The sequence below is a fragment of the Burkholderia sp. FW306-1C-G01B genome, from assembly GCF_058781685.1.
The window spans coordinates 339437-395942 of record NZ_JBYSWZ010000005.1 but is presented as its reverse complement, the minus strand read 5'-3'; the positions used below and the strand labels follow the sequence as shown (position 1 = coordinate 395942).

At 68.9% G+C, this 56506-nt stretch carries 51 protein-coding genes (2 of these 51 cut by a window edge); 27 read left to right on the top strand and 24 right to left on the bottom strand.

Features of this window, described 5'->3' with window-relative positions; genetic code table 11:
• The 5 genes in view from aepX to AC3WLY_RS13380 are tightly spaced (at most 36 nt apart) and all read right to left on the bottom strand, a layout consistent with a single transcriptional unit that may run on beyond the window.
• Positions 1-191: the 5' portion of a phosphoenolpyruvate mutase gene (gene aepX / locus AC3WLY_RS13400; RefSeq protein WP_175958888.1), read on the bottom strand. 1498 nt of this gene lie to the left of the window's left edge; 191 of the gene's 1689 nt are visible here — the first part of the coding sequence; the start codon lies at positions 189-191; its stop codon lies beyond the left edge, outside the window.
• Positions 188-955: a phosphocholine cytidylyltransferase family protein gene (locus AC3WLY_RS13395; RefSeq protein WP_492310781.1), complete on the bottom strand. Its 768-nt coding sequence runs from the start codon at positions 953-955 to the stop codon at positions 188-190. The genes aepX and AC3WLY_RS13395 overlap by 4 nt, the downstream gene beginning before the upstream one ends.
• Before the next feature lie 36 nt (positions 956-991).
• Positions 992-1993 carry an HpnL family protein gene (locus tag AC3WLY_RS13390; protein WP_492310782.1) on the bottom strand — a complete coding sequence of 334 codons (1002 nt, stop codon included), beginning with the start codon at positions 1991-1993 and terminating at the stop codon, positions 992-994.
• Positions 1990-2799, bottom strand: coding sequence for a HalD/BesD family halogenase (locus AC3WLY_RS13385; RefSeq protein WP_425132980.1), 810 nt, complete (start codon positions 2797-2799; stop codon positions 1990-1992). The genes AC3WLY_RS13390 and AC3WLY_RS13385 overlap by 4 nt, the downstream gene beginning before the upstream one ends.
• The gene (locus AC3WLY_RS13380) at positions 2796-3476 is read right to left on the bottom strand and encodes a CDP-alcohol phosphatidyltransferase family protein (RefSeq protein ID WP_072436566.1); all 681 of its coding nucleotides are present in this window, start codon (positions 3474-3476) and stop codon (positions 2796-2798) included. The genes AC3WLY_RS13385 and AC3WLY_RS13380 overlap by 4 nt, the downstream gene beginning before the upstream one ends.
• Positions 3477-4139: 663 nt before the next feature.
• Between AC3WLY_RS13380 and scpC the strand changes: the two genes are divergently transcribed.
• Entirely contained in the window at positions 4140-5654 is a 1515-nt protein-coding gene (gene scpC, locus AC3WLY_RS13375; RefSeq protein ID WP_072436567.1) for a succinyl-CoA:acetate CoA-transferase ScpC, read from the top strand.
• Between the two features lie 118 nt (positions 5655-5772).
• A complete protein-coding gene (locus AC3WLY_RS13370) occupies positions 5773-6198 on the top strand; it encodes a helix-turn-helix domain-containing protein (protein WP_175958891.1) in 426 nt (141 codons plus the stop codon).
• Between the two features lie 55 nt (positions 6199-6253).
• Here AC3WLY_RS13370 and AC3WLY_RS13365 read toward each other — a convergent pair whose 3' ends face one another.
• Positions 6254-7135 carry a helix-hairpin-helix domain-containing protein gene (locus AC3WLY_RS13365; RefSeq protein ID WP_175958892.1) on the bottom strand — a complete coding sequence of 294 codons (882 nt, stop codon included), beginning with the start codon at positions 7133-7135 and terminating at the stop codon, positions 6254-6256.
• Positions 7136-7309: 174 nt separating this feature from the next.
• Complete coding sequence (locus AC3WLY_RS13360; protein ID WP_492310783.1) at positions 7310-8860, bottom strand: sigma-70 family RNA polymerase sigma factor; 1551 nt, start codon at positions 8858-8860, stop codon at positions 7310-7312.
• 297 nt (positions 8861-9157) lie between these two features.
• Here AC3WLY_RS13360 and AC3WLY_RS13355 point away from each other — a divergent pair, with 297 nt between their 5' ends.
• Positions 9158-9580: a hypothetical protein gene (locus AC3WLY_RS13355; protein ID WP_072436571.1), complete on the top strand. Its 423-nt coding sequence runs from the start codon at positions 9158-9160 to the stop codon at positions 9578-9580.
• A gap of 33 nt (positions 9581-9613) precedes the next feature.
• Positions 9614-10519: an SH3 domain-containing protein gene (locus AC3WLY_RS13350; RefSeq protein ID WP_492310760.1), complete on the top strand. Its 906-nt coding sequence runs from the start codon at positions 9614-9616 to the stop codon at positions 10517-10519.
• Positions 10520-10677: 158 nt separating this feature from the next.
• Here AC3WLY_RS13350 and ilvD read toward each other — a convergent pair whose 3' ends face one another.
• From ilvD to AC3WLY_RS13325, 5 genes are all read right to left on the bottom strand, one after another.
• Complete coding sequence (gene ilvD, locus AC3WLY_RS13345; RefSeq protein WP_492310759.1) at positions 10678-12537, bottom strand: dihydroxy-acid dehydratase; 1860 nt, start codon at positions 12535-12537, stop codon at positions 10678-10680.
• Between the two features lie 289 nt (positions 12538-12826).
• A complete protein-coding gene (locus AC3WLY_RS13340) occupies positions 12827-13849 on the bottom strand; it encodes an Ldh family oxidoreductase (RefSeq protein ID WP_492310758.1) in 1023 nt (340 codons plus the stop codon).
• Positions 13842-15434 (bottom strand): aldehyde dehydrogenase (NADP(+)), encoded by a 1593-nt coding sequence (locus AC3WLY_RS13335; RefSeq protein WP_492310757.1) that lies wholly within the window; start codon positions 15432-15434, stop codon positions 13842-13844. The genes AC3WLY_RS13340 and AC3WLY_RS13335 overlap by 8 nt, the downstream gene beginning before the upstream one ends.
• 75 nt (positions 15435-15509) lie before the next feature.
• Positions 15510-17135 carry an amino acid permease gene (locus tag AC3WLY_RS13330; RefSeq protein ID WP_310142779.1) on the bottom strand — a complete coding sequence of 542 codons (1626 nt, stop codon included), beginning with the start codon at positions 17133-17135 and terminating at the stop codon, positions 15510-15512.
• A 232-nt stretch (positions 17136-17367) separates the two neighbouring features.
• Complete coding sequence (locus AC3WLY_RS13325; protein WP_011547925.1) at positions 17368-18288, bottom strand: dihydrodipicolinate synthase family protein; 921 nt, start codon at positions 18286-18288, stop codon at positions 17368-17370.
• A 251-nt stretch (positions 18289-18539) separates the two neighbouring features.
• Between AC3WLY_RS13325 and AC3WLY_RS13320 the strand changes: the two genes are divergently transcribed.
• The 4 genes from AC3WLY_RS13320 to AC3WLY_RS13305 are packed head-to-tail and all read left to right on the top strand — an operon-like array spanning position 18540 to position 22091.
• Positions 18540-19472 carry a 4-hydroxyproline epimerase gene (locus tag AC3WLY_RS13320; protein WP_310142803.1) on the top strand — a complete coding sequence of 311 codons (933 nt, stop codon included), beginning with the start codon at positions 18540-18542 and terminating at the stop codon, positions 19470-19472.
• Positions 19469-20596: an FAD-dependent oxidoreductase gene (locus tag AC3WLY_RS13315; protein WP_310142777.1), complete on the top strand. Its 1128-nt coding sequence runs from the start codon at positions 19469-19471 to the stop codon at positions 20594-20596. The genes AC3WLY_RS13320 and AC3WLY_RS13315 overlap by 4 nt, the downstream gene beginning before the upstream one ends.
• Positions 20593-20826 (top strand): 2Fe-2S iron-sulfur cluster-binding protein, encoded by a 234-nt coding sequence (locus AC3WLY_RS13310; protein WP_175958899.1) that lies wholly within the window; start codon positions 20593-20595, stop codon positions 20824-20826. The genes AC3WLY_RS13315 and AC3WLY_RS13310 overlap by 4 nt, the downstream gene beginning before the upstream one ends.
• A complete protein-coding gene (locus AC3WLY_RS13305; RefSeq protein ID WP_492310756.1) occupies positions 20823-22091 on the top strand; it encodes an FAD-dependent oxidoreductase in 1269 nt (422 codons plus the stop codon). Before AC3WLY_RS13310 ends, AC3WLY_RS13305 begins: the two co-directional genes overlap by 4 nt.
• Positions 22092-22134: 43 nt before the next feature.
• Here the strand turns inward: AC3WLY_RS13305 and AC3WLY_RS13300 are convergent, their stop codons facing one another.
• Complete coding sequence (locus tag AC3WLY_RS13300; RefSeq protein WP_175958901.1) at positions 22135-23079, bottom strand: LysR family transcriptional regulator; 945 nt, start codon at positions 23077-23079, stop codon at positions 22135-22137.
• A gap of 173 nt (positions 23080-23252) precedes the next feature.
• Here AC3WLY_RS13300 and gtdA point away from each other — a divergent pair, with 173 nt between their 5' ends.
• The 8 genes from gtdA (at position 23253) to AC3WLY_RS13260 (ending at position 29711) form a co-directional block, all read left to right on the top strand.
• Entirely contained in the window at positions 23253-24299 is a 1047-nt protein-coding gene (gene gtdA / locus AC3WLY_RS13295) for a gentisate 1,2-dioxygenase (RefSeq protein WP_425130740.1), read from the top strand.
• An 86-nt stretch (positions 24300-24385) separates the two neighbouring features.
• Positions 24386-25084 carry a fumarylacetoacetate hydrolase family protein gene (locus AC3WLY_RS13290; protein WP_492310755.1) on the top strand — a complete coding sequence of 233 codons (699 nt, stop codon included), beginning with the start codon at positions 24386-24388 and terminating at the stop codon, positions 25082-25084.
• Positions 25085-25109: 25 nt separating this feature from the next.
• Positions 25110-25751, top strand: coding sequence for a maleylacetoacetate isomerase (gene maiA, locus AC3WLY_RS13285; RefSeq protein ID WP_492310754.1), 642 nt, complete (start codon positions 25110-25112; stop codon positions 25749-25751).
• Between the two features lie 19 nt (positions 25752-25770).
• Positions 25771-26979, top strand: a complete 1209-nt coding sequence (locus tag AC3WLY_RS13280) for a 3-hydroxybenzoate 6-monooxygenase (protein WP_492310753.1) — start codon at positions 25771-25773, stop codon at positions 26977-26979.
• 79 nt (positions 26980-27058) lie between these two features.
• Entirely contained in the window at positions 27059-28420 is a 1362-nt protein-coding gene (locus AC3WLY_RS13275) for an MFS transporter (protein ID WP_310142772.1), read from the top strand.
• Positions 28421-28506: 86 nt separating this feature from the next.
• Positions 28507-28857, top strand: a complete 351-nt coding sequence (locus tag AC3WLY_RS13270) for an ArsR/SmtB family transcription factor (RefSeq protein WP_310142771.1) — start codon at positions 28507-28509, stop codon at positions 28855-28857.
• A complete protein-coding gene (locus tag AC3WLY_RS13265; RefSeq protein WP_310142770.1) occupies positions 28847-29281 on the top strand; it encodes a YeeE/YedE family protein in 435 nt (144 codons plus the stop codon). Before AC3WLY_RS13270 ends, AC3WLY_RS13265 begins: the two co-directional genes overlap by 11 nt.
• Before the next feature lies 1 nt (position 29282).
• Positions 29283-29711, top strand: coding sequence for a DUF6691 family protein (locus tag AC3WLY_RS13260; RefSeq protein ID WP_492310752.1), 429 nt, complete (start codon positions 29283-29285; stop codon positions 29709-29711).
• A gap of 142 nt (positions 29712-29853) precedes the next feature.
• Here the strand turns inward: AC3WLY_RS13260 and AC3WLY_RS13255 are convergent, their stop codons facing one another.
• Positions 29854-30204, bottom strand: a complete 351-nt coding sequence (locus AC3WLY_RS13255) for a hypothetical protein (RefSeq protein ID WP_492310751.1) — start codon at positions 30202-30204, stop codon at positions 29854-29856.
• A 194-nt stretch (positions 30205-30398) separates the two neighbouring features.
• On the opposite strand from AC3WLY_RS13255, the gene AC3WLY_RS13250 reads away from it, so the two are divergent.
• Positions 30399-31892: an aminotransferase-like domain-containing protein gene (locus tag AC3WLY_RS13250; protein ID WP_492310750.1), complete on the top strand. Its 1494-nt coding sequence runs from the start codon at positions 30399-30401 to the stop codon at positions 31890-31892.
• A gap of 60 nt (positions 31893-31952) precedes the next feature.
• Here the strand turns inward: AC3WLY_RS13250 and AC3WLY_RS13245 are convergent, their stop codons facing one another.
• From AC3WLY_RS13245 to AC3WLY_RS13235, 3 genes are all read right to left on the bottom strand, one after another.
• Entirely contained in the window at positions 31953-32228 is a 276-nt protein-coding gene (locus tag AC3WLY_RS13245; protein WP_034179770.1) for a CppA family protein, read from the bottom strand.
• 97 nt (positions 32229-32325) lie between these two features.
• Positions 32326-33726: a cytochrome-c peroxidase gene (locus AC3WLY_RS13240; protein ID WP_175958913.1), complete on the bottom strand. Its 1401-nt coding sequence runs from the start codon at positions 33724-33726 to the stop codon at positions 32326-32328.
• Positions 33723-35186: a metallophosphoesterase family protein gene (locus AC3WLY_RS13235; RefSeq protein WP_492310749.1), complete on the bottom strand. Its 1464-nt coding sequence runs from the start codon at positions 35184-35186 to the stop codon at positions 33723-33725. The genes AC3WLY_RS13240 and AC3WLY_RS13235 overlap by 4 nt, the downstream gene beginning before the upstream one ends.
• Before the next feature lie 181 nt (positions 35187-35367).
• On the opposite strand from AC3WLY_RS13235, the gene AC3WLY_RS13230 reads away from it, so the two are divergent.
• On the top strand, positions 35368-36216 hold the full coding sequence (locus AC3WLY_RS13230; RefSeq protein WP_492310748.1) for a class I SAM-dependent methyltransferase: 849 nt from the start codon (positions 35368-35370) through the stop codon (positions 36214-36216).
• A gap of 108 nt (positions 36217-36324) precedes the next feature.
• Here AC3WLY_RS13230 and AC3WLY_RS13225 read toward each other — a convergent pair whose 3' ends face one another.
• From AC3WLY_RS13225 to AC3WLY_RS13205, 5 genes are all read right to left on the bottom strand, one after another.
• On the bottom strand, positions 36325-36636 hold the full coding sequence (locus tag AC3WLY_RS13225) for a hypothetical protein (RefSeq protein ID WP_492310747.1): 312 nt from the start codon (positions 36634-36636) through the stop codon (positions 36325-36327).
• Between the two features lie 61 nt (positions 36637-36697).
• On the bottom strand, positions 36698-38719 hold the full coding sequence (locus AC3WLY_RS13220) for a BCCT family transporter (protein ID WP_492310746.1): 2022 nt from the start codon (positions 38717-38719) through the stop codon (positions 36698-36700).
• A 307-nt stretch (positions 38720-39026) separates the two neighbouring features.
• A complete protein-coding gene (locus AC3WLY_RS13215; RefSeq protein ID WP_310142757.1) occupies positions 39027-40214 on the bottom strand; it encodes a porin in 1188 nt (395 codons plus the stop codon).
• A 109-nt stretch (positions 40215-40323) separates the two neighbouring features.
• A complete protein-coding gene (locus AC3WLY_RS13210; protein ID WP_492308237.1) occupies positions 40324-42744 on the bottom strand; it encodes a glycoside hydrolase family 31 protein in 2421 nt (806 codons plus the stop codon).
• Between the two features lie 27 nt (positions 42745-42771).
• Positions 42772-44043, bottom strand: a complete 1272-nt coding sequence (locus tag AC3WLY_RS13205) for an MFS transporter (protein ID WP_072436590.1) — start codon at positions 44041-44043, stop codon at positions 42772-42774.
• Positions 44044-44512: 469 nt separating this feature from the next.
• Here AC3WLY_RS13205 and AC3WLY_RS13200 point away from each other — a divergent pair, with 469 nt between their 5' ends.
• From AC3WLY_RS13200 to AC3WLY_RS13165, 8 genes are all read left to right on the top strand, one after another.
• Positions 44513-45457 (top strand): MurR/RpiR family transcriptional regulator, encoded by a 945-nt coding sequence (locus tag AC3WLY_RS13200; protein ID WP_175958920.1) that lies wholly within the window; start codon positions 44513-44515, stop codon positions 45455-45457.
• A complete protein-coding gene (locus tag AC3WLY_RS13195) occupies positions 45454-46470 on the top strand; it encodes an isoaspartyl peptidase/L-asparaginase family protein (RefSeq protein ID WP_492308238.1) in 1017 nt (338 codons plus the stop codon). Before AC3WLY_RS13200 ends, AC3WLY_RS13195 begins: the two co-directional genes overlap by 4 nt.
• Positions 46471-46495: 25 nt before the next feature.
• Positions 46496-48382, top strand: a complete 1887-nt coding sequence (locus tag AC3WLY_RS13190) for a dipeptide ABC transporter ATP-binding protein (protein WP_175958922.1) — start codon at positions 46496-46498, stop codon at positions 48380-48382.
• 129 nt (positions 48383-48511) lie between these two features.
• Positions 48512-50074: a glutathione ABC transporter substrate-binding protein GsiB gene (gsiB, locus tag AC3WLY_RS13185; RefSeq protein WP_492308239.1), complete on the top strand. Its 1563-nt coding sequence runs from the start codon at positions 48512-48514 to the stop codon at positions 50072-50074.
• Positions 50075-50141: 67 nt separating this feature from the next.
• Positions 50142-51062, top strand: coding sequence for a glutathione ABC transporter permease GsiC (gene gsiC, locus AC3WLY_RS13180; RefSeq protein ID WP_072436595.1), 921 nt, complete (start codon positions 50142-50144; stop codon positions 51060-51062).
• A gap of 7 nt (positions 51063-51069) precedes the next feature.
• Positions 51070-51963 (top strand): glutathione ABC transporter permease GsiD, encoded by an 894-nt coding sequence (gene gsiD, locus AC3WLY_RS13175; protein ID WP_175958925.1) that lies wholly within the window; start codon positions 51070-51072, stop codon positions 51961-51963.
• Entirely contained in the window at positions 51963-53045 is a 1083-nt protein-coding gene (locus tag AC3WLY_RS13170) for a P1 family peptidase (RefSeq protein ID WP_310142744.1), read from the top strand. Before gsiD ends, AC3WLY_RS13170 begins: the two co-directional genes overlap by 1 nt.
• Entirely contained in the window at positions 53042-53869 is an 828-nt protein-coding gene (locus AC3WLY_RS13165) for a M55 family metallopeptidase (RefSeq protein WP_492308240.1), read from the top strand. Before AC3WLY_RS13170 ends, AC3WLY_RS13165 begins: the two co-directional genes overlap by 4 nt.
• Positions 53870-53904: 35 nt before the next feature.
• Here AC3WLY_RS13165 and AC3WLY_RS13160 read toward each other — a convergent pair whose 3' ends face one another.
• The gene (locus AC3WLY_RS13160; RefSeq protein ID WP_492308241.1) at positions 53905-54684 is read right to left on the bottom strand and encodes an alpha/beta fold hydrolase; all 780 of its coding nucleotides are present in this window, start codon (positions 54682-54684) and stop codon (positions 53905-53907) included.
• 142 nt (positions 54685-54826) lie between these two features.
• Here AC3WLY_RS13160 and AC3WLY_RS13155 point away from each other — a divergent pair, with 142 nt between their 5' ends.
• Positions 54827-55606, top strand: coding sequence for an AraC family transcriptional regulator (locus AC3WLY_RS13155; protein WP_310142742.1), 780 nt, complete (start codon positions 54827-54829; stop codon positions 55604-55606).
• 461 nt (positions 55607-56067) lie between these two features.
• Here AC3WLY_RS13155 and pcaG read toward each other — a convergent pair whose 3' ends face one another.
• A protein-coding gene (gene pcaG / locus AC3WLY_RS13150) for a protocatechuate 3,4-dioxygenase subunit alpha (RefSeq protein WP_492308242.1) crosses the window boundary here: on the bottom strand, positions 56068-56506 show its 3' portion. Its footprint extends 155 nt past the window's final position; the window shows 439 of its 594 coding nt (coding positions 156-594); its start codon lies beyond the right edge, outside the window; its stop codon occupies positions 56068-56070.

Here is a 56506-nt window from a genome sequence, read left to right as displayed (position 1 = left end):
TTGTCGCGCACGCCGAACTGCGCGGAGATCGCGAGGCCCGATGCCCAGATCCCCTTGAAGCCGGCCTCGCGGACGATCCGCGCGGACAGGCCGTTGTGCGCTTCCATCAGGAATTCGAGGTCGCTGCTGACGAGCATGCGGCGCAGGCGCGCGCTGCGCGATTCGGTGAAGTTGGGTTCGCGTGCGTTCATCGTGCGGCTCCTGCGGTGGTGCGTTGAATCAGGGGAAGGATTTCTTGGGTGGCGCGTGCAACGTCGTTCGGGAAGTCGATCTCGATCCACGGCGAGCCGGTGACGTCGGCGACGTCGAACGAATGGCCGCCTTCGAGCAGCAGGTCGCGCACGGCTTCTTCGTGCGGCATGTTCGAGCGGCAGCTGTCGACGTAACCCGCGACGATCGCCGCGAGGCGGCGCGCGGTGCCTTCGGTGAAGCGGAAGAAGCCGACCGATTCGCCGATCGTGTCGTAGTCGAGGTCGACCGCGAGCTGCTTGCGCAGCTCGACCGGCACGCCGTTCTTCACGCACAGCTTGACGGGTTCGTCGCCGGCCTCGAAGTCGCGGTCGATCAGCAGGCGATCGACCGCCTTGTCGGGATCGGCCACCAGCGCGTGCAGGATGCTCTCGTCATACAGCACGTCGGCGTCCATCAGCAGCACGTCGCCGCCGCGCGTCATCGCATCGGCGACGGTATGCACGGTCAGCACGCTGCCGAGGTCGTAGCGCTCGTTCAGCACGATCTCGGCCTGGCGGCCGAGGCGCTTCAATTCCTGCTCGACCTTCCCGGCCTGGAAGCCGAGCCCGAGCACGATCTCGTCGACGCCGGCGGCATCGAGCACACGCAGATGGCGCTCGAGCAGCGAAACGTCGTCGAAGCGCAGCAGGCACTTCGGGAACTGCGCCTCGGGCGGTTGTTGCAGGCGCAAGCCGAGGCCTGCCGCAAGAATGATGGCTCGCATGGGTTCTCCAACCAAAAAGCCGGCGGATCTGAACGATCAGTCGGCGAGCGGCTGCGGCGCATGGCGCCGCTGCCAGTTTCTTTCACTGAAATGCAGATAGAGCAGGCCGGGCAGGCCGAGCGCGAGTTCGCGCGCGCGCTTTGCGAGCGACAGCGCGAGCGCCGCGTCGGGCGGCAGTCCGACCAGCGGCGCGAGCAGCAGGTAACCGCCTTCCTGCGCGCCGAGCGAGCCCGGGATCGCGAAGGCCGCGCCGCGGATCGCCTGGCCGACGCTTTCGAGCAGCAGCGCGTCGAGCCAGCTCACCGGGTGCCCGAGGAAGTGCAGCGCGAGCCACACTTCCGCGGTGCCGACGATCCAGCCTGCGAGGCTCAATGCGAAGGTCTTCGCGACCCTCGCACGATCGCGGTACAGCGCACCGACCGCGTCGTCGATCGCGTCGGCGCGGGTCGCGAGCGACGACCAGTCGCGCGGGCCCAGCAGCTTCGACGCGAGGCGCAGGCCGCGGCCGAACAGCCCGCGCCGCTGCGCCACGTAGAACAGCGCCGCGAGCGCGCCGAGCACGCCGGTGGCGATCAGCGCGGGCGTGCGCAGGTGCGCGACCGACTCGTGCGTCGCATACAGGCTGAACGCGGCGATGCCGATCAGCGCGAACGCCATCTGCGCGAGCGCCTGCATCGTCGTGCCGACGGTGACGGCGGCCGCCGCGTCGGCCATCCGCGTGCCGCGCTGCGCGAGGTGGCGCACCATCAGCACGGGGCCGCCGATCTGCCCGGCGGGCAGCAGGCTGTTGACCGATTCGCCGACCCAGCGCGCGCGCAGCGCGTTGCCGAGCTCGGCGCCCGGCTGGCCGCGGCGGAACATCACGGAGATCGCGATCGCGTCGATCACGAGCGGCACGACGTGGAACGCCGCGACGAGCGCGAGGCCCCAGCCGGCCGCGAGGAACGTCGACGCGACCGCGCCGACGCCCTGCCATGCAAGGAGTGCGACGAAGAGTGCGGTCCCGAGGGACAGCAGGATCAGGCCGGCGCGTGTCATGACCCGGCCGTGCGTCGCGTGGCCAGTTGCTTGAACACCTGGCGGAAACCGAAATACGCGATCGCGTCCTTCATGTTCGAGATGAAGCGCTTCCACGGCCGCATACCGGGGTTCGTCACGTATTCGAAAGTCAGCGACACGCGCATCTCGTTCTGGCCGAGCGGCGTGATGCGGTGGCGCAGCTTGTCGCCGTCGAACAGCACGATGCCGCCGTCGGCGATCTGCACGGAGCCCGGTTCGTCGGGCACGTCCGGGTTGCGCGTGTGCAGTTCGTAGTCGAGCCGGCACGACGATTCGTCGATCACGCCGATCAGCAGCGTGTAGCGGCGGCCGTCGTAATACGACGTGTCGTAGTGCCAGCCGATGTGGTCGCCGGGCTTCGTGTAGTAATACAGCGCGTACGCGTGCGGATCGTCGTCCGGCGACAGCATCAGCTTGTCGCCCGTGAGCTTCTCGAGAAAGCCGATCAGCGCCTTCGAACGATATAGCTCGGCGATGTACGGCGCCTGCTCGTCGATCGTGTGGCGGCTCACGCTGCCGCCCTGCTTGTGGCCGGGCAGGTAATTGCGGTTCAGGCCGGCCTGCATCGCGCGGGCGGCGGCCGCGAGCTTCGCGTGCGCGTCGGCCGGCAGGAAGGCGTCGAGGTACAGGAACGACCCCTGGCGCGTGTAGTCGCCACGGAGGCGGTCGAGGTCGAGACGGCCGACGCAGTCGGCCACGGTGCGATCGGGGTCGGACGCGGCCGCGCGCACAGGCGCGGGGCGTGCCGGGCTCAGCACGGAGTCGTCGCGCGTGCTCGGAGTCATTTGGAAGCCTGGATTTCGGTTGAATTCTGCGGGAGGTTGCCGCGCCGGACGATGCGCCACCAGTCGATCACGACCCAGGCGGCAAACAGCGGGGCGCCGATCGACGCCGCGAGCAGGAACGGCTCGACGCCGTCGACGAGCGTCACGATCGGCAGCAGGTACAGCACGTCTTCGGTTTCGAAGCCGCCGGCGAATGCCTGTTTGGTGCCGGCCTTGCCGGCGATCGATTCGATCCGCATGCGCAGGAAGAAGATCAGCGCGACGGCCGCGCCGGCCACCGCGCCGAGCAGCACCGGCGGCGCGGCCATCTGGCCGCCCTGGGCGACGATGCCGAGGCCCATGCTGACGAACAGCGCGATCGTCACGAGCGCATCGGCCGCGAGGTCGTAAAAGTGACCGATCTTGCTGGACTTGCCGCTGATGCGCGCGAGCTCGCCGTCGGTGTGGTCGACGAAGTTCGACAGCACGATCAGGAACGCGCCTGCGTTGCTCCAGCCGAAGCCGCCGTGCGCGAGGCACCAGGCGCCGGCGAGGCCGATCAGCAGACGAAGGGTGGTGAGGTGATTCGGGGTGACCGGCGTATCGACAAGCGGTCGGACGAGCGAGCGCGCGAGCCGCGCATCCCAGGTGCGTGGCAGGGGGGGCTCGGATCGTGTGGCGGTTTTTCTTTGGTCCATCGGCGAAATATATACGGAATTGTAATTTGTTGCTTTTTATTCGATCAATGTCCTGACATACGGGAGTGTTACCGCGTCTAGCGGGGCGCGGCCGGTCGAAAAACGGGCGTGCGAAAGGGGTGTGCAAACGGCGCACAAACGCGGCGGCCGGGCCCGTATTCCAGTGTGGTTCGCTTCGCGCGGCTGTCAAGGACGGACGGGCCTCGAAGGCCGGTGCGGCGGCGCTTTTCGCGCATGCCGGCGGACGGCGCGCGGCGCGTGCGACCTTGACATGCGTCAGGCTCGGAAAAGGTGCATCGGGCGACAATTGGCCGCGCTGCATACGTATCGGCAATTGCCGATCGATGCGCAGAAAATTGCAATCGAAATCCGGCGTTTGATTCGCGAGGGTTGTCGATCGGCGACCGGTCATTCGTCCCGATGCTTTCGTGCACCTTTCGCGTGCATCCGGTTCATTGGGATCGCCTGTCACAGAACGGTCGTTCGATACCCGGCAAATCCGGCAAGGATCTTTTGCATCCGGCGGACATTTCGCGGCGGTCGCCTCTGCGATACTCCGACCGTGCCTGTGGTGCCGGCCGCTCCTTGCGGCCCCAAGGGCTTCATGTCGCTCAGGAGCGCCCCCGCGACATCAACGACAGACCAAAGCGTCAGAAACCAGCCATGTCTTCATCACGCATCCTCGCTCCCGCCCTGCGTTCGCTCGTCCGCACCGCCGACGAAGCCGCCGCGCTGATCCGTCCCGGCATGACCGTCGCCATGAGCGGCTTCACCGGCTCGGGTTATCCGAAGGCCGTGCCGGCCGCGCTTGCCGCCCATATCGACGCGGCGCACGCGCGCGGCGAGGACTTCCGGATCAACGTGCTGACGGGCGCATCCACCGCGCCGGAACTCGACGGCGCGCTCGCCCGCACCAACGGCATCTCGATGCGGTTGCCGTACCAGTCCGACCCGACGCTGCGCGACAAGATCAACAGCGGCGAAGTCGACTACCAGGACGTCCACCTGAGTCACGTCGCGCAATACGCATGGTTCGGGCTGTACGGCGATCTCGACGTCGCGATCGTCGAAGTCGCGGGCATCCGCGAGGACGGGCTGCTGATTCCGTCCGCATCGATCGGCAACAACAAGACGTGGCTCGAACGCGCGAAGCACGTGATCCTCGAGGTCAACTCGCGCCAGCCGCTCGGCCTCGACGGGATGCACGACATCTATTACGGCACCGCGCTGCCGCCGCATCGCAAGCCGATTCCGCTGACGAAGAGCGACGACCGGATCGGCGAGCCGTACCTGCGCTGCCCGGCCGACAAGATCGTCGCGATCGTCGAGACCGACGCGCCCGATCGCAGCAACGCGTTCTCCGCGCCGGACGAAACGTCGAAGCAGATCGCGCTGCAACTGATCGACTTCCTGCGCCACGAAGTCAAGCGCGGCCGCCTGCCGGAGAACCTGCTGCCGCTGCAGTCGGGCGTCGGCAACATCACGAACGCGGTGCTCGCGGAACTCAGCTCGGCCGGCTTCTCGAACCTGACCGCGTACACCGAAGTGATTCAGGACGCCATGCTCGACCTGCTCGACGACGGCACGCTGGGCTTCGCGTCGGCTACCGCGCTGTCGTTGAGCCCGGCCGCCGTGCAGCGCTTCGCAGACGAGATCGCGACGTTCCGCGAGAAGATCGTGCTGCGCCCGCAGGAGATCAGCAACCATCCGGAACTCGTGCGCCGCCTCGGCTGCATCGCGATGAACGGGATGATCGAGGCCGACATCTACGGCAACGTGAACTCGACGCACGTGATGGGCACGAAGATCCAGAACGGCATCGGCGGCTCGGGCGACTTCGCGCGCAACGGCTACCTGTCGTGCTTCATGTCGGCGAGTACCGCGAAGGGCGGCGCGATCTCGCGGATCGTGCCGATGGCGAGCCACGTCGACCATACCGAGCACGACGTCGCGGTGGTCGTCACCGAGCAGGGCCTCGCGGACCTGCGCGGCCTGTCGCCGAAGCAGCGCGCTCGCAAGATCATCGCGACCTGCGCTCACCCCGATTACCGGCCGATGCTCGAGGATTACTTCGAGCGTGCGTCGCGCGAAAGCTTCGGCAAGCACACGCCGCACCTGCTCGCCGAAGCGCTGTCGTGGCACGAGCGCTACGTGCGGACCGGGACGATGAAGGCCTGACGCAGCGCGAAGCCGAGCGCCGCGACGAGCGCCTCGATGCGGATTTCAACGCGGTCCGCGCTTGTCTTTACGGAGTCGGGCGACTATCTTGCAACTTCAAGTTCACTTGAGGTCAAGCATGAGCCGTCTGGACATTGCGGACGTCGCGCGGCGCACGGGGTTGCCCGCGTCGACGCTGCGCTACTACGAGGAAAAGGGGCTGATCGTCCCGACCGGCCGGCACGGGCTGCGGCGGCAATACGACGAGTCGGTGCTGGAGCGCCTGGCGCTGATCGCGCTCGGCCGCGAGGCCGGCTTTTCGCTCGACGACATCCTCGCGATGGTCGGCGCGGACGGCCGGCCCGCGATCGATCGCGCGAAGCTCGACGGCAAGGCCGACGAACTCGATCGCACGATTCGCCGTCTCGGCGCCGTGCGCGATGCGCTGCGGCATGCGGCCGTGTGTCCGGCGCAGAACCATCTCGAATGCCCGTCGTTCCGGAAGCTGCTGCGCATTGCCGCGCATCGTCATCCGGCGCGCCGCACGAAGGCGGACGGCGCGTAAGCGGTTGGCCGGCGCGATGCGGCATTCGACGTCAGCGAAGCTGCCGACGCATGACTCATCCCGCGTAATACACGCGGCACTCCATCTCGCGCCCGCGCACGATGCGCTTGCCGACGAGCGAGCCGAACGTTTCGGTGAAGACGGTGCGCTGGTGTTCGCGCTGCACGGCATCGTAGAAGTAGAGCGAAACCCAGTCCATCGTGTGGCCGGATTCCGGCGTGCGCGCGGCGGCGTGCTGGCACAACGCCGTGAAATGCCAACCGCCTTTCGTCATGTGCATCACGGGCGGCGGCACATAGTCGTCCGCGTTCATGCGTCGGTGCACGAGCATCGGCAGCACGCCGGCGGCGGCTTTGTGGCGGTACTGGCGATCGATGTAGAGCAGCAGCTCGACGGGCGGCTCCGTGCCGGGGCCGGCGTCCTGGACGTGCCCCTGCCAGCGCCTGCGGCGGCTCAGCACGTCGTCGAGCGCGGTGCGGATGCCGACCGCGCGCCGTGGGCCGACGCCCGCGATCGTTTCGAGCTGGCCGTTGCGGGCCGCGCGTTCGAGCTCCTCGAGCGTGTCGATGTGCAGCGCGTCTTGAATGCGCAGCGCGAGCGCGTGGCCGATGCCCGGCACGGCCTCGAATGCGGATATCCGCTCGGTATCGCCGCGCAGCCGGTCGAGCTGGCGCCAGCGTCCCGTCACCAGCAGTTCGGCGATCGCTTGCGCGACGCCCGTGCCGATGTCGGGCAGCGCGCCCAGCGCGTCGACGCCACCGGCTTCGAACAAGGTGCGGATGTCGCGGTCGAGCGCATCGATCGTAGCGGCCGACGCGCGGTACGCAGCGACCCGGTACGGGTTCGCGCCCTGATCGGCGAGCCACTGCGCGGCCTCGCGCAGGCATGCCGCGATGTGCCGGTTTTCCTCGTACGTTTGGCTGGCGGTCGACTGCATGGCGAGGGACCCGGGGAAGCGCAAACGGAATGGACGCGGCGAGCGATGCGCCGGTCGGCTCTTGACCATTGTCGCGACACGCGACGAACAAAACTTGACGCACGTCAATGGCAAACGTAGCACAGGCGCGAAGCGCGCGGTCGTGCCGCATGTGGGCACGACCGTGCGTCGCGCTTACGCGTCGAGAAACGACTGCGCGTTCTCGGCCTCGGCGGCCGTGCGCAGCGCGGCGAGCGCACGTTTCTCGATCTGCCGCACGCGTTCGCGCGACATGCCGGCGTCCTGCGCGATTGCGTCGTACGTATCGGGCTCGGCGCCGCCGAGGCCGAACCGCCGGCGCAGCACGTCGGCCTCGGCCGGCGTGACCGACCGCAGCAGCGACGTCACGCATTCGCGCATGCGCGTGTCGGCCAGTTGCTCGAACGGGCTGGCCGACGCCTGGTCCTCGATCAGGTCCACGAGGCCGGTGTCCGCGTCGGGCAGCGGCGTGTCGAGCGAGACGGGCTCGGCGGGCAGCGCGAGCACCGCGCGCACCTTGTCCTCGTCGAGCCCGGTTTCGGCCGCGAGTTCGGCAGGCGTCGCCTGGCGGCCGGTGCGCTGGCGAAAGCGCAGCGCATGCCGCCGTACACGCTGGTACTGGTCGCCGACGTGCACCGGCACGCGGATCGTGCGCGACCGATCCGCGACCGCGCGCGCGACCGCCTGGCGGATCCACCAGGTCGCATAGGTCGAGAACTTGAACCCGCGCCGGTATTCGAATTTCTCGATCGCGCGCATCAGGCCGAGGCAGCCGTCCTGCACGAGATCGGACAGGTCGATGCCGCGGTTCATGTACTTGCGCGCGATCGACAGCACGAGCCGCAGGTTCGCCTCGAGCATCGCGCGGGTCGCGCCGTGCACTTTCTGCTGGCCGTCGGTCAGCGCTGCCGCGAGGGCACGCCGGGCGACCGCGTCGAAGCGGGCGGCTTCGCCCGCTGCGGCGTCGTGCGGGGCTGCCGCGAGCGCGCGCACGACGCGGCTTGCGTCGTCGACGGCCGGCGCGACCCACGCGATCGTGCCGAGCAGCGCGGCCACGCGGTTGCGCGCGTCGCGGTATTCGGCCGAACGGCAGCCGTGCGCAAGCAATGCGCCGCGCAGCGCTGACACGGCTGCCTGCAGCGCGTCGTAGCTGGCGGGCATGGGCATGGGCATGGGCGTGTCGCCGTCGTCGTCATCGGGCGATCCGGTTGCGCCGGCGGCACCCACCGTTGCACGGTGACGCGCAAGCAGCGCGTCGACCGCCGCCGGACAGCCGGCGAGCGCGTGCAGCACCTGGTGGCGGCCCGTCTCGATTTCACGGGCGAGCACGATTTCGCCTTCGCGCGTGAGCAGCGGTACTGCCTGCATGCGCCGCATGTAGAGCGCGAGCGGATCGGTCGATGCGCTCGTGCCGCGTGCGAGGTCGCCGAGCACGGCCCGGCCTTCGTCGAGCGTGTCGCGATCGACTTCGACAGGCGCCGTGCCGGCGAACGGCGCAGGCGCGGCCGGCTCGTCGAGCACGGCGATGCCGATGTCGGCGAGCGCGGCGCGCACGACGTCCAGCGCGTCGGGGCTGTCGCTTTCGGGCGGCAGCGCGTCGACGAGGTCGGCGTGCGTCAGATAACCCTGTTCGCCGGCGAGTGCCAGCAACTGGATGATCGGATCGAGCGGCGTGTCCGCCCGGGGAGTGGGGCGTGGCGTAGTCATGTCGATGGCGGCGTGAGCCGCGCTCCTGTCGGGGCGGGCCGAAGTCCGCCGGTTCTCGGCTGCCGGGTGTCCGCGAACGCCCGTCCGCGCCGGTCAGCCTGACATCGTTCAAGTTGAGGGCATTTGCGCCAACTTCAACGCGGGCGCGGCAGAACGGGCAGCATGCGGCATGCCCGCAGGACCGCCCGGCGCAGGAAACAAAAAGTAACCGATCATACCCGCGGAAATCTGCAGGGGACGTAAGCTAGAGTCAGGCGCGCGCCCGGCGGCGGCGCGCGGATTATGCCGGAGCACGAGATGAACCCGATTCCCGCCGCGAGGCCCGCCGTCATCGCGCTGGCCGCGCTGACGCTCGGCGGCTGCTACTACACGAGCCCGTACGGGTATGCGCCTTATTACGCGCCGGCGCCCGCCACGGTAACACAGCGCGAGATCCCGGTTGCACCTGCCGCGCCCGGCGCGGCCCTTTCGCCGGCCCCCGACACGCCGGCCGACGTCGTTGCGCCGGTGCCGGTGTATGTCGCGCCGGCCTATGTGCCGCCGCCGTATCCGTACTACTACCCCGCGTACTACCCGGGCTGGTACGGGCCGCCCGTCACGATCGGCTTCTGGGGCCGTTGGGGCGGCGGATACTGGGGCGGGCGCGGCGGGTACTGGCATCGTCCGTGGGGCGGCGGGCATTGGGGCGGCGGCCACTGGGGCGGCGGCCATCGGCACTGACGGGCGCGCGGCGGGGCCGCGCGGGAGAGCATCATGAGCAACACGATTGTCCGAAGTCTGTGCGTCGTCCTGCTTGGCCTCGCGGCCGCGCCGGGCGTCGCCGATGCGCAGAGCAGCGCCTACACGAACTCGCCGGCCGAGCTGTACGCCGGGCCGGCGCCCGATTATCCGGTGGTCGCGGAGATCCCGCCCGACACGGCGCTGGACGTATTCGGCTGCCTGAGCGACTACTCGTGGTGCGACGTCGCGCTGCCGGGCGTGCGCGGCTGGATCGATGCGCAGTTGCTCGAGTATCCGTACCAAGGCAACTACGTGCCGTTGCTCGAATACGGCGCGATCATCGGGGTCCCGGTGACCGGATTCGCGATCGGCGCGTACTGGGATCGTTATTATCGGCACCGCCCGTGGTACCACGACCGCGATCGTTGGGCGCATCGCGCGGAACCGCGGCTCGGCCCCGGCGGGTTCCCGCCGGGACAGGGCCGTCCGCAGCCGGGCGGGCCGATACAGGCCGCGCCGGGGCAGCATGATGCGCGGCCGTCGGCCACGCGCGGCGGCTGGAACGGTGCGAACCGCATGCCGGCGCCGGCGGCGCCTGCACCTGCACCGATGCAGGCCGCGCCGGGCGGCCCGGCGCCCGCGCCGCATGATGCGCAGCCGTCGGCCACGCGCGGCGGCTGGAACGGAGCGAACCGCATGCCGGCGCCGGCGGCACCTGCGCCTGCGCCGATGCAGGCCGCGCCGGGCAATGCCCGGCCGGCGGGCCCGCCGCCGGCCGTATTGCGCCCGCCCCCCGCGCCGGGCGGTGAAGCCCGTCCGATGCCGCCTGTGCATCAGGGCGGCGGCGGTGGCGGTGGTTACGCGCGGCCGCAAGGCGGCGGAAACGGCGGCGGTAGCCACGGTGGTGGCGGAGGCGGTACCGACGAATACCGTCACTGACCGCGCCAGTTCCGCGATTTCTCCGCGCGCAGGACGAAAAAAAACCGCTCCGGAGAGCGGCTTCTGGATCAGGCGAGCGGGCGGCCGGGCGGTTGTGTGGCGCCGCAGCCCGAGCGGACTGTCCGTCGCTGGTTGCCCGTCGTCGGTAGGCCGCCCCGTCAGTCGTCGAGCAGCGACAGATCGCGCACCGCGCCCTTGTCGGCCGACATGACCAGCTTTGCGTACGCCTTCAGCGCCGCGGACACCTTGCGCGGACGCGGCTGCGCCGGTTTCCAGCCCTTCGCGTTCTGCTCTTCGCGGCGGCGCGCCAGTTCCTCGTCCGACACCAGCACGTCGATCGTGCGGTTCGGGATGTCGATGCGGATCCTGTCGCCGTCGCGCACGAGGCCGATCGCGCCGCCCGCTGCCGCTTCCGGCGAGCAGTGACCGATCGACAGGCCCGACGTGCCGCCCGAGAAGCGGCCGTCCGTCAGCAGCGCGCATGCCTTGCCGAGCCCCTTCGACTTGATGTAGCTGGTCGGGTAGAGCATTTCCTGCATGCCGGGGCCGCCCTTCGGGCCTTCGTAGCGCACGATCACCACGTCGCCCGCCTTGACCTTGTCGTTCAGGATGTTCTCGACCGCTTCGTCCTGCGATTCGGTGACGTGAGCCGAGCCTTCGAACACGAGGATGCTTTCGTCGACGCCGGCCGTCTTCACCACGCAGCCGTCGAGCGCGATGTTGCCCGTCAGCACGGCGAGGCCGCCTTCCTTCGAGAACGCATGCTCGTACGAGCGGATGCAGCCTTCGGCGCGGTCGAGGTCGAGGCTCGGCCAGCGCGTGTTCTGGCTGAACGCGACCTGCGTCGGGATGCCGGCCGGGCCGGCCAGGTAGAACGTGCGGACCGCGTCGTCCTGCGTGCGCACGATGTCCCACTGGTCCAGCGCATCCTTCAGCGTCGGCGCGTGGATGGTCGGCACGTCGGTGTGCAGCTTGCCGGCGCGCTCGAGCTCGCCGAGGATCGCCATGATGCCGCCTGCGCGGTGCACATCCTCGATGTGGTACTTGTTCGTGTTCGGCGCGACCTTGCACAGTTGCGGCACGGTGCGCGACAGGCGGTCGATGTCCTTCATCGTGAAGTCGATGCCGGCTTCCTGCGCGATCGCCAGCAGGTGCAGGATCGTGTTGGTCGAGCCGCCCATCGCGATGTCGAGCGTCATCGCGTTCTCGAACGCCTTGAAGCCGACCGAGCGCGGCAGTATGCGTTCGTCGTCCTGCTCGTAGTGCTGGCGCGTCAGTTCGACGATGCGGCGGCCGGCGCGCTTGAACAGCTGCTCGCGATCGGCGTGCGTGGCGACCACCGTGCCGTTGCCGGGCAGCGACAGGCCGAGCGCTTCGGTCAGGCAGTTCATCGAGTTCGCGGTGAACATGCCCGAGCACGAGCCGCAGGTCGGGCAGGCCGAGCGTTCGACTTCGGCGACGTCGGCGTCCGAATACGACTGGTCGGCCGCGATCACCATCGCGTCGACGAGGTCGAGCTTCTTCAGTTCGACGGTCTTGGTGACCGGGTTCGCGAGGCGCGTCTTGCCGGCTTCCATCGGGCCGCCCGACACGAAGATCACCGGAATGTTGAGGCGCATCGCGGCCATCAGCATCCCCGGCGTGATCTTGTCGCAGTTCGAGATGCACACCATCGCGTCCGCGCAGTGCGCGTTCACCATGTATTCGACCGAGTCGGCGATGATGTCGCGGCTCGGCAGCGAATAGAGCATGCCGTCGTGGCCCATCGCGATGCCGTCGTCGACCGCGATCGTGTTGAATTCCTTAGCGACGCCGCCGGCAGCCTCGATCTCGCGCGCGACGAGCTGGCCGAGATCCTTCAGGTGCACGTGCCCGGGCACGAACTGGGTGAACGAGTTGACGACCGCGATGATCGGCTTCGAGAAATCGTCGTCTTTCATGCCGGTGGCGCGCCACAGCGAGCGCGCACCTGCCATGTTGCGGCCGGCGGTGGAGGTTTTGGAACGGTAAGTGGGCATTGTGGTTGCTGAAGAAATATCGCGAAAAAGGGTGGAGGCACGGGAATAAAGGCCTCTCTCGCGCCCGTGCGAACAACCTCTTGAGCTGCGCCCTGGGCAAACCGGGCGATTATCCCACAGCCGCCGGGGGCGTGGCGCCCGCGGGGCCGGCGGCCGGCGCGTCCGGCGGGCGCAGCGCGGCGCGGAACGCGCGGGCGGTTGCGGGACGCCCGCGCGGCGGGTCCGGGAGGCGGCCGGATCGCACATTTATCGACGACGCATGTGCGCTGCCTCCGCACGCCGGCGTCAGTCAGTCGAGCAGCGTCAGGATCTCGTCGTAAAGCGCCTGCGGAATCCGCACGCCGTTCGCGATGCTGCGCGCGCGGGCGTCGAAGCGCCGTTGCGACGGCAGCCGCGCGCCCTGCGCGACGATCGACCCGAACATCCGCTCGCCGCGCGCGAGCCCCGCGTCGAGATCGTCGCCGAGGAACACCTTCGGATCGAACGCGATCACGAGCTCGCCGTGGCATGGCGTCGCGCCGACGCCTTCGTCGAAATCCATCGATTCCCGGCTCGTCATGTCGCCGATCAGCGCGCCGCCGAGCAATTCGACCATCGCCGCGAGCGCCGAGCCCTTGTGGCCGCCGAACGTGCGCATCGCGCCCTGCAGTGCGGCCTTCGGATCGGTGGTCGGCTGGCCGTCGGCGTCGATCGCCCAGTGCGGCGGAATCGCCTTGCCTTGCTTCGCGTGCAGCTCGATGTCGCCGCGCGCGATCGCGCTCGTCGCGAAATCGAACACGAACGGCTCGCCGCCCGGGCGCGGCCATGCGAACGCGATCGGGTTCGTGCCGAACACCGGTTCGCGGCCGCCTTCCGGCGCGACCCAGCTGTGGCTCGGGTTCATCGCGATGCCGACCAGCCCCTCGGCCGCGATCGCCTCGACCTCGGGCCACAGCGCGGAGAAGTGGTAGCAGTGGTTGATCGCCATCGCGGCGATCCCGTGCTGTTTCGCCATCTCGACGAGCACGGGCAGCCCGGTTTCGAAGCTCAGCAGCGAGAAGCCGCGATGCGCGTCGACCGCGACGATCGACGACGACAGCCGGCGCAGCGTCGGCACCGCTTGCGGATCGACCTTGCCCTTGCGCAGCGAACGCACACAGACGAGCAGCCGGTACACGCCGTGCGAATGGCATTCGTCGCGCTGGCCCTGCGTGATGACCTTGGCGATCGCCCGCGCATGCGCATCGGACATCCCGTTGTGCGTCAGCACGCGCAGCGCGAGCGCATGGACTTCGTCGAGCGACAGGACGACTTCGGCGGTTTGCTCAGCCATGGTTCACCTCGCGCGGCGCGGGCACGCCGTCGATGCGCTGCGGCACGTTCAGCGGATTGCCGTTGCGGATCGCTTCCGGCAACAGCGCGTCCGGCAGGTCCTGGTACGACACGGGGCGCAGGAAACGCTCGATCGCGCGTGCGCCGACGGACGTCGTGCGCGTGTCGGACGTCGCCGGGAACGGGCCGCCGTGCACCATCGCATGGCCGACCTCGACGCCGGTGCCGAAGCCGTTGACGAGAATGCGGCCGGCCTTGTGCTCGAGCGTCGGGCGCAGCGCGGCGAACAGCGACGCGTCGCCGTCGGCGAGATGCGCGGCGATCGTCAGCTGGCCTTCGAGCGACTTCAGCACGCGATGCAGCGTGTCGGCATCCGGGCAGCGCACGATCAGCGAAGCGGGGCCGAACACTTCCTCGCGCAGTTCGGTGTGCGCGATGAACGCGTCGGCCGACGTCGCGAACAGCGCCGCGCGGGCCTGATGGCGGCCGCCTTCGGCGCCTTCCGCGAGCAGCTTGACCGCATCGTGTCCGCGCAGCGCCGCGACGCCTTGTGTGTAGCTCGCGTGGATGTGCGGCGTCAGCATCGTCTGCGCGGCCGCCGCGCGCACGGCATCGGCCGCCGCGGCTTCGAACGCGCGCAGCGCGGGGCCGTCGACGGCGAGCACGAGGCCCGGGTTCGTGCAGAACTGGCCGGCGCCGAGCGTGAGCGACGCGACGAACTGCGGCGCGATGGTGTTGTGACGCGCGTCGAGCGCGGCGGGAAGCAGCAGCACCGGATTGATCGAGCTCATTTCCGCATAGACCGGAATCGGTTCGGGGCGCGCGGCCGCGATATGCATCAGCGCGACGCCGCCGCGGCGCGAGCCGGTGAAGCCGACCGCCTTGATGCGCGGATCGGCGACGAGCGCCTGGCCGATCTCGCGCGACGCGTCGAACAGCAGCGAGAACACGCCGGCCGGCATTCCGCATTCGCGTGCGGCCTGCTGGATCGCGCGGCCGACGAGTTCCGACGTGCCAGGATGCGCGGAATGCGCCTTGACGATCACCGGGCAGCCGGCCGCGAGCGCCGAGGCCGTATCGCCGCCGGCGACCGAGAACGCGAGCGGGAAATTCGACGCGCCGAACACGGCGACGGGCCCGACCGCGACGTTGCGCAGGCGCAGGTCGACGCGCGGCAGCGGCTTGCGCTCGGGGCGCGCCGGATCGATCCGCGCGTCGAGAAAACCGCCGTCGCGCACGAGCGACGCGAACAGCGCGAGCTGGCCGACCGTGCGGCCGCGTTCGCCTTCGACGCGTGCGCGCGGCAGGCCCGTTTCGGCGACGCAGCGCTCGATCAGGTCGTCGCCGAGCGCCATGATGTGCCGGCCGATCGCGTCGAGAAACGCGGCGCGCGCGTCGAGCGTCGTTTCGCGATACGTGTCGAACGCGTCGTCGGCGAGCGCGCAGGCCGTCTCCAGGTCGTGCAGGCTCGCGCCGCCGAAAGCGGGTTCGAGTGGCTCGCCGGTCGCGGCGGCGATCGCGTGGAGGGTGCCGTTCTGTCCGGCGACGGCGGACTGGCCGATCAGGAGCTGACCTGTGAGTTGCATGGTTTTCCTCGGAAAAGACAGGGGCCGGGCGTGGTGCGCCCGGCCGGAGTGATGGTGAGAAAGGGAACGGGTGCGTCAATCCTCGTCGTCGTCGAGCTGCAGCTTGTCGGAACGGACGCCGGTATTCGCGCCCCAGTAGTAGATGACGAGCGCGACAGCCGCGACGACGGCCGTGTCGTACGGATGCGCGAGCCGGCCGGTGCCGCCGAAGCCGCCGAGATACGACAGCACGATCATCGCCGCATAAAACGCGATCAGCCACGCGGACGAGCGCACCTGTTCGGCGAGGCTCAGGTGCGCGGTCGGCACCCAGCGGCGGCACGCGAGATAGATGACGAACATCGCGATCTGCAGGCCGAGCAGCCAGGACACCGTGCTCCAGCCCGACCAGTAGACGATCAGCGCGGCGATCACGAACGACGCGGGGCCGGTGATGCCGAACGCGCTCGCGCGGAACGGCCGCGGCAGGTCGGGCGCGGTGCGGCGCAGTGCGGCGACCGATACCGGCGCGACCGCGTAGCTCAGCACCAGCGCGGCCGACACGATGTTGATCAGCGCTTCCCACGACGGGAACGGCATCGTCCAGAAGATCGCGAGGCCGAACGTGAGCCACAGGCCCGCGCGCGGAATGCCCGACGCTTCGTCGACGCGCGTGAACACCTTGAAGAACGTGCCCGTCTTCGCCCAGCCGTAGACCACGCGCGGCGTCGCGTTCATGTAGATGTTGCCGCAGCCGCTCGGCGAGATCATCGCGTCGGCGACGACCATCACCGCGAGCCAGCCGACGCCGAGCGCGAGCGCGATGTCGCGGTACGGCAGCGTGAACGCCTTGCTGATGTCGTGCCAGCCGCCGGCGAGCATCGCGGTCGGGATGCTGCCGATGAACGCGAGCTGCAGCAGCACGTAGATCAGCGTCGACAGCAGGATCGACAGGATCAGTGCGATCGGGATCGTGCGCTGCGGATTGCGCACCTCGCTCGCGACCGACACGATCGGCGTGAGCCCGAGGTACGCGAAGATGATGCCGCCGGCGGACACGGCCATCTCGATGCCCGGCATGCCGAACGGCGCGAAGCCGTGCACGGTCAGGTTCGCGGGCTTGAAGAACGTGAACAGCACGCCGATCACCGCGAGCGGCACGATGAACTTGAAGATGCTGATGATGTTGTTCGCCTTCGCGAACGTCTTCACGCTCGAATAGTTCAGGTAAAAGAAGAAGCAGAGGAGTGCTGCCTGCACGAGCCAGCCGATCGTCGTCGGGTCGCTCGATCCTTCTACGGTCAGGCCAGGAAACCACGCGGCCGCGTACTGGCGCGCGGCGACGACTTCGATCGCGATCAGGCTCGAGAACGCGATCAGCGTGATGAAGCCCATCAGGTAGCCGAGCAGCGGGCCATGCGAGAACACCGGGTAGCGGACCACGCCGCCCGCGCGCGGCAGCGCGGCGCCGAGTTCGCAGTAGACGATGCCGAGCAGCAGCACCGCGAAGCCGCCGAGCAGCCACGAGAAGATGCCGGCCGGGCCCGCGATCGTCGACACGTGACTCGCGGCGAACAGCCACCCCGAACCGAAAATGGCGCCGAGACCGATGAACGTGAGATCGGTCAGCGACAACTGTTTCTTGAACTTGCCGTGACCCGCGTCGGGGTGCGCGGTACGGGAAAGCGGGACAGACGGGTGAGCGTTGCCTTGGCCTGGCATGGGCTTGTCTCCTGAGGGAATGGCGGTGCAGGCGTCGAGTGCGCCGCGCTCCGACGGAGCCGCGCGCACGCCTGCCGGCCGGCGTCGCCCGGTTCGAACGACCGGGGCGGGCCGCGGGCCGTTCACAAGCGGCGCACGCTGGCGCCGGGGCGAACGGGCCCGCAGGCCATGCCGGACCGGAGACGGCGGCGCGCAGGGCGGAAGGCCCGCGCCCCGCCGCAGGGGAAGTCGATCAGAGACCGACGTCGGGCAGCGCCGGGCGCGTTTCGAGCGCCTTCGCGACGATTGCCTTCACTTCCGCGAGCGTGTCGCCCTGCAGCGCGAGGCGCGGCGGACGCGTGATCGCGCTGCCGCGGCCGACCAGCTCTTCGCACAGCTTGATGCACTGCACGAGGTCGGGGCGCGCGTCGAGGTGCAGCAGCGGCATGAACCAGCGGTACAGCGCGAGGGCTTCGTCGAAGCGTTTCTGCTTCGCGAGGCGGAACAGCGTCTCGCCTTCCTTCGGGAACGCATTCGACATGCCCGACACCCAGCCTTCGGCGCCGACCGCGATGCTCTCGACCACGACGTCGTCGAGGCCCGCGAACAGCACGAAGCGATCGCCGACCGCGTTGCGCAGGTCGATGAAGCGGCGCGTGTCGCCCGACGAATCCTTGAAGCAGACGATGTTCTCGCAGTCCTGCAGCGCGATCAGCACGTCGGGCGTCACGTCGTTCTTGTAGATCGGCGGGTTGTTGTAGACCATCACCGGCAGGTCGGTGCTCGTCGCGACCGCGCGGAAGTGCGCGGCGGTTTCATGCGGCTTCGCCGAGTAGACCAGCGCGGGCATCACCATCACGCCGTCGACGCCGACGCGCTGCGCTTCGCGCACCGTGTTGCGCGCGAATTCGGTCGTGAATTCGGCGATGCCGGCGATCACCGGAATCTTGCCGCCGGCCGCGTCGCGCGCGGCCTCGATCACCTGCAGCTTCTCGCTCGTCGACAGCGACGTGTTTTCGCCGACCGTGCCGCAGACCACGAGGCCCGACACGCCGTCGTTCACCAGGTTCTTCACCACGCGGTGCGTGGCGTCGATGTCGAGGGAAAAGTCCGGCTTGAACTGGGTGCTGACGGCCGGGAAAACCCCGGTCCACTGAATGGCTTTGCGGCTCACTGAAATCTCCTACGTTCGTATCGGTCGGCCGACAGGTGTGTCGGTGTGGCAACCAGTATCGCCGCGCAAATGCCCATCACGCTTGAGTCGTATCGCGGAGCAAAATGACGAAATCGGCACAGCGGCCGGCAGGGGCGCGAAGGGCGCCTCGCACTATGCCGATTTCGTCGTCGTCCTCATCGAAAAGCCACAAGCGGACGGACGCGCGACGGAGGAAGCTATGCTCCTTTCCCCACTTCGGACGGCTCATGATGAAGCGCATCCAGATCATCGATTCGCACACGGGCGGCGAACCCACTCGGCTCGTCGTGTCCGGCTTTCCGTCGCTCGGCAGCGGCACGATGGCCGAGCGCCGCGACGTGCTCGCGCGCGAGCACGACCGTTACCGCACCGCGTGCATCCTCGAGCCGCGCGGCAGCGACGTGCTGGTCGGCGCGCTGCTGTGCGAACCCGTATCGCCCGACGCGGCGGCCGGCGTGATCTTCTTCAACAATAGCGGCTATCTCGGGATGTGCGGGCACGGCACGATCGGCGTCGTGCGCACGCTGCATCACATGGGGCGCATCCGGCCCGGCGTGCATCGGATCGAAACGCCTGTCGGCACCGTCGAGGCGACGCTGCACGACGACCTGTCGGTCAGCGTGCGCAACGTGCCCGCGTATCGCCACGCGAAGGGCGTCGCGGTCGATGTGCCGGGTTACGGCCTCGTGAACGGCGACATCGCGTGGGGCGGCAACTGGTTCTTCCTGATCAGCGACCACGGGCAGCGCGTCGCCGGCGACAACGTCGCGGCGCTCACCGCGTATGCGTCGGCGGTGCGCGAAGGGCTCGAACGCGCGGGCATCGCCGGTGCGAACGGCGGCGAGATCGACCATATCGAGCTGTTCGCCGACGATTCCGAGCACGACAGCCGCAGCTTCGTGCTGTGCCCGGGCCTCGCATACGACCGTTCGCCGTGCGGCACCGGCACGAGCGCGAAGCTCGCGTGCCTCGCGGCCGACGGCAAGCTCGCGCCGGGCGCCGTGTGGCGACAGGCGAGCGTGATCGGCAGCGTGTTCCAGGCCAGCTACGAGCAGGCCGACGGCGGCATCGTGCCGACGATTCGCGGCAGCGCGCACCTGAGCGCGGAAGCGACGCTGCTGATCGAGGAAGACGATCCGTTCGGCTGGGGCATCGTGTCGTGAGCAACGCAAGTACCGACGTCGTCGTGATCGGCGCCGGCATCGTCGGCGCGGCGTGCGCGCACGAACTCGCGCAGCGCGGGCTGCGCGTGCTCGTCGTCGACGACGCGAGCGGCGGCGCGACCGGTGCGGGGATGGGCCACCTCGTCGCGATGGACGACAACGCGGCCGAGCTCGCGCTGAGCCATTACTCGATCGAACTGTGGCGCGCGTTGAGCGGCGAGATGCCGGAAGGCTGCGCGTACCGCAACTGCGGCACGCTGTGGCTCGCGGCCGACGCGCACGAGATGGATCTCGCGCGCGCGAAGCAGGCGACGCTTGCCGCGCACGGCGTGGCCGGCGAGCTGATCGACGCGGCGACGCTCGCGCAACTGGAGCCGATGCTGCGCGCGGGCCTGGGCGGCGCGCTGAAGATTCCCGGCGACGCGATCCTCTACGCGCCCGTCACCGCGAACTGGCTGCTGCAGCGTGCCCCGCGCATCACGTTGCGCCGCGACCGGGCCGTTGCGGTCGATGGCACGAGCGTGACGCTCGCGAGCGGCGACACATTGCGCGTGGAACGCGTGGTCGTCGCGAACGGTGTCGCGGCCCGCACGCTGCTGCCCGAGCTGCCGCTGCGCCCGAAAAAGGGCCATCTGCTGATCACCGACCGCTATCCGGGCCGCGTGTCGCACCAACTCGTCGAGCTTGGTTATGCGGCGAGCGCGCATGCGAGCGACGGCACGTCGGTCGCGTTCAATGTGCAGCCGAGGCCGACCGGCCAGTTGCTGATCGGCTCGTCGCGCCAGTTCGACACCGAGGACGCCAGGGTTGAGCCGCCGGTGCTCGCGCGGATGCTGCGCCGCGCGGTCGGCTACCTGCCGGATCTGGCCGACCTGAACGGGATCCGCTCATGGACAGGGTTCCGTTCCGCGAGCCCCGACGGCCTGCCGCTGCTCGGCGAGCACCCGGCGCGGCCGGGCGTGTGGCTCGCGGTCGGGCATGAAGGGCTCGGCGTGACGACCGCGCCGGGCAGCGCGCGGCTCGTCGCCGCGCAGATGGCCGGCGAGCGGCCGCCCATCGATATCGAACCGTATTTGCCGGGACGCTTCCTGACCGCGTCCCCCGTAGCCGGAGCGCTGACATGATCATTCATCTGGACGGCCGCGCGCTGACGGTGGCCGACGGCGCGACCGTCGCGGCCGCCGTCGCGGCGAGCGGCGACGACACGACGCGCGTGTCGTGCACGGGGGCGGCGCGTGCGCCGTTTTGCGGAATGGGCATTTGCCAGGAGTGCCGGATGACGATCGACGGCCGCCGCCGGCTGGCTTGCCAGACGCTGTGCCGCGACGGGATGCAGGTGGAGCGCATCAGATGAAACAGGAACGACTGAGTGTCGACGTCGCGATCGTCGGTGCGGGCCCGGCCGGGCTGTCGGCCGCGCGGGCCGCCGCGCAAAGCGGTGCAACGGTTGCGATCGTCGACGACAACCCGCGCGCGGGCGGGCAGATCTGGCGGCAAGGCGCAGCGGCCACGCCGGTTTCGGCCGCCGCCGAACGCCTCGCCGTACTACGGCAGCCGAACGTCACGCACCTTGCAGCGACGCGCATCGTCGCCGAAACGCAACCGGGCACGCTGCTGCTCGAGGACGACGAGCGCGGGCTGCTGCTCGATTTCCGGACGCTGATTCTGTGCTGCGGCGCACGCGAGCTGCTGCTGCCGTTCCCGGGCTGGACGCTGCCGGGCGTGACGGGTGCGGGCGGCTTGCAGGCGCTGATCAAGTATGGCCTCGACGTGCGAGGGCAGCGCACGGTGATCGCGGGCAGCGGGCCGCTGCTGCTGGCGAGCGCGGCGACGGCACGTCAGGCCGGCGCGCGGGTGTCGCACGTGCTCGAACAGGCAGCCTGGGGCAATGTGGCCGGCTTCGGTGCGGGGCTGTGGCGCTGGCCGTCGAAGCTTGCGCAGGCCGCGAAGCTCGTCACGGCCGCCTATCGGCCGGACGCGCACGTCGTCGAAGCGTTCGGCGACAAGCGGCTCGAACGCGTGCGGATCCGCCAAGGGGATCGCGAGTTCGACGTCGACTGCGACCGGCTCGCGTGCGGCTTCGGCCTCGTGCCGAACACCGTGCTGCCGAGCCATCTCGGTTGCCGGATCGAGAACGGCGCGGTGGCGGTCGACGCGCACCAGCGTACGAGCCGAGACGGGTGCTTCGCGGCCGGCGAGTGTACGGGCGTCGGCGGCAGCGAGCTGGCGATGGTCGAAGGCGAAATCGCCGGTTATGCGGCGACCGGGCAGACGGCGCCGTTGGCCGCGCTCGTCGCTCGTCGCGCGCACTGGCAGGCTTTCGCAGATGCCGTACGCGAGCGTTTCGCGATCCGCGAGCCGATCCGCCGGCTTGCGCGGCCCGACACGCTGCTGTGCCGCTGCGAGGATGTGCGTTTCGACGCGGTCGCGCAGGCGCCCGGCTGGACGGCTGCGAAGCTGCAGTCGCGCTGCGGGATGGGCGCGTGCCAGGGCCGCGTATGCGGCGTGGCCGCGCAGGTGCTGTTCGGCTGGACGCCGCCGGTGCCGCGCACACCGCTCGTGCCCGCGCGGGTCGGCACGCTGATGCTGGGCGGCTCGGCGTCCTGCGACGGCGCGTGACGCGTCGCAGTGAAGCGGCCCGGTCGATGCCGGGCCGCGCGATTCACTTGACTTTCACTTTCTCCCATCCGCCCACCTGAGGCGCCGCGCAGGCGCGCAGGCACTCGATCGTCGCGGCCACGGCCGCGCGATTCGCGCTGTCGGGGTGCCAGTACATCGACACCGCGCCCTGGCCCTCGAGCGCCATCGGCAGGATGCGGATCGCGTTCAGTTGCGCGAAGCGCTGCGCGGCGCGGTGCGACGCGACGCCGAGCAGGTCGGTGTTGTTCAGCAGCGTGAGGTTGAGGATCGACGAATTCGATTCGACGCAGTGCGGCGGCCGCACGCGGCCGGCGGCCGTCAGCGCGGTTTCCAGCGCGTTGTGCACGGGTGTGCCCGACGGCCACACGATCCACGAATAGGCGAGCACGTCGTCCCAGCCGACCGAAGCCGCGCCGGCAAGCGCGTGCCCGGGCCGCGCGACGAACACGACCGGATCGACATACAGCGCTTCGGCGTGCAGATGCGGATCGACGGATGTCGAACCCGAGCGGCCCACGACAATGTCCAGTTCGCTGCGCGCAAGCTGCGGCATCAACTGGTTCATCGTGCTTTCGGTGAGCCGCACCTGCGCGCGCGGCATCCGTTTCAGCAGTTGCGACACGGCGAGCGGCACCGTGTCGGCCGCCGCGACGCCCGACGTGCCGATCGTCACGAGGCCGCTGCCGCCTTCGCGCAGTGCCGCCATGTCGTCGCGCGCGATGTCGAGCTGTGCCTCGACGCGACGCGCGTGCTCGATCAGCGCTTCGCCGTAAGGCGTCGGCCGCAGGCCGCGCGCATGCCGCTCGAACAGCGGCAGACCGACATCCTCCTCCAGTTCCTTCAGCCATTTCGACAGCGCCGGCTGCGTGGTCGCAAGCGCCACCGCCGACTGGCTCAGATTGCCGGTGCCGGCAAGGCTAAGCAGTACCTGCAAATGCCGCAATCGCAGCCGGTGGGTCCAGTCCATCGCATGCCTCGTCGCGAGAAGGTATATCAAAAATCATATGAATCAGATGATTTGACCATTTTACCGGGTATGGCTCCGTCGAATATAAATCGGCTAACGGACTGCAACACGGTTCCCGACCTGACCCGACAGACACAGCGCCGACGCCGATCGGCCGACTCCAAGGAGACATCATGACGACCCGCCATCCGGACGTGCCGCGCGCCGCCTACTACGCACGGATCGCCGAGCAGCGCCTGGCGCCGTTGTGGGAATCGCTGCACAACCTCGTGCCGAAATCCCCGCAGCCGGCCGCGCAGGCCGCGATCTGGAAGTACGCGCAGGTGCGCGATCTCGTGATGCAGGCCGGCAGCGTGATCAGCGCGGAAGAGGCCGTGCGCCGCGTGCTGGTGCTGGAGAACCCGGGGCTGCCCGGCAAGTCGAGCATGACGCCGAGCCTGTATGCGGGCCTGCAGTTGATCCTGCCTGGCGAGATCGCGCCGAGCCATCGGCATACGCAGTCGGCGCTGCGCTTCATCGTCGAAGGGCGCGGCGCGTGGACGGCGGTGAACGGCGAGCGCACGACGATGCATCCGGGCGACTTCATCATCACGCCGTCGTGGGCGTGGCACGACCACGGCAATCCGTCGGAGGAAGAGGGCGGTGAGCCGGTCGTGTGGCTCGACGGGCTCGACATCCCGCTCGTCGCGAGCCTCGACGCGGGCTTCGCGGAGAACTACCCGGAAGCCGTGCAGCCCGTGAGCCGCCCGGAAGGCGACAGCTTCGCGCGCTTCGGTCACAACATGGTGCCGGTGCGGCATCGCTTGAGCGATCCGACGTCGCCGGTGTTCAGCTATCCGTATGCGCGTACCCGCGAGGCGCTCGACACGCTGTACCGGGGCGGCGAGCTCGATGCGTGGGACGGCGTGAAGCTGCGCTATGTGAACCCTGCTACGGGCGGCTGGCCGATGCCGACGATCGCGACCTTCATGCAGTTCCTGCCCGCCGGTTTCGACGGCCGCACGTACCGCAGCACCGACGCGACGATCTACTGCGTCGTCGAAGGCAGCGGCACCGCGCACATCGGCGTCGATGCGTTCGCGTTCGAGCCGCACGACATCTTCGTCGCGCCGTCGTGGGCGCCCGTGCGGCTGTCGGCGTCGTCCGACAGCGTGCTGTTCAGCTATTCCGACCGGCCCGTGCTGTCCGCGCTGAACCTGCTGCGCGAAGCGCGCGACTGACGCCGGCCGGTTTCTTCATCGATTCGTTTTTCGTGCGCCGCCGCGCGGCGCGCGTCCCTTTCTTCATGCCTACGCTGGAGCCGTTCATGACTTTCGTTTTCCCGCCCGAAGCCCCCGTGGCGCTTCCCGTCGCCGGCAGCGACGCCCGGTTCGCGGTACGCCGCGTCTATTGCGTCGGCCGCAACTACGCTGCCCATGCACGCGAAATGGGCTTCGATCCCGATCGCGAGCCGCCATTCTTCTTCTGCAAGCCGGCCGATTCGATCGTGCCGGTCGCGTACGGCGAAACGCTCGATCTCGCGTATCCGTCGCAGACGCAGAACTACCACTACGAAGCCGAGCTCGTCGCGGTGATCGGCAAGGGCGGCGCGGACATCCCGCTCGAGCGCGCGCTCGAGCACGTGTGGGGCTACGCGGTCGGGCTCGACATGACGCGCCGCGACCTGCAGATGAAGATGCGCGAGATGGGCCGGCCGTGGGAGATCGGCAAGGCGTTCGACCGCTCGGCGCCGATCGGGCCCGTGCATCCGGCGAGCGAAACCGGCCATTTCGAGCAGGGCGGCCTGTGGCTGACCGTCAACGGCGCGACGAAGCAGAAGAGCGACGTGTCGCACCTGATCTGGTCGGTTGTGGAGACGGTTGCCGACCTGTCGAAGTTCTTCCGTCTCGAACCGGGCGACGTGATCTTCACGGGCACGCCCGAGGGCGTCGGCGCGGTGGTCGCGGGCGACGTGATGAAGGTCGGCGTCGAGCGGCTCGGCGAACTGACCGTGCGCGTGGTCTGACGCGTTTTCCTCGAAAGGTCACATCGTGCAACTGCATAGCTTCTTCAACAGTTCGACATCCTATCGGGCGCGCATCGCGCTCGCGCTGAAAGGGCTGCCGTACGACACGCTGCCCGTGAACATCCGCATCGGCGAGCATCGCGACTCCGATTACGTCGCGCAGGTGAACCCGTCGGCATCGGTGCCCGCGCTGGTCGACGGCGATTTCCGTCTCGGCCAGTCGCTCGCGATCCTCGATTACCTCGACCAGATCCATCCGGAACCGCGGCTGATTCCGCTTGAACCGCGTCGTCGTGCACGCGTGCTGGAACTGGCGGCGCTGATCGCATGCGACATCCATCCCGTCAACAACCTGCGCGTGCTGCGCTATCTCGACAGCGAGCTGAAGGTCACGCCGCAGCAGAAGACCGCGTGGTACCGGCACTGGATCGCGGAAGGGATGGCCGGCGTCGAGCGGTTGCTCGCTCGTGCGGACGAGGGCCCGTGGTGCTTCGGCGACGCGCCGACGCTGGCCGACGTGTGCCTGGTGCCGCAGGTCGCGAACGCGTTGCGGATGGATTGCGACCTGAGCGCGTATCCGCGTTGCCTCGCGGTTTATGAACACGCACGGCGCGAGCCGGCTTTCGACGCTGCGCAGCCGCAGCGGCAACCGGATTACGTCGCGTAACACGAAGCAGGAGACAGACATGGGCGAGACAAACAACAACGGCCGGCGCGTACTCGTGATCGGCGGCGGTATCGGCGGGCTCGCGGCGGCGCTTGCGCTTGCGCGTCAGGGCATCCGCGTGAAGCTGCTCGAGCAGGCCGGGCAGATCGGCGAGATCGGCGCGGGGATCCAGCTCGCCGCGAATGCGTTCAACGCACTCGACGCGCTGGGCGTGGGCGAGGCCGCACGCGGCCGCGCGGTGTTCACCGACTGGCTGCAACTGATGGATGCGGTCGATGCGCACGAAGTGGTGCGCATCGATACGGGCGCCGCGTACCGCGAGCGCTTCGGCAATCCGTATGCGGTGATCCATCGCGCGGACATTCACCTGTCGATCTACGAGGCCGTCAAGGATCACCCGCTGATCGAATTCCGGACGAGCACGCAGGTGTGCGGGTTCGAGCAGGACGGCAACGGCGTGACCGTGACCGACCAGTACGGCGAACGCCATCGCGCCGATGCGGTGATCGGCTGCGATGGCGTGAAGTCCGTGATCCGTCAGGCGCTGATCGGCGACGCGCATCGCGTGACGGGGCACGTCGTGTATCGCGCGGTGGTCGATACCGACAACATGCCGAAGAATCTGCGGATCAACGCGCCGGTCGTGTGGGCCGGTCCGCATTGCCATCTCGTTCACTATCCGCTGCGCGGCGGGCGGCAATACAACCTCGTCGTCACGTTCCACAGCCGCGAGCAGGAGGCCTGGGGCGTGCGCGAGGGCAGCAAGGAAGAAGTGCTGTCGTACTTCGACGGCGTCCATCCGTTGCCGAAGCAGATGCTGGACCGCCCGACGTCGTGGAAGCGCTGGGCGACCGCCGACCGCGATCCGGTCGAACGCTGGAGCGTGGGCCGTGCGACGGTACTCGGTGACGCCGCGCATCCGATGACGCAATACCTCGCGCAGGGCGCGTGCCAGGCGCTCGAGGATGCGGTGACGCTCGGTGCGGCAGTCGCGCAGGTCGACGGCGATTTCGAGGCTGCATTCGCGCGGTATGAACGCGTGCGGATTCCGCGCACCGCGCGCGTGCTGTATTCGGCACGAGAAATGGGGCGGATCTATCACGCGAAGGATGTCGAGCGGCAGGTGCGCAACGGGCTCTGGGCCGGACGCACGCAGGCGCAGTTCTACGACGCGCTCGACTGGCTGCACGGCTGGCGCGCGGAGGATTGCCTGAAACCCGTCGCGTAACACGCGCTTTCAGCCCGATTCAGGCGGCGCGCATTTCAACGACATGACGCGCGACCGCCTTCATGGAGGAGACACCATCATGGCCGATACGCTGTCCATCGACGTCAGCAAATGGATCGACCGGCATCGCGTTGCGCCGTTTCAGGCCGCGATCGTCGTACTGTGCTTTCTGATCGTCGCGATCGATGGGTTCGATACCGCGTCGATCGGTTTCATCGCGCCCGCCATCCGCGCGGAATGGGGCTTGTCGCCTGCGCAGCTCGCGCCTGTGTTCGGCGCGGGGCTGGCCGGGCTAATGGCCGGCGCGCTCGCGTTCGGGCCGTTCGGCGACCGGTTCGGCCGCAAGCGCCTGCTGCTCGCGTGCGTGGCGTGCTTCGGCATCGCGAGTGCGGCGTCGGCGAGCGCGGGCGGCTTGACCGAGCTGATCGCGTGGCGCTTCGTGACCGGGCTCGGGCTCGGCGGCGCGATGCCGAATGCGATCACGCTGACGTCCGAATACTGTCCGGCGCGGCGCCGCTCGATGCTCGTGACGACGATGTTCTGCGGCTTCACGATCGGCTCCGCGCTCGGCGGGCTCGCGGCCGCGTCGCTGATCGAGCATCACGGCTGGCGCGCGGTGCTCGTCGTCGGCGGGGCCGCGCCGCTGCTGCTCCTGCCGATGCTCGCGTGGCGGCTGCCGGAATCGGTACGCTATCTCGTCAATACCGGGGCGGCGCCCGAGCGGATCGCGGCGATGCTCGGCCGGATCGAGCCGGATCCGCATCTCGCGCACGCATCGTTCATCGCGCCCGCCGGCAAGCCGGCCGGGTCGCCGCTCGGCCGCCTGTTCGGCGCCGACCTGCTGCGCGGCACGCTGCTGCTGTGGCTCGCGTTCTTCATGAGCCTGCTCGTGATCTACCTGCTGTCGAGCTGGCTGCCGACGCTGCTGCGCACGACCGGCGCGACGCTGCAGACAGCCGCGCGCGTGACCGCGATGTTCCAGGTCGGCGGCACGCTCGGCGCGATCGTGCTCGGCTGGCTGATGGACCGCTTCGATCCGCACCGCGTGCTGGCTTGCAGCTATGCGGCGGCCGGCGTGTTCGTCGCGGCGATCGGCGTGTTTGCCGCGTCGCCGTGGGGCGCCGCGCTCGCCGTGTTTGCGGCCGGTTTCTGCGTGTCGGGCTCGCAGGTGGGGGCGAACGCGCTGTCGGCCGCGTTCTATCCGACCGAGTGCCGGACCACGGGCGTGAGCTGGGCGAACGGGATCGGCCGCGGCGGGTCGGTCGTCGGCTCGATGGCGGGGGGCGCGATGCTGGCGATGGGCGTGCCGCTGTCGACCGCGTTTGCCGTCGTCGCGGCGCCGTGCGTGATCGCGGCGATTGCCATGCTGGCGCTCGGCGTGGTTCGCGCCGATGCGGCGCGTGCGTCGAGCGCCGACGGGATTGCGGGCGAGCAAGCCTGAACGAAGGAATGTCGATGGGGCAGCAGCAAGAATCGATATTATATAAATTGATATAATATCGATTCTTTAATTGTTGTCCCGCCCCGATGAACGACGATCTTCCCGCCGGGCTGCCCGAGCCCGACCAGATGCGCGCCGCCGCCGAATCGGCCTGTGCGTTCCTCAAGGTGCTGTCGAATCCCGACCGGCTGCTGCTGCTCTGCGAACTGTCGCAGGGCGAGCGCTGCGTGGGCGATCTCGAGACGACGCTGGACATCCGCCAGCCGACGCTGTCACAGCAGCTCGGTGTGTTGCGGGACAGCGCGCTGGTCCGCACGCGCCGCGAAGGCAAGAACATCCACTATTCGCTCGACAGCCCGGCCGCGATCGCGGTGATGGGCGTGCTGTACGAACAGTTCTGCGGCCCGGCCGCGAAGGGGACGCGCGATGCAGTTTGATGCGATTCATTTCACACCGTGGCTGTCGCTGGCCGGCGGCGTGCTGATCGGGCTCGCGGCCGCGTGGCTCGTCGCGTTCAACGGCCGGATTGCCGGCATCAGCGGCATCGTCGGCGGCCTGTTCACGGTGGGTTCCGGAGAGCGCGACTGGCGCGTCGCATTCGTCGCCGGGCTGATCGCCGCACCGTTCGCGATGCGCGTCGCCGGAGCCGGCCTTACGCCGCAGATCGACGCAAGGTGGCCCGAGTTGATGGCGGCCGGCCTGCTGGTCGGGATCGGCACACGATACGCGGGCGGATGCACGAGCGGCCACGGCGTGTGCGGGATGTCGCGCGGCGCGCTGCGTTCGGTGGTCGCGACCGCGACCTTCATGGTCGCGGGCTTCGTGACCGTATTCGTGCGCCGGCACGTGCTGGGAGGCTGACATGCAGGCAGGATTCGCGTTTCTGGCGGGGCTGCTGTTCGGCGTCGGCCTCATCGTGTCGGGCATGGCCAATCCGCAGAAGGTGCTCGGCTTTCTTGACCTGGCGGGCCGCTGGGATCCGTCGCTCGCGTTCGTGATGGCCGGTGCGACGGGCGTTGCCGTGTTCGCGTTCGCATGGGCGAAACGCCGGACGCGGTCGTGGCTCGGCTTGCCGATGCAGTTGCCGGCCTTGCGGGCGATCACCGTGCGCCTGGTCGCCGGAAGCGCCGTGTTCGGCATCGGCTGGGGGATTGCCGGGTTCTGCCCGGGGCCCGCGATCGTGTCGATCGGCTTCGGGTCGGCCAAGGGGATCGGGTTCGTCGTCGCGATGCTGGCCGGGATGGCGATATTCGAGTGGGGCGAGCGTCGCAGGAGCAGGAACGCGCGGTGACGCGGTGGTTGCCGCGTGCCGGGTAGGCCGCGGCTGTCGAGGCGGCCCCGCCGGATGAGGGCGGCTGGAACGGAGCGTTCGCGCATCGCCGCGATGATGCGGTAGCTGCGTGGCCGCCTCCGCGAATCGGCGAGTCGCGATATCAGGAATGCTCTCGCACAGGGTGGCCGCCGCGCACCCGCCCGGACAGCCGGCGCAGGATCGCGCGGCACGCCGCGAGCACGCCTCTGCGGCCGGCAGGCTCCACAACCGCCGTGCTGACCGCGCCGGCGCCGCCGGCCGACAACGCCACGTGACCGGCCGTCTCGAGCATCAGGCATTCGCCTTCGTCGAGCACGCGGCGAATGTAATGCGGCGCGTCGGGTAGCCAGTCGAGCCCGCCGTGACGCAGCGTGACCGCGAGCGCACCGTCCAGCACGATCACCTGGCTGCCCTTGTCGAACCACGCAAAGTGGTTTTGCCCGGCGTCGAGCCGGATATGTTGCGTCCGCATGGCGATCCCTTTTCCCGGTTGCGCGGCCTCGCGACGGCGAGGCGACAGCGTGCAGTCAGGTTAGGGAAACAGGCGCGGGCACGACAGATTCAGGGGACGGGAATCTGTTGCGGTGCAGGTGCCGATTTTGCGTCGCTGTATCGGTGGGTTTTCCCCGAATCTGTATCTGGCGCGCCCCTGGTCGCGCGGGCACGATGGCCCGCATGACGCCTTTCGCCGACGCATCCCGCATGCCTTTGCCGATGGACGGCGAGCCACTTTACGAACGGCTCGCCGAACATTACCGCCGCATCATCGCGGCCGGCACGCTGTCGCCCGGCGACCGGATGCCGTCGGTGCGCGCATTCATGGCGCAGCACGGCGTGAGCCTGTCGACCGCGATCCAGGCATTCCGGCGGCTCGAGGATACGGGCTGGTGCGAGGCGAAGCCGCGCTCGGGCTACTTCGTGCGGCGCCGCGCGTCGGCCGTGCTCGAAACGCTGCCGGAAAGCGACGGGCCGCCGCTAAGCGTCGAGCCGCCGTTCGCGGGCCTGCACGAACGTGTGTCGCGCGTGATCGACCGCGCGAATACGGCAACCGATGCGTTGAATCTCGGCGGCGCGTCCGCGCTGGCCGCGCTGTATCCGACCGAGCGCCTGCAGGCGCTGGCGATCCGGCTGCTGCGGCGCAAGCCGACGCTGCTGACCGACGCGGGGCCCGTCGGCGGTTCGCCCGAATTCCGGCAGACGATGGCCAAACGCGCGCTGTCGTACGGCGTGGCCGTGTCGCCGGACGACGTGATGTCGACGAGCGGCGGCGTCGATGCGGTGAATCTCGCGCTGCGTGCGGTGGCACGCCCAGGCGACACGATCGCGATCGAATCGCCGGCCTTCTTCGGCTTGATCCAGTTGCTCGAAAGTCTCGGTTTGCGCGCGCTGGAAATCCCGGCCAGCCCGACGACCGGCCTGTCGATCGAGGCGCTCGAAGTGGCGCTGACCGCGTATCCGGACATTCGGGCCGTGGTCGTCGTACCGAACCTGCAGAACCCGCTCGGCTGCGTGATGCCCGACGAACGCAAGGCCGCGCTCGTCGCGCTGTGCTCGCGCCACGGCGTGGCCGTGATCGAGGACGAGCCGTATCGCGAGCTCGTCGAGGCGCCGCAGGCGGTCAAGCCGGCCAAGGCATGGGACCGCGACGGCACGGTGATCTACTGCCCGTCGTTCAACAAGGTGCTGGCCCCCGGGATGCGGCTCGGCTGGATGAGTGCGGGGCGCTGGCATGCGCGCGTGAAGATGCTGAAGTTCGCGCACAGCCGGCACAATGCCGCGTTGCTGCAGGCCGTTGCCGCCGAATTCGTCGGCTCGGGCGCGTTCGATCGCCATCTGCGCCGGTTTCGCGAACAGTTGCGCGTGCAGCGCGATGTGACGATCGACGCGATTGCACGGCATTTTCCGGCCGGAACGCGGATGAACCAGCCGCGGGGCGGGATGCTGCTGTGGATCGCGTTGCCGGCAGGCGTGCGTTCCGATGCGCTGTTCGATGCCGCGCTGGCGCATGGAGTAAAGATCGCGCCCGGTTCGATCTTCTCGAATTCCGACCGCTTCGACGCTTATATCCGGCTTGCGTGCACGCGCGTGTTCGATGCGGCGCACGAGGCGGCTTTCGAAACGCTCGGCCGCCTGATACGCGATGCCGCGGCGGCCGCATAAGCACGGCGGCTGCCGGCCGTGCTCGCGCATGCGGGATCGCTCCGGCAGGCCGCTGCCGTGTCAGCGGCCTGCCGAGTGCGAAGCGAGGTGCTGGCGGATCAACGACAGGTAACGATCGCCGACCGAGAAATCGCGTGCGACGCGCGGCCGTTCCGCCTGGCGGAGCGTGGCCGGCGCGCTCATGCCCAGATACCGGCAGACGGCCGACGGAAACGGCTTGCGCGTATGCCCGAGCTGGCGCGCCGCGCGCTCGACGCGGGCGTCGCCGACCTGGGCACGAAGCCACGCCAGCACTTGGCGATCGGTGTCATTGACGATACGGACCAGATGTTCCATCGCGCACCTCACTGTTCATAAATACAGTACTGTAAATATAACCAGTGTTTGCGGCGGCTGCAAGCGGGCGTGCTTGCGGCTGGCCGTTCGGCCAGGGTCAGCGCGTCGGCGGGGTGGTTCGGCGGTCCGGCGATCCGGCAATCCGGGCGGCAGGGGCGGCAGCCGCGGCGATGCCCGTATAGCGCGCGTCGGTCAGCGTGCCGAGGAACGCGACGATGTCGTCGATTTCCGCGTCGGTCAGCGCGGGCGGCGTGCCGGGCCGGCGGTTCATCGGCGTCGAGTTGACGTTGATGTTGCCGCGATAGGCGGCCGGCACGTCGTCGAACGTCCCGGCGCCGTGATACCAGAAGCCGGGGTCGGTCGAGCGCGTGTTGTAGAACGCGACCGCGTCGCGCAGCGTCGTGAACACGCCGTTGTGCATGAAGGTCTGCTTGACTGCGACGTTGCGCAGCCCCGGCGTGCGCAGGTAGCCGCACCATTGCGTCGGCTCGGGCCAGCGCAGCCGCCGTGCGGTGTCGCACAGCCCGTTGTCGAAATGGCGCGGATCGCGGTTCGCAGGCAGCGCGCGGTTGCGTGGCACGGCGATCGCGTCATAACCGAAATCGGTGAACAGCGAGCGCTCCGGGCGGCTCGACGTGTCCGACAGCGTATGGCAGGTCATGCAGTTGCCCTTGTCCGGATTCCGGAACAGCGCGAGGCCGCGCATCTCGGCCGGTGCGAGCGGTTTGCGCGTGCGCAGGAACGCGTCGAAGCGCGACGTGAACGGTGCCATCTCGTCGCTTTGCAGATAGGCTTCGACAGCCGAACCCAGCGCGCGCACGAGTTGCTCGGGATCGCGTCGCACCGGCGCGCCGAAGCGCGCGGCGAGATCGGGCGCGAGTTCGGTCGCATTGACCTTGCGCAGCAGCGCGGCCGGCGACCGGTTGTTCATCTCGTCCGGATCGAACAGCGGCCCGCGGATCTGCTCGGCGAGCGTATCCGCGCGGCCATCGCTGAACAGTCCGCCGAACGGCGACGGCGCGGGCGCATCGTCGTCCTGGTAGAAGTGGCGGCGCGGCACGTAGCGCACATAAAGCAGCGACGGCGCATTGCGCCGGCTGAAGCGCCCGGGCCGGCTGCCTTCCGGCACGCCGGGCCCCGCGAGCGAAGCCGCCGACAGCGTCGGCGCGAACGCGCGGCCCGGATCGTGGCAGCCCGCGCACGACATGCCGCGCGGCTCGGACAGCCGCGGGTCGAAGAAGATCCGGCGGCCGAGCGCGACGAGCGTCGGATCGGGCGCGAAGCGCGCGGTGGCCGCGTCGATCTTGCCCGTCACCTGCGGCGTGCCGTTGCCGATCGTGTCGACGACGCGCGACGGCGGCGCGCCGGGGAGCAGGACCGTTTCGGACGGCGCGGCGTGCGCCGCCAGCGCCAGGCCGGCGAGCACGGCCGCGGCAAGCGTGTGCAGCGTTTGCCGGCCGCGCGCAACGCGGCCGGCATCTCGAACCTCTTCACTCACGGCGCAATGAACCCCGTTTTGTCGCAGGCAAGCGTCGTGCCCGACTGGTTGCACGACGCGAGCAGCTTGCCTGCCGCCGAATACGCACGGAACACCCAGCCCGTCGCGGGTGCCGCACGGCGTTCCATGATCAGGAAGCCGAAGCTGTTGTTGTGCGACAGCCGCTCGATCACGGCGCCCGGTGCCGGCGTCAGGCCGGCCGGGAACGGGTCGGGCAGTGCGACGTCGAGGTTGTCGCCGCCGTTGCCGGACACGATCGTCGCCGGGTGCCCGGACGAAAAGTTGATCGCCTGGAAGTCGTGCACGTGACCGTGCAGCGCGACGTGTACGCCCGGCGGGTAGTACGCCTGCGCGTTGAGGCTCGCCATCACCGACTGCAGCGCGAGGTTGCCCGGTGCGGGCGTGCTGCCGGCGATCGGCGCGAATGCGAGGATCGGATGATGGTTCGTGAAGATCGTCGTCGTCATGCCGGCCTTCGACGCGAGCGCGGCCACCGTCTGGAACTGCTTCTGGTAGATGCCGAATTGCGCGTCGGTCGTCTTGAGCGGCGTGCGGCCGACCTTCGCGGTGTCGAACACGATCACCTGCGAGCCGCCGCCGAGCGACACCGCATAGGGTTCCGAATAGTTCGCGTTGGTGTCGTTGGCCGGATCGTCGCACGAACGGGCGGCCGAATACGGGCGCGGATCGAGGAAGCGGTACCAGCCCTGGCCTGCGCGCGCGCATTCCTCGTGGTTGCCGCGCACGACGACCCACGGCGCCTTCGCGAGCAGCGGTGCGGCCGGGCGGAACAGGTCGGCCTGCCACGTATCCCAGCCATAGCCCCATGGGCTGTCCTTGCAGCCGGCGATGTCCGGCGGGCATGCGTTCTCGCGATAGTGGTAGTCGCCGACGTGCAGCACCAGGTCGGGCGACAGCTTCGCGACGCTGGCCGCGATCGTGTCGAACGGCCAGACCGTCGCGTCGTTGCACGCCTGCCATGCGTTGTCGGCCTTCTTCATTCGGCAGCCGGTGTCGGCGATGATCGCGATGCGCTGCGGCTGTGCCTTCGGCAGCGGCAGCGTGCGGCCTGCGACGCTCGCCGCCTGTGCATCGGCCGGCAACGTCGTTTCGCAGACGGAGACCGGGAAGCTCGACGGCTTCGAATCGGCCGGGTCGCTGGCGGTCGGCCGCTGGGCCGGGGTCGCGGCGCCGGCGCGCAGCGTCATGCGCGACAGCTTGCCGTCGACGGTCAGTTGCGGACACAGCGGATCGCCGGCCGACGCGGGACTGTAGTTCGTGATGACGCGCGCGATCGCCTGGTTCGCGTCGCCGATCTCGACCCATGCGGCCTGGACGTTGACCGACGCACTGGCCGGGTCGGCCGGCGAATCGATGTGATTCGAGCACGCGGACAGCGCGGCGAGGGCAACAAGGGGGGCGCAGCGCGCGAGCAGTGCACGCGGGAGGAGTCGTCGCATGGGAGGCACCGTAGGAAAGTCGTCAACGATACGCAGCACGAATGTAAGAAATGTGAAAAAAACGGGGGCGCGGCGGAGTGCTCGTCTACGCGCAGGGTTTCGCGGCCGAGGCCTTGACCTCAAGCCGGCTTGAAGCAGCACAGTGCGCTTCATGATCAACGAACCAGAAAGGGAATCGACGATGGAAACCAACCGGCCCAACGACGAACAATCCGCGCTGTGGAATGGCCCGTCAGGGCGTGCATGGGTCGATGCGCAGGCGCCGATCGACCGGATGTTTGAGCCGTTCGAGGCGCTGCTTGCCGATGCGGCGGCCGCGTCGTCGGCGCGCAGCGTGCTCGATGTCGGCTGCGGCACGGGCGCGGTCACGCTTGCGATCGCGCGCCGGCTCGGTACGTACGCGCAATGCACGGGAATCGACATCTCGGCCCGGATGATCGATGCCGCGCAGGCGCGCGCCGAACACATCGGCCTGCGCGCCCGCTTCGTGTGCGCGGACGTGCAGACTCATGCATTCGAGCCCGCGAGCGTCGACCTGATCGTGTCGCGCCTCGGCGTGATGTTCTTCGACGACCCGGTCCGGGCCTTCGCGAATCTGCGGCACGCGGCGCGGCCGGACGCGCAGATGCGGTTCGTCGCATGGCGCAGCGCGGCCGACAACCCGTTCATGACGACGGCCGAGCGGGCCGCCGCGCCGTTGCTGCCGAACCTGCCCGCGCGCCGGCCCGGCGCGCCGGGGCAGTTCGCGTTCGGCGATCGGCAGCGGATCGCGTCGGTGCTGTCGGACAGCGGCTGGGCCGACGTTTCGATCGAGCCGGTCGATATGGCGTGCGCGTTGCCCGAGCCAGCGCTGAACGACTACATCGCGCGGCTGGGCCCGGTAGGGCTCGCGCTGCTGGAGACGGACGATGCGACACGGCGGCGCGTGGTCGAGACGGTGCGTGTCGCGTTCGAGCGTTACGTGCACGGCACGGAGGTGCGTTTCGACGCTGCCTGCTGGCTCGTGACGGCGCGCGCGTCGTCCGCGTAACGCGTTGCGATAAAGCGGATCAGGGCAGGCGGGTCGGCCGCCTGTTGGCTCCGCGTGTTGCCCCGTTCGCGCTTGACTGACGAAGCCGCGCCGCGCGACATGTACGCGTCAGCGTTTCCGCGCGCGCAGCATCAGCCACGCGCAACCTCCGGCAACCAGCGCGAGGCCGAGCAGGACGGCTTCGACGCCGAGCGCGAAGCCGGGCGGCATTTCACCGCTGTTCGGCACGGGCGACAGGTTGCCGCCCATCGCGATGGCGCCGCCGGCCAGCAGCACCATGCAGACGATCCAGTAGGCCTTGCCGCGCGGCGCCGCGGCCCGGATCCGCCACAGCGCGATGCCGGCTCCGCCGAGATAAAGCACGGCGAGCGTGCCGAGCGCGACGAGGTCGGCGGCGCGGCTTTGCAGGAGCCCGCTCATCGTGCGGCTCCGCCGAACGCGGCCGGCCAGCGGGGCGCAGCAAGGGCTGCGGCGTGCGTGCTCATTCGGCCTCCGTCGCGTGCCCCGGCGCGCGGCTCAGCAGATGCGTACGCTTGTCGGCCGCGAGCGACACGTAGCGTTCGTACTGGCGCAGCACGTCGGCGATCACTTCGTCGCCGCGCAGGTATTCGACGTCGTAGCCGAGCCGACCATCCTCGAAGAACGTGACGATCCCGTACACGTGCGCACGGGCCGCTTCCGGCTCGGCCGCCTCGCGCATCAGGAACGCGGCCGCGGATTTCACCGTCACGCGCACGCCGTACACGAAATCGCGGTGCTCGGCGGTCGGCACGGTGAGCCGCACGGCGTCGTCGCTGTCGCGCTGCACGTGCGCATCGACGCCGCTCGCGCGCAGTTCGTCGGCGACCCTGCGCAGCGCGGGCTCGACCGTCCCGGCGACGAACTGGCGCGCCTCGGCCTCGGTCGTCTGCCGCAGGATGTGCGTCAGGCGGTGGCGCCAGTGCTGGCCGGTCCAGTAGCTCGCCGCAGGCGCGATCTCCTGCGAATAGTGCGCGCGGTCGGCCGCGAGCCCGCGCCACAGCCCGTAGCAGAGCGCGAGCATGATGATGGCGACCGGCAGCGCGGCGATCAGCGTCATCGCCTGCAATGCGCCGAGCCCGCCGGCGACCAGCAGCACCGCGGCCGTCACGCCGAGCAGCGCGGCCCAGAACAGCCGTTGCCAGACGGGCGAATGCGCGTTGCCGCGCGTCGCGATCTGGTCGATCACGAACGCGCCCGAATCGGCGGACGTGACGAAGAACACCGCGATCAGCACGATCGCGGCGATCGACAGCAGTTGCGACAGCGGCAGGAAATCGAAGAAGCGGAACAGCAGCGCATCGACGTTGGTGGCCGTTTGCGCGAGTGCGCCGGCCGCGCCGTGCGTGTCGAGCCAGATCGCGCTGTTGCCGAACACGGTCATCCACACGAGGTTGAACGCGGTCGGCACGAGCAGCACGCCGATCACGAACTGGCGGATCGTGCGGCCGCGCGAGATGCGCGCGATGAACATGCCGACGAACGGCGACCACGAGATCCACCACGCCCAGTAGAGGATCGTCCAGCCGCCGAACCAGCCTTCCTCGCGCGGCGACGCATACGCATAGGTGCGAAACGACAGGTCGACGAGATTCGACAGGTACTGGCCGATGTTGTCGCCAAGCGCGCGGAACAGGAATGCCGTCGGGCCCGCGACGACCACGAACGCGAGCAGCAGGAACGCGAGCAGCAGGTTCAGCTCGGACAGCCGGCGCACGCCTTTGTCGAGGCCGCTCGCGGCCGACAGGCCCGCGAGCAGCACCACGATCGCGACGAGCCCGATGCGAAACAGATTGCTGCCGGTGTCCCAGCCGACGACCGTATGCAGGCCCGCGCTCATCTGCATCACGCCATAGCCGAGCGTGGTCGCGATGCCGGCGACCGTGCCGACCAGCGCGAATGCATCCACGGTATGGCCGATCCAGCCGTTCACGCGTTCGCGCAGCACCGGATACAGGCCCGAGCGCAGCGTCAGCGGCAAGTTGTAGCGGAACCCGAAATATGCGAGCACGAGCCCCATCAGCCCGTAGATCGCCCACGCATGGAAGCCCCAGTGGAAGAAGGTCATCAGCATCGCCTCGCGCGCGGCGGCGGGCGTGCCGGGGTCGACGGTCGGCGGCTTCAGGAAGTGCTGCATCGGCTCGCCGACGCCGAAATACATGAGGCCGATGCCCATGCCGGCCGCGAACAGCATGGCCGTCCACGACACGAAGCTGAACTCGGGTTCGGCGTCGTCGGGGCCGAGCCGGATGTTGCCGAAATCGCTCGCGGCGATCAGCACGAGAAACACGAGGAACGTGGTGACGGCCAGGACGTAGAACCAGTCGAAGCGCATGACGACCCATTGCTGGCCGGCGGAGAACAGCGTGCCGGCTTCGCTCGGGAGCAGCGCACAGACGGCCAGCAGCGCACTGATGACCGCGAGCGCGGGCAGGACGACCTGCGGCTTGAATGTCGTGCGCGGGGAGGGACGGGAATCCGGCATGTCGGGCATCCAGTTGTGGGCGCAACGAGGCGCGACGCCGTCCGGCGCGCACGTTGCGCGGCGGACCCTGCTACGGCGTGCGTCGAGTGTACCGCGGTGTCAGGACTGCAAGAAGGTGCATGCAGAAGGGAAAAACCTGACGGATTGTAAGGTATCGGGGCGATCGAGAAAACCCGCGCGGTTTGCGCGGCGGGCGAACGGGACGTGGAAAGCCCGGTGGACGTCGGGCTTCCGGCGCCCGGACGGCGCGCGCCATGCGCATCGTCCGGGGGGGCGCGCAGCGCGCCGAAGGCGTTGCGGTATGGGTTCAGAACGTGACGGCGATCCCGGCCATGCCGACGAACTGGCCGTGCGTCGTCGACGGCGTGAGCTGCTGCGAATCGCCGACGATCGGCGCCGCATCGATGACGTGGCCGGCGCCTTGCGCGCCGAGCGTCTGCCCGCTCGAATGCGTGTACGCCTGCAGCGCATAGAGCGTCGTGCGCTTCGACAGGCTGTACGACTCCTTCAGCGAATACTGCTGGTAGCGGGCCGCGCTCGCGACGCCGTTCGCCTTCGATGCCAACGTGTATGCGAATGCGCCGGCCACCGAGAACGCCGGCGTGAAGCGGTACGCGGCAAGCGCGCCGTAGGTGTTGAACACGGCCGTGTCGGTGAACGCGGAGCCGTTGCCGGGCAGGTACTTCACGTTCGAATAGTTGATGCCCATCGTCAGGTCGCCGAGCGTGTAGTTGCCTGCCGCCGCGACCTGCTCGACGGCCTTCGCGCTCAGGTAGCCCTGGTTCAGCACGGACACCGCGAAGCTGCCCGACGACGCGGTGGCCGGGTTCAGGAAGCCCGCCGACGAGCCCGAGCTGTTGATGCGCAGGTAGCCGGCCGCGATCCCGATCGGCCCGTTCGCATAGCGCAGCGCGGCACTGAACGTGTTGCCCTTGCCGGTCGCGCCGGCAATGCCGCCGAATGCGTACATCGCGCTCGCGCTCAGCCCGGCGAAGGTCGGCGACGTATAGGTGACCGAGTTGTTCACGCGGATCGTCGTGTCGAGGCCGTCGATGTCGCCCGGATGCGCACCCGTCGCGCCGGTCAACCAGCTGCTCGACGCGTACGGGCCGACGAACAGGAAGTAGGGCGTGTACTGGCGGCCGGCCGTCAGCGTGCCGTAGCGAGCGTTGCGCAGGCCGACGAACGCCTGGCGATTGAATATCGTGCCGGCGGCGGCCTGCGCGCCGTTGTTCAGGTTGAAGCCGGACTGCAGGTCGAAGATCGCGTGCGTGCCGCCGCCGAGATCCTCGTCGCCGCGCAGCCCGAACTTCGACGCATACAGGTTGCCGTCGCGCATGTAGATGTTCGAGTGGCCCTGCTGGTTGTTCACGTACGCGATCGAGTCGTCGACGACGCCGTACAGCGTCACGCTGCTCTGCGCGCGGACGGCGGTCGTGCCGAGCGATGCGGCCGATAAAATCAGGATTGCATATCGATTTACGGGTGCTTTCATCGTTGATCTCCAGACTCTTTCTTCAAAGGGGGGCGGGAGGTTCGGAGACCTCCTCTGTGGCGGGGGCGGGCCGCGCGAACGGCCCGCCCGATCGGTGCGGCGTGCGCGGTCAGTGATCGAACGCGACGACGATGCGGCGCCATGCGCCGTCCTGCGCGTCCTGCTCGACGCCTGCGCCGCGGACGGCGAGCGGGCCTTGCAGCGATGCAGGCAGCAGGACCTCGACGCGGTCGGCCGGGCGGGCCGGGCGGCCGTCCCAGCGGACCGACACGCCGAGCGAGCCCGACGCCTCGCGGCCGGTCTCGATTCGCCACAGTCCGTATTCGCCGTCGCGCCACGCTTCCGTCTCGCCGTCGTCCTCGACGCATTCGCCGTACGCGACGCCGTCCTCGATGCGCGGCGCGACGAGGAAGCCGCGCGTGTCGGCGCGCGCGCCGAAATGCTGTGCCGCGACGTTCAGCGGCAGCACGCGGCCTTCACGCAGCAGCATCACCGGCGTATCGAGCGGCGCGGGCAGCGTCGCGTTCGCGCCGCCGTCGAACGACTGCGCGCTCGCGCAGCACATCCAGCGCGCACCCGACGGCAGGTAGACCGTGCGTTCCGTGCGGCCGGGATCGACGACCGGCGCGACCAGCAGCCCATCGCCGAGCATCATGTCGTCGCACTCGTCGTAGCAGCGCGCATCGCCGGGGAAATCGGCGAAGGTCGGCCGCAGCACGGGCTCATAGCGCGTCGTCGACAGCCACAGCAGGTGATAGAGGTACGGCAGCAGCCGGTAGCGCTGCTTGATCAGCGACGCGACCTGCGCGGCGATCTCCGGATACATCCACGGTTCGTTGACGGTGCCGTCGTCGTTCCACGAATGGATGCTGAAGCGCGGCATGAAGATGCCGAACTGCACCCAGCGCAGCAGGAGCTCGGGCGACGGCGCGGGCCCGGAGAAGCCGCCGATGTCGTGACCGATGTTCGACACGCCCGACAGCGCGAGCCCGAGGCCCATCTTCAGGTTGTAGCGCAGCGTTTCCCACGATGTGTAGTTGTCGCCGGACCAGGTTTGCACATAGCGCTGCATGCCGGCGCCGCCGGAGCGCGACACGAGGAACGGCCGCTGCGCCGGCGCATGCGCGCGCTGCGCGTCGCGCGACGCACGCATCATCAGCATCGTCTGCAGCACTTTCGCCTCGCGCGCGGGGAACGGCTGGCCGAAGCCGTGCGCGATCGCATCGGGCGACCAGATCTCGTATTCGTTGTTGTCGTTCCAGGTCGACTCGATCCCGTATTCGAGCAGCGCCGACGTGACCTGCTCGCGCCACCAGCGGTACGTGTCCGGCTGCGTGAAGTCGAGATACGCGCCGACCTCGTCCCAGAACTGCACCCATGCAGGCTCGCCGGACGCCGAGCGGATCAGCAGCCCGCGCTTGGCGGCTTCGTCGAATGCGGGATGGTCGCGCAGCAGGCACGGCTTGATGTTCGCGCACAGGCGGATGCCGTGGCCGCGGTAGTGCTTCACGAAACCCTTCGCGTCGGGAAACTTGTCGCGGTTCCAGTTGAACACATAGCGCTTCGCGCCGATCGACGTATAGCCCGACGACAGGTGGAACGAATCGCACAGGATGTCGTGCGCATCGCACTGCTCGACGAACTGGTTCATCTGCTGCTGTGCGTCCGGCGCATCGGTGTAGCTCATCGTCGAGCCCGAATAGCCGAGGCCCCATTTCGGCGTGCGCGCGGGGCGCCCGGTGAGCCACGTGAAGCGCCGCGCGGCCGCGAGCGGCGTATCGGGCGATGCGATGAAGTAGTAGTCGAGGTCGCCGTGCTCGGCGACGAAATAGCGGTACGGGCCGTGATAGTTGTCGAGCTCGCGGCCCATGTCGAACGAGCAGTCCGACAGCGTGTCGTAGAAGAGGCCGAATCCCTGGCACGCAGCGGGCGACCACGTGATGTAGAACGGGATGTGCTTGTACAGCGGGTCGGTGTGCTTCGCGCTGTAGCCCATCGCGTCGATGTTGCGCATCTCGAAGCGCGCGCCCGTGCGGTCGAGGTCGCCCGCGCGTTCGCCAAGGCCGAACACCTTGTCGCCGCGCTCGCGGGCGACGTAGTGATACGCGCGCTCGTCCCACCAGCCGAAGTTGTACGCCTGCGTCGCGCGGTCGGCGAGCGCGACGCGCCATGCGCCGTCCGCGCCGCGCATCGACCACGTGCAATGGCCGCCTTGCCAGCGCACCGCGAGCCGGATCTGCGCGGTCTCGATGCGCAGGCCGTCGTCGTCTTCGGCGAGGCTCCAGGCAGGCAGCGCGAAGCCGTCCAGGTCGAGACGGTCGCGTCCGTCGAGCGGCACGTCGTCGAGGCCCGGCGCGATCGACCACGTGCGCGGGTTGCGTGCCGTTGCATCGGGCAGCACGCGCACCCGCACGATGTCGTCCTCGAGCACGAAGATCTCGAGCGTCGCGCCCGCGTCGGACGCGAGCAGCAGGCGGTTCGCGTGCCGGGCGGCGATACGGAACACGGGCGGATGAAGAAGCGAAGTCATGAATGCGATTCCTGGTGAGAGCGAATGTCAGGCGTGCCGTGCGAGCAGGCGTTCCTGCTTCGACTGCCCGCGGATCAGCACCGCGAGCAGCGTGACGCCGATGAGGTCGAACAGGCCGAGGCACGCGAACAGCGGCGCATAGCCGATCTTGTCGGCGAGCGCGCCGACCAGCAGCGAGAAGCCGAGCCCGCCGATCCACGCGGCCATCCCGGCGAAGCCGCTCGCGGTGCCGACTTCCTCGGAATCGAACACGTCGGCCGACAGCGTGTTGACGAGCGCGGAGATCATCTGGTGCGCGAAGCCGCCGACGCAGAACAGCGCGATGGCCGTGTACGGCGACGATACAAGACCGATCATCGCGGGCCCGAGCATCAGCACCGCGCCGAGCGCGACGCCGGCGACGCGCGACCACACGAGCGGCAGCTTGAAGCGGTTGGCGAGATACGGCGACAGGTAGCCGCCCGCGATGCCGCCGGCGTCGGCCGCGAGAAACGGCATCCACGCGAAGATCGCGATCTGCGTGAGCGGCATGTGGCGCTCGGTCGCGAGGTACAGCGGAATCCAGAAGCTGAAGGTCTGCCACGCGGGTTCGGCGAAGAAGCGCGGCAGCGCGATGGCCCAGAAGCGCCGCGCGGTGACGACGTCGCGGATGCGGCGCTTCGACACCGGCGGCATCGTGGCCTGGCCGTCGCGGATCAGCGCGCGCTCCTGCGGCGTGATGCGCGGATGATCGGCGGGCGACCGGTACTGCGTGTACCAGAGCGCGGCCCACACGAAGCCGAGCGCGCCGGTGACCATGAACGCCGATTGCCAGCCGAACCGCATCGAGATGAACACGACGAGCGGCGGCGCGATCGCGGCGCCGAGCGACGTGCCCGCGTTGAAGTAGCCGACCGCGACGGATTTCTCGCGATCGGGAAACCATTCGGCGACGGCCTTCATCCCCGACGGAATCGCGGCGGCCTCGAACAGTCCGAGAAAGCCGCGCAGGATGCCGAGCGACAGCCAGCCCGACGCGAAGCCGTGCGCGACGCCGACCACCGACCACAGCATCGCGAACAGCGCGAACCCGAGCCGCAGCCCGATCAGGTCGACGATGAACCCGCACACGGGCTGCATGATCGTGTAGCCGATCTGGAACGCGCCGACGATGTACGAATACTGCTGCGTCGAGATCGCGAATACCTGCTTCAGCTCGGGGGCGAGCACCGCGAGGGAGTTCCGTGCGAGGTAGTTGAGGATCGTGCCGAGACACACGAGCACGATGATCCACCAGCGCAACGCCTTGACTGTTTTCACTGCTGTCTCCTGTTGGGCAGGACGGGCATGCGGCACCTGCCTGATCCATGCAAGCCGTCCGGTCGGGAAGGCTTTTTTTCAGCTTATTTGTACGATGTCCGATCTTGATGGGTGCCGATTTTGCCGGTTTTCATCGAAATGACGCTGTTCGAGCGAACATTTCGTCGTCTCTGGATACGGATGTTATCTGACGACTGATCATTTTCGAACATCCTATGTTCGAATGCGAATCCGGTCAACGGGAAATTGCATTCGAATGAACTTGCTCGGGGTTTTCCCGATGAGAAGGGGGGCGGCGTGAGAGGGAGAGCATGGCGGTTGCGTGCCAAAGCCCGTGCGGCGGGGCTGTGCGATGGTCTGGCGATCGGCGGGCGCAGGACGGGGCGTGACAACCCCGATGAAAATTTATTTTTTTCTTGGCTGCGGATTGTGTAAATTGATTTTCACCTTCCTTGCAACAACCATTCGCATGACGCCTCTCGTTTCGCACGACGCCAGTTACGACGAACCCGCGATCGCCGAGCGGATCGCGTCGGCGATGCCGTTGATGACGCCGATCCACCGGCGCATGGGCGAATTCGTGCTCGCGAATCCGTTTCGCGCGGCGACGATGCGGATCGACGAACTCGCACAGGCCGTGAATGCGTCGATCGCGACCGCGAACCGCTTCGCGAAGGCGCTCGGCTTCGACGGCTATCCGGCGATGCGCGCGGCACTCGTGCGCGGCTTCGAAGCGACGCTCGGGCCGGTCGAGCGGTTGCGCTCGGCGCAGGAGCAGGAATCCGGCGTGCGCGGCGCGGCATGGATCGACGCGGTGTTCGACCAGGCCGCCGCGAACATCGAGAACACGCGCGCGCAACTGGACGCGGCCGATGTCGAGGCTGCGGTCGAGGCGATCGTCGGCGCGCGGCGGGTGCTGATCCTGGGTGCCGGTTCGAGCGCGTTTCTCGCCGGGCTGATGGAGCACGGGCTGTCCGTGTGTCACGACAGCGTGCAGTCGCTCGCGCTGCTCGGCGGCCCGTCGCACGCGGCGCGGCGCCTGTATACGGCCGACTCGCGCGATCTCGTGATCGCGCTCGCGTTTCCGCGCTACGTGAAGGACACGATCGAGCTGGCGCGCCGCGCTGCGGCGCGCGGCGCGCGCGTGCTCGGCATCTCCGACGGCCCGGAATCGCCGCTCGCGCCGATCGCGTCGCTGAACCTGTACGTCAAGGCCGAACGGCGCTTCGCGGCCACGTCGGAAGCGGCCGTGCTCACGATGATCGAGGCGCTGATCGACGCGGTTGCGCTGCGCACGCACCGGTCCGCGAAATCCGCCGCCGAGATGACCGAATTCCTGCTGCCGTGGCTCGTGCAGCCGCAAGCGGCGCTGTCGGCCGCCAACCCTTCTTCCCCCCGTCCGAAAAAATCATGACTTCTCCCGCGATCGTCGCGATTCACGGTGGCGCAGGCACGATCCTGCGCGATGCGATGGATACCGAAACCGAACGCCGGTACCGTGCCGAACTGACCGCGATCCTGCAGGCCGCGCAGCAGGTGCTGGCCGACGGCGGCAGCGCGCTCGACGCCGTCACCGTCGCGGTGCGGATGCTCGAGGACTGCCCGCTGTTCAACGCCGGACGCGGCGCCGTGTATACGGCCGAAGGCAAGCACGAGCTCGACGCGGCGGTCATGGACGGCGCGACGCTCGGCGCCGGCGCGATCTGCTGCGCGACGCGCGTGCGCAATCCCGTGCTGGCCGCGCGGCGCGTGATGGAGGCGAGCGAACATGTGTTGTTCGCCGGCGCGGGCGCCGATGCGTTCGCGGCCGCGCAGGGGCTCGAACTCGCGGAACCCGGCTATTTCGACACCGAAGCGCGTCACGCGCAGTGGCTCAAGGCGCGCGCGGCGGCCGGCGTGATGCTCGATCACGACGCGGCGACGTTCGCGTTCGGCAAATCGCAATCGCAATCGCAGCCGCAGCCGCAGCCGCAGCCGGCCGAACCGCTCGATCCGGACCGCAAGCACGGCACGGTCGGCGCGGTCGCGTGCGACCTGCACGGCCACATCGCGGCGGCGACGTCGACGGGCGGCATCACGAACAAGCAGCCGGGGCGTGTCGGCGATTCGCCGATCATCGGCGCGGGCTGTTATGCGGACGATGCAACCTGCGCGGTGTCGTCGACGGGCACCGGCGAGACGTTCATCCGGCTCGCGACCGCGCACGACGTTGCCGCGCAGATCGCGTATCGCGGCGCGTCGCTGGCCGACGCCGCGCACGACGTCGTGATGAACAAGCTGCCGCGCCTGGCGGGCCGCGGCGGGATCATCGCGGTCGACGCGCACGGCAACGTCGCGATGCCGTTCAACACCGAAGGGATGTACCGCGGCTACGCGCGCGTCGGCGAAGCGCCTGTCGTCGGCATCTACCGCGACGACGCAGCCTGATTCCGGATCGCACGAGGAGAGACGCATGACTTCGAGCCGTAACCCGTCCGGCCTGGCGCTGCCCGAGCAGCGCGTCGTCGCCGTGGACGACCTGTCGGTCACGTTCCGCCGCGAAAGCGCGACGTTCGACGCGGTGCGCAACGTGTCGTTTCACGTCGATCGCGGCGAGACGCTCGCGATCGTCGGCGAATCGGGTTCCGGCAAGTCGGTCACGTCGCTCGCGCTGATGCGGCTCGTCGAGCACGGCGGCGGCGAGATCACGAGCGGGCGTATCGCGTTCCGGCGCCGCGGCGGCGCGCTGGTCGATCTGGCGCAGGCGAGCGCCGCGACGATGCGCGGCATCCGCGGCTCGGACATCGCGATGATCTTCCAGGAGCCGATGACGTCGCTGAACCCGGTGTTTACGGTCGGCGACCAGATCAGCGAGGCGATCGCGCTGCACCAGTCGAAGAGCGCGGCCGAAGCGCGCGCGGAAGCGCTGCGGCTGCTCGATCTCGTGCGCATCCCGGAAGCGCGCCGGGTGTTCGTGCGCTATCCGCACCAGTTGTCGGGCGGGATGCGGCAGCGCGTGATGATCGCGATGGCGCTGTCGTGCCGGCCCGCGCTGCTGATCGCCGACGAGCCGACGACCGCGCTCGACGTGACGATCCAGGCGCAGATCCTGCAACTGATTCGCGGGCTGCAGGACGAGATGAACATGGGCGTGATCTTCATCACGCACGACATGGGCGTGGTGGCCGAAGTGGCCGACCGCGTGCTCGTGATGTATCGCGGCGAGAAGGTCGAGGAGGGCGAATCGGAGCGCATCTTCGCGACGCCCGCGCACCGCTACACGCGTGCGCTGCTCGCGGCCGTGCCGCGGCTCGGCTCGATGCAGGGCACCGACATACCCGAGAAATTCCCGCTGCTGAAGGTGGACGGCACAAGCGCCGCGCCTGCGGCGAACGACGATGCGCAGCCGCCCGTCGACCCGGCTTCGACGCCGATCCTGCGCGTACGCGATCTCGTCACGCGCTTTCCGGTGAAGAGCGGCGTGTTCGGCCGCGTGTCGCAGTACGTGCATGCGGTCGAGCGCGTGAGCTTCGAGCTGCGCGCGGGCGAGACGCTCGCGCTGGTCGGCGAGTCGGGCTGCGGCAAGTCGACCACCGGCCGTTCGCTGCTGCGCCTCGTCGAATCGCAGAGCGGCTCGATCGAATTCGACGGCCGTGACATCAGCGCGCTGAAGGGCCCGGACCTGCAGGCGCTGCGCCGGAACATCCAGTTCATCTTCCAGGATCCATTCGCGTCGCTGAACCCGCGCCTCACGGTCGGTTTCTCGATCATGGAGCCGCTGCTCGTGCACGGCGTCGCGAGCGGCCGCGAAGCGCAGGCGCGCGTCGACTGGCTGCTCGACAAGGTCGGCCTGCCGCCCGAGGCCGCGCGTCGTTATCCGCACGAGTTCTCGGGCGGCCAGCGCCAGCGGATCGCGATCGCGCGTGCGCTCGCGCTGAACCCGAAGGTCGTGATCGCCGACGAATCGGTGTCGGCGCTCGACGTGTCGGTGCAGGCGCAGATCGTCAACCTGATGCTCGACCTGCAGCGCGAGCTCGGCGTCGCATACCTGTTCATCTCGCACGACATGGCCGTCGTCGAGCGCGTCAGCCATCGCGTCGCGGTGATGTATCTCGGCCAGATCGTCGAGATCGGCCCGCGCCGCGCGGTGTTCGAGGCGCCGCAGCATCCGTACACGAAGAAGCTGATGAGCGCGGTGCCCGTGGCCGACCCCGCGCGCCGGCACGCGCCGCGCCAGCTCGCGGCGGACGAAATTCCGAGCCCGATCCGCGCGGTGGGCGACGAGCCGGTGGTTGTGCCGCTCGTCGCGGTCGGTCCCGATCATTACGTCGCGACGCATCGCGTCGGCGGCGCGTACTGAACGCGCGGCAGGTTGCATATGGACCGCAGCTGCGCACGAGCAAGGCAACGGCGTCTTTTTCCCGAGCGGGTGCAGTCACGCCGCGATTTCCACCACGCGTTACCGAATCATCCACAGGAGCCAAACAAGATGAACAAGCCGCATTCGTTCCCGATGTTCCGTCCGCGCGCGCTGATCGTCGCGGGCGCCAGCGCGTTCGCGCTGTCGGCCGCGCTGCCCGCATTCGCGCAGCAAACCGCGGTGATCGCGGTCGGCGAGACGTTCACGACGATGGATCCGTACGATTCGAACGACACGGTGTCGCAGGCCGCTGCGAAGTCGTTCTACGAGGGATTGTTCGGCTTCGACAAGGACATGAAGCTCGTCAACGTGCTCGCGACGAGTTATACGGCGTCGCCGGACGCGAAGGTCTATACCGTCAAGCTGCGCCAGGGCGTGAAGTTCCAGGACGGCACCGATTTCAACGCGGAGGCCGTGAAGGTGGTGTTCGACCGCGTGACCGATCCGGCGAACAAGCTCAAGCGCTACAACCTGTTCCGCGTGATCGAGAAGACCGAGGTCGTCGATCCCTATACGGTGCGGTTCACGCTGCGCGAGCCGTTCTCGGCGTTCATCAACACGCTCGCGCATCCGTCCGCGGTGATGATCTCGCCGACGGCGCTGAAGAAATGGGGCCGCGAGATCGGCCTGCATCCGGTCGGCACCGGGCCCTTCGAGTTCGTCGAGTGGAAGCAGACCGACGACATGAAGGTGAAGAAATACGCCGGCTACTGGAAGAAGGGCTATCCGAAGATCGACATGATCGACTGGAAGCCCGTGATCGACAACAACACGCGCGCGGCGCTGATGAAAGCAGGCCAGGCGGACCTCGCGTTCCGGATTCCGTACGAGCAGGTCGCCGACCTGAGGGCCAATCCGAAGCTCGACGTGGTCGAGCGGCCGTCGATCGTCGTGCGCTACATCTCGCTGAACACGCTGCAGAAGCCGTTCGACAATCCGAAGGTGCGCCAGGCGCTCAACTACGCGATCAACAAGGATGCGCTCGCGAAGGTCGCGTTCTCGGGCTTCGCGACGCCGGCGCCGGGCGTCGTACCGCCGGGCGTCGAGTATGCGACGAAGACCGGACCCTGGCCGTACGACCCGGCGAAGGCGCGCACGCTGCTGAAGGAGGCCGGCTATCCGAACGGCTTCGAATCGACGCTCTGGTCCGGCTACAACAACACGACGTCGCAGAAGGTGATCCAGTTCGTCCAGCAGCAGCTCGCGCAGGTCGGCGTGAAGGTGCAGGTGCAGGCGCTCGAATCGGGCGAGCGCGTCGCGAAGGTCGAGAGCGCGCAGGACCCGGCGAGCGCACCGGTGCGGATGTTCTACATCGGCTGGTCGTCGTCGACCGGCGAGGCGAACTGGGCGCTGACGCCGCTGCTCGCGTCCGCGTCGAAGCCGCCGAAGCTGTTCAATACCGCGTACTACCAGAACGGCATCTTCGACGACGCGCTGGAGAAGGCGCTGGCAACCACCGACCGCGCGAAGAAGGCCGAGTACTACGCCACCGCGCAGAAGCAGATCTGGGCCGATGCGCCGTGGATCTTCCTCGTGCAGGAGAAGATCGTCTACGCGCGCAGCAAGCGCCTGCAGGGCATGTACGTGATGCCGGACGGTTCGTTCAACTTCGACGAAATCTCGCTGAAATAAGCGCGTTCGCGCGCGTCACGGCGCGCCGGCTCCGCGATGCCGGCGCGCCGCACTGGTTCGGTGCCCTATGCTGAATTTCATCATCAAACGCCTGTTCGGCCTGCTGCCCACGCTCGCGATCGTCGCGGTGCTGGTGTTCCTGTTCGTGCACCTGCTGCCGGGCGATCCCGCGCGGCTCGCGGCCGGCGCCGAAGCCGACGACGCGACGGTCGCGCTCGTGCGCGCCGATCTCGGGCTCGACAAACCGATGCCAACCCAGTTCGCGAACTTCTTCGTGAAGATCGCGCACGGCGACTTCGGTGTGTCGACGCGCAGCAAGCGGCCGGTATCGACCGAGATCGGCGAGCGCTTCATGCCGACGCTGCTGCTGACGCTCGTCAGCATGGCGTGGGCGACGCTGTTCGGGATGGCGATCGGGATCGCGTCGGCGGTGTGGCGCAATCGCTGGCCCGACCGCATCGGCATGACGATCGCGGTGTCGGGCATCTCGTTTCCCGCGTTCGCGCTCGGCATGCTGCTGATGGAGATCTTCTCGGTGAAGCTCGGCTGGCTGCCGGTCGTGCCGGACGGCACGTGGAAGAGCTACGTGCTGCCGTCGCTGACGCTCGGCGCCGCGGTCGCGGCCGTGATGGCGCGCTTCACGCGCGCGTCGTTCGTCGAGGTGCTCAACGAGGATTTCGTGCGCACCGCGCGCGCGAAGGGCGTGCACGAGCCGATGGTCGTGCTCAAGCACTGCCTGCGCAACGCGATGATCCCGGTCGTCACGATGATGGGGCTGCAGTTCGGCTTCCTGCTCGGCGGCTCGATCGTCGTCGAGGCCGTGTTCAACTGGCCTGGGCTCGGGCGGCTGCTCGTCGATTCGGTGACGATGCGCGACTACCCGGTGATCCAGGCGATCGTGCTGCTGTTCTCGCTCGAATTCATTCTGATCAACCTGACCGTCGACGTGCTGTACGCGGTCATCAACCCGACCATCCGGTTCAAGTGAGGCGCACATGAACGCGACTGTCCAGACCGCGGCGCCGGCCGCATCGACCGCGATTCGCACGCCGTGGCGCGAATTCTGGCGCAAGTTCCGCAAGCAGACCGTCGCGCTCGTCGCGGGCGGCTTCGTGCTGGCGCTCGTCGTGCTGGCATTCGTCGGTCCGCACATCGTGCCGTTCGATCCGGAGAACTACTTCGACTACGACGCGCTGAACGCGGGGCCGTCGGCCGTGCACTGGTTCGGCGTCGATTCGCTCGGCCGCGACATCTTCAGCCGGATCGTCACCGGCACGCGCATCTCGCTCGCGGCCGGTTTCTTCTCGGTCGCGCTCGGCGCGCTGATCGGCACGGTCTTCGGGCTGCTCGCCGGCTACTACGAAGGCTGGTGGGATCGCATCACGATGCGCATCGCCGACGTGCTGTTCGCGTTCCCGGGCATCCTGCTCGCGATCGGCGTGGTCGCGATCCTCGGCAACGGGATGATCAACGTGATCTGCGCGGTCGCGATCTTCAGCATCCCGGCGTTCGCGCGGCTCGTGCGCGGCAACACGCTGATGCTCAAGCACATGACCTACGTCGAAGCCGCGCGCAGCATCGGCGCGTCGGACCGGACGATCATCATGCGGCACATCCTGCCGGGCACCGTGTCGTCGGTCGTCGTCTACTTCACGATGCGGATCGGCACGTCGATCATCACGGCCGCGAGCCTGTCGTTCCTCGGGCTCGGCGCGCAGCCGCCGACGCCGGAGTGGGGCGCGATGCTCAACGAGGCGCGCGCGGACATGGTGACGGCGCCGCACGTCGCGATCTTCCCCAGCCTCGCGATCTTCCTGACCGTGCTCGCGTTCAACCTGCTCGGCGACGGGCTGCGCGACGCGCTCGATCCGAAGCTGGAGCGCCGCTGATGCGTGCTGCACCGATGTGGGCCGCGACGCTGCCGGCCGGGCCGCGCGGCACGATCGCCGACGTGCCGGGCGTGACGGTCGGCCATTGCACGCTCGATGCCGGCAACGTGCAGACCGGCGTGACCGTCGTGAAGCCGCATCAGGGCGACGTGTACCGCAGCAAGGTGCCGGCCGGCGCGGCCGTGATCAACGGCTTCGGCAAGAGCGTCGGGCTCGTGCAGGTCGACGAGCTCGGCACGCTCGATACGCCGATCGCGCTGACCAACACGTTCGGCGTCGGCGCGGTCGCACAGGCGCAGATCCGCGCGGCGATCGCCGCGAATCCGCAGATTGGCCGCGACTGGTCGACCGTCAACCCGCTCGTGTTCGAGTGCAATGACGGTTATCTGAACGATATCCAGGCGTTCGCGGTCACGGCCGCGCATTACGACGACGCATGCCGCGCCGCGTCGCGCGACGTCGCACGCGGCGCGGTGGGCGCCGGGCGCGGGATGTCGTGTTTCGACCTGAAGGGCGGGATCGGTTCGGCGTCGCGCGTCGCCGTCGCGGCCGGCCGGCCCTATACGGTCGGCGCGCTCGTGCTCGCGAATTTCGGCCGGCTGCCGATGCTGACGCTCGGCGGCGTGCCGCTCGGGCGCATCGTCGCGCAACGGCGTGCGGCCGGGGCCGCGCACGCGGCGCCGCCCGAGCAGGGCTCGATCATCCTGTTGCTCGCGACCGATGCGCCGCTCGACGCGCGGCAACTGTCGCGGCTTGCACGCCGCGCGGCCGCGGGGCTGGCCCGCACGGGTTCCGTCTACGGGCATGGCAGCGGCGACATCGCGCTCGCATTCTCGACCGCGTACACGATCGCGCACGACGCGTCGACCATCGCGCTGCCGGCCCTCGTGGCCGATGCGGCGCTCGACCCGCTGTTCATGGCCGCGGCCGAAAGCGTCGAGCACGCGATCGCCGATGCATTGCTGCAGGCCGTGACGGTCGCCGGGCGCGACGGCCACGTGCGGCAATCGCTGCGCGATGCGGTGCCCGATCTCGATCATCTGTTCAACGAACGCAACGAAGGGCGTCTTACCCAGTCATGAAGATCCTGATCTCGACCGACATCGAGGGCGTCGCCGGCGTATTCGCCACCGAGCAGACGCGCGCCGGCAATCCGGAATACGAGCGCGCGCGCCGCTGGATGACCGCCGAGGCGAACGCCGCGATCGAAGGCGCGTTCGCGGGCGGCGCGCAGGCCGTCTGGGTCAACGATTCGCATGGCGGCTTTCGCAACCTGCTGCCCGACGGGCTCGATGCACGCTCACGCGTCGTGCTCGGCAAGCCGCGCACGCTCGGGATGATGGCGGGCCTCGAGCAGCGGCCGGACCTCGTGTTCATGATCGGCTATCACGCGAAATCGCAGACGCGCGGCGTGCTCGCGCACACGATCAACGGTTTCGCGTTCACGCAGGTGTGGCTGAACGGCGTCGAGCTCGGCGAAGCCGGGCTGTACGGCGCGCTGGCGCGCGAATATGGCGCGCACGTCGCACTGGCAACCGGCGACGACGTGTTCGCCGGGGAAACGCAGCCGCTGTTTCCGGACGCACGTTTCGAGACGGTCAAGACGGCCGGCGGCGCATCGAGCGGCGACACGCTCACGCCTGCCGCGTCGTGTGCGCGAATCGCGACCGCCGCGCGCGAAACGGTCGCGCACGCGCTGTCGGCGGGCTTGCGCGCCGGCGCGCATCGGCCCGCGCCGACCGCTTGCACGCTGCGCGTGCAGACGGCCGCGCTTGCCGACCTGTTCTGCGCGCTGCCGTCGCTCGAGCGCGTCGATGCGGTGACGCTGCGCTTCGACGGGCCGTCGGTCGAGCACGTGGTGCGCACGCTGAACAGCCTGTCGGCGATGTCGTTCATGCTGCGGTGATGCGCGCCGCAACGATGCCGCTTGCGTGCGGCATGTCATGCTCGACCGGCCGGGGTTGCTGTTGTGCCGAGCAGGAACGCCTCCATCGCCGCGACCAGCGCGAGCGGCGTCTCGTTCATCGGATAGTGGCCCGCGTTGCGCAGCACGTCGACGGTGGCGCGCGGATAACGCCGCAGGTAGGTGCGCGCCATCAGCGCCGCGTCGAACGCCGGATCGTGCTCGCCGATCAGCACTTTCACCGGATGCACGCCCGCGACCCCGTCGCTGAAATCCGTATCGGCCCACGCGCGGAAGTACGCGCCGAACGCGTGCGGCGACGAACAGGCTGCCGAATACGCGGCTTTCCACTCGACCCAGGCGGCGGGTAGCCGGCAGCCCGTGCTGCGATCGATGATGGTCCTGCGATCGGCGAGATTGTCGGCGGCGCGCTCGAATAGTGCGCGCCGCTCGGCGTCGAACGGCAGGCCGCCGCACGGCACGGGCGCGATCGGCACCAGCGCGCGCACGCGGTCGGGCGCGACGGCGGCGATCTTCTCGATCGCCATGCCGCCCATCGAATGGCCGACGAGGCTGAAGGTCGGGAAGCCGAGCGCGTCGGCGAGCGCGAGGGCATCGGCGGCAATCTCGTCGATCGTGTAGTCGCCGCGTGCGTCGCGCATGCGGCCGTAGCCGCGGTAGTCCATGAACACATAACTGAAGCGCTCGCGCGACAGCCACGCTTCGACGGGTTCGAACGCGCGGGCGTCGCCGAACCAGCCGTGCAGCACGAGAACAGGGTGGGGGCCGTCCCCCACGCGATGAAACGTATTCGGCATCTCCGCTCCAATGAAGTTGCAATCCGGCCGATCAGGCCGACGGGTCTTGCGGCCGTCAGGTCGCGCAAGCGTGGAGCGGATCGTAGATGGATCGAAGGAGACCCGCCTTCGATATCGGGTCATTGATGATGGAATTCGGGCCGTGAGAAATACGCTGCTAGATCCCTACGAACACATTCCCCGGAGCGTGGTCGTGACCGCCAACGACTATGCGGCGGGCACGACGTTTCCGGAACACGCGCACGGGCGCGGGCAATTCGCGTTCGCGTCGCGCGGCACGATCAGCGTGTCGACGCCGCACGGCCGCTGGCTGGTGCCGCCGCAGCGCGCGTGCTGGGTGCCGGCCGGCGTGCGGCACGAAATGACGATGACCGGGCCGGTCACGATGCTCAACACGTTCGTGTCCGGCGACGCCGCGCGGGAAGCGGGCCTGCCCGGGCAGTGCGGCGTGTATGGCGTGTCCGCGCTGCTGCGGCAGCTGATCGACGATGCGATCGACCTGCCGGCCATGTACGACGTCGACGGCCGTGCGGGCAAGCTGATGGCGCTGCTGGTCGCGGAAATCGCGACGATGCCGCGCCTGTCGCTGCATGCACCGCTGCCGGCCGACGCACGGCTCGCGAAGGTGTGCCGGCACCTGTTCGCGTCGCCGTCGATCGCGGCCGATCTCGACCGGGTGGCCGCCGACGCGGGCGTGAGCCGGCGCACGTTCACGCGGCAGTTCCGCGCGCAGACGGGCGTGAGTTTCGCGGCATGGCGTCAGCAGGTGTGCATGCTCGCGGCGATTTCCCGCCTGAGCGCCGGGCAGCCGGTGACGCGCGTCGCGCTCGATCTCGGATATGCGAGCGCGAGCGCGTTCACGTCGGCGTTTCGCCGCATTCTGGGCGACACGCCGAGCCGGTATCTGGAGATTCGGCGCTAGGCTGCGACCGACGCGCACCACGCCCGTGCGCCGCGGTCGCAGCCGCAAAAAAATACGCGCCTGCCCGATCCGGTCAGACGCGTTTAAAGGCACTCGGTCAGAAAAAAATGCGCGCACAGCGAATGGGGCGGTGTCGCGCATCGTTTGCGGGATTATTGCCTTGTCCGATTCAATCCTGTCGGCGCGTAGCGGATACCGAAGAATACGCCGCATAACGCGCAAACGATATCCTGTCGGCCCGACGATTGATGTGCTGTCGCAGCATGCGTTTCAATCGCGCGTTCGATGTAGGGGCAGAAGTCCCGACCAATGGACATCGGCAACCGCAGGCCGGCGCGCTGCGGCGCAGCGTCGAATGATTGCGACGGCACACGAAAAACGCCGCGTGGCGCGATGCCGGTCGGTATCGCGCCACGCGGCGGTGCGTCTGCATCCGGAACCGGCCGGCGCCGGCGCGTGCGTCAAACGTCGAAAAACACCGTCTCGTCCGGCCCCTGCATGCGGATGTCGAAGCGGTAGACGATCGGGCGGCCCGGCTGCGCGTCGCGTTTCGCGACGAGCGTCGCGCGGCGTTCGGCCGGCACCTCGCTCAGCACGGGGTCGGCCGCGTTCGCCGCGGCTTCGTCGTCGAAGTACACGCGCGTGAACGCATGGGTGAGGATCCCGCGCATCATCACGGTCACGTTGATGTGCGGCGCGTCGTCCGCGGCGATGCGGCCCGGTTTTACCGTCTCGACGACGAAGCGGTACTGCGCATCGGTGCCCGTGCCGACTCGCGCGAAACCGGTGAAGCCGGATTTCGCGATGTCGTCGCGCGATGCGGGGTAGCGGCCCGCGCCGTCCACCTGCGTGAATTCGAGCACCGCGTCGCTGACGACGTTGCCGTCGCCGTCGAACACC

What these genes read in the sequence shown, in the direction of transcription:
- AC3WLY_RS13270 (WP_310142771.1), top strand. Translation starts at nt 28,507, where the DNA reads ATGAACGACGATCTTCCCGCCGGGCTGCCCGAGCCCGACCAGATGCGC.
- AC3WLY_RS13310 (WP_175958899.1), top strand. Translation starts at nt 20,593, where the DNA reads ATGATCATTCATCTGGACGGCCGCGCGCTGACGGTGGCCGACGGCGCG.
- AC3WLY_RS13170 (WP_310142744.1), top strand. Translation starts at nt 51,963, where the DNA reads ATGCGTGCTGCACCGATGTGGGCCGCGACGCTGCCGGCCGGGCCGCGC.
- AC3WLY_RS13215 (WP_310142757.1), bottom strand. Translation starts at nt 40,214, where the DNA reads ATGAAAGCACCCGTAAATCGATATGCAATCCTGATTTTATCGGCCGCA.
- AC3WLY_RS13260 (WP_492310752.1), top strand. Translation starts at nt 29,283, where the DNA reads ATGCAGGCAGGATTCGCGTTTCTGGCGGGGCTGCTGTTCGGCGTCGGC.
- AC3WLY_RS13300 (WP_175958901.1), bottom strand. Translation starts at nt 23,079, where the DNA reads ATGGACTGGACCCACCGGCTGCGATTGCGGCATTTGCAGGTACTGCTT.
- AC3WLY_RS13195 (WP_492308238.1), top strand. Translation starts at nt 45,454, where the DNA reads ATGACTTCTCCCGCGATCGTCGCGATTCACGGTGGCGCAGGCACGATC.
- AC3WLY_RS13340 (WP_492310758.1), bottom strand. Translation starts at nt 13,849, where the DNA reads ATGGCTGAGCAAACCGCCGAAGTCGTCCTGTCGCTCGACGAAGTCCAT.
- AC3WLY_RS13350 (WP_492310760.1), top strand. Translation starts at nt 9,614, where the DNA reads ATGAGCAACACGATTGTCCGAAGTCTGTGCGTCGTCCTGCTTGGCCTC.
- AC3WLY_RS13200 (WP_175958920.1), top strand. Translation starts at nt 44,513, where the DNA reads ATGACGCCTCTCGTTTCGCACGACGCCAGTTACGACGAACCCGCGATC.
- AC3WLY_RS13245 (WP_034179770.1), bottom strand. Translation starts at nt 32,228, where the DNA reads ATGGAACATCTGGTCCGTATCGTCAATGACACCGATCGCCAAGTGCTG.
- AC3WLY_RS13380 (WP_072436566.1), bottom strand. Translation starts at nt 3,476, where the DNA reads ATGGACCAAAGAAAAACCGCCACACGATCCGAGCCCCCCCTGCCACGC.
- AC3WLY_RS13275 (WP_310142772.1), top strand. Translation starts at nt 27,059, where the DNA reads ATGGCCGATACGCTGTCCATCGACGTCAGCAAATGGATCGACCGGCAT.
- AC3WLY_RS13265 (WP_310142770.1), top strand. Translation starts at nt 28,847, where the DNA reads ATGCAGTTTGATGCGATTCATTTCACACCGTGGCTGTCGCTGGCCGGC.
- ilvD (WP_492310759.1), bottom strand. Translation starts at nt 12,537, where the DNA reads ATGCCCACTTACCGTTCCAAAACCTCCACCGCCGGCCGCAACATGGCA.
- AC3WLY_RS13235 (WP_492310749.1), bottom strand. Translation starts at nt 35,186, where the DNA reads ATGCGACGACTCCTCCCGCGTGCACTGCTCGCGCGCTGCGCCCCCCTT.
- AC3WLY_RS13390 (WP_492310782.1), bottom strand. Translation starts at nt 1,993, where the DNA reads ATGACACGCGCCGGCCTGATCCTGCTGTCCCTCGGGACCGCACTCTTC.
- scpC (WP_072436567.1), top strand. Translation starts at nt 4,140, where the DNA reads ATGTCTTCATCACGCATCCTCGCTCCCGCCCTGCGTTCGCTCGTCCGC.
- AC3WLY_RS13280 (WP_492310753.1), top strand. Translation starts at nt 25,771, where the DNA reads ATGGGCGAGACAAACAACAACGGCCGGCGCGTACTCGTGATCGGCGGC.
- gsiC (WP_072436595.1), top strand. Translation starts at nt 50,142, where the DNA reads ATGCTGAATTTCATCATCAAACGCCTGTTCGGCCTGCTGCCCACGCTC.
- AC3WLY_RS13165 (WP_492308240.1), top strand. Translation starts at nt 53,042, where the DNA reads ATGAAGATCCTGATCTCGACCGACATCGAGGGCGTCGCCGGCGTATTC.
- AC3WLY_RS13360 (WP_492310783.1), bottom strand. Translation starts at nt 8,860, where the DNA reads ATGACTACGCCACGCCCCACTCCCCGGGCGGACACGCCGCTCGATCCG.
- AC3WLY_RS13255 (WP_492310751.1), bottom strand. Translation starts at nt 30,204, where the DNA reads ATGCGGACGCAACATATCCGGCTCGACGCCGGGCAAAACCACTTTGCG.
- AC3WLY_RS13190 (WP_175958922.1), top strand. Translation starts at nt 46,496, where the DNA reads ATGACTTCGAGCCGTAACCCGTCCGGCCTGGCGCTGCCCGAGCAGCGC.
- AC3WLY_RS13290 (WP_492310755.1), top strand. Translation starts at nt 24,386, where the DNA reads ATGACTTTCGTTTTCCCGCCCGAAGCCCCCGTGGCGCTTCCCGTCGCC.
- AC3WLY_RS13335 (WP_492310757.1), bottom strand. Translation starts at nt 15,434, where the DNA reads ATGCAACTCACAGGTCAGCTCCTGATCGGCCAGTCCGCCGTCGCCGGA.
- AC3WLY_RS13160 (WP_492308241.1), bottom strand. Translation starts at nt 54,684, where the DNA reads ATGCCGAATACGTTTCATCGCGTGGGGGACGGCCCCCACCCTGTTCTC.
- AC3WLY_RS13220 (WP_492310746.1), bottom strand. Translation starts at nt 38,719, where the DNA reads ATGCCGGATTCCCGTCCCTCCCCGCGCACGACATTCAAGCCGCAGGTC.
- AC3WLY_RS13385 (WP_425132980.1), bottom strand. Translation starts at nt 2,799, where the DNA reads ATGACTCCGAGCACGCGCGACGACTCCGTGCTGAGCCCGGCACGCCCC.
- AC3WLY_RS13370 (WP_175958891.1), top strand. Translation starts at nt 5,773, where the DNA reads ATGAGCCGTCTGGACATTGCGGACGTCGCGCGGCGCACGGGGTTGCCC.
- AC3WLY_RS13225 (WP_492310747.1), bottom strand. Translation starts at nt 36,636, where the DNA reads ATGAGCGGGCTCCTGCAAAGCCGCGCCGCCGACCTCGTCGCGCTCGGC.
- AC3WLY_RS13365 (WP_175958892.1), bottom strand. Translation starts at nt 7,135, where the DNA reads ATGCAGTCGACCGCCAGCCAAACGTACGAGGAAAACCGGCACATCGCG.
- AC3WLY_RS13355 (WP_072436571.1), top strand. Translation starts at nt 9,158, where the DNA reads ATGAACCCGATTCCCGCCGCGAGGCCCGCCGTCATCGCGCTGGCCGCG.
- gsiB (WP_492308239.1), top strand. Translation starts at nt 48,512, where the DNA reads ATGAACAAGCCGCATTCGTTCCCGATGTTCCGTCCGCGCGCGCTGATC.
- AC3WLY_RS13250 (WP_492310750.1), top strand. Translation starts at nt 30,399, where the DNA reads ATGGCCCGCATGACGCCTTTCGCCGACGCATCCCGCATGCCTTTGCCG.
- AC3WLY_RS13210 (WP_492308237.1), bottom strand. Translation starts at nt 42,744, where the DNA reads ATGACTTCGCTTCTTCATCCGCCCGTGTTCCGTATCGCCGCCCGGCAC.
- AC3WLY_RS13395 (WP_492310781.1), bottom strand. Translation starts at nt 955, where the DNA reads ATGCGAGCCATCATTCTTGCGGCAGGCCTCGGCTTGCGCCTGCAACAA.
- AC3WLY_RS13230 (WP_492310748.1), top strand. Translation starts at nt 35,368, where the DNA reads ATGGAAACCAACCGGCCCAACGACGAACAATCCGCGCTGTGGAATGGC.
- AC3WLY_RS13320 (WP_310142803.1), top strand. Translation starts at nt 18,540, where the DNA reads ATGAAGCGCATCCAGATCATCGATTCGCACACGGGCGGCGAACCCACT.
- gtdA (WP_425130740.1), top strand. Translation starts at nt 23,253, where the DNA reads ATGACGACCCGCCATCCGGACGTGCCGCGCGCCGCCTACTACGCACGG.
- AC3WLY_RS13330 (WP_310142779.1), bottom strand. Translation starts at nt 17,135, where the DNA reads ATGCCAGGCCAAGGCAACGCTCACCCGTCTGTCCCGCTTTCCCGTACC.
- gsiD (WP_175958925.1), top strand. Translation starts at nt 51,070, where the DNA reads ATGAACGCGACTGTCCAGACCGCGGCGCCGGCCGCATCGACCGCGATT.
- AC3WLY_RS13305 (WP_492310756.1), top strand. Translation starts at nt 20,823, where the DNA reads ATGAAACAGGAACGACTGAGTGTCGACGTCGCGATCGTCGGTGCGGGC.